49 protein-coding genes (1 of these 49 running past the window's edge) are annotated in these 57671 nt (G+C 70.3%); 36 read left to right on the top strand and 13 right to left on the bottom strand.

What is annotated here, in order from left to right:
• The 5 genes from ACFYRX_RS38425 to gatB all read left to right on the top strand — a co-directional run.
• On the top strand, positions 1–984 hold the 3' end of the coding sequence (locus ACFYRX_RS38425) for a putative bifunctional diguanylate cyclase/phosphodiesterase (RefSeq protein ID WP_389110506.1). Its footprint begins 1251 nt before the window's first position; the window shows 984 of its 2235 coding nt (coding positions 1252–2235); its start codon lies off the left edge, out of view; the stop codon is at positions 982–984.
• 204 nt (positions 985–1188) lie between these two features.
• On the top strand, positions 1189–1485 hold the full coding sequence (gene gatC / locus ACFYRX_RS38420) for an Asp-tRNA(Asn)/Glu-tRNA(Gln) amidotransferase subunit GatC (RefSeq protein WP_007384860.1): 297 nt from the start codon (positions 1189–1191) through the stop codon (positions 1483–1485).
• Positions 1486–1490: 5 nt separating this feature from the next.
• Positions 1491–2993, top strand: coding sequence for an Asp-tRNA(Asn)/Glu-tRNA(Gln) amidotransferase subunit GatA (gene gatA / locus ACFYRX_RS38415; protein WP_389110503.1), 1503 nt, complete (start codon positions 1491–1493; stop codon positions 2991–2993).
• On the top strand, positions 2990–3229 hold the full coding sequence (locus ACFYRX_RS38410; protein WP_031051298.1) for a hypothetical protein: 240 nt from the start codon (positions 2990–2992) through the stop codon (positions 3227–3229). The genes gatA and ACFYRX_RS38410 overlap by 4 nt, the downstream gene beginning before the upstream one ends.
• Before the next feature lie 15 nt (positions 3230–3244).
• Positions 3245–4759 carry an Asp-tRNA(Asn)/Glu-tRNA(Gln) amidotransferase subunit GatB gene (gatB, locus tag ACFYRX_RS38405; protein ID WP_389110499.1) on the top strand — a complete coding sequence of 505 codons (1515 nt, stop codon included), beginning with the start codon at positions 3245–3247 and terminating at the stop codon, positions 4757–4759.
• A gap of 58 nt (positions 4760–4817) precedes the next feature.
• On the opposite strand, the gene ACFYRX_RS38400 is transcribed toward gatB, so the two are convergent.
• A complete protein-coding gene (locus ACFYRX_RS38400; protein ID WP_389110496.1) occupies positions 4818–5624 on the bottom strand; it encodes an SAM-dependent methyltransferase in 807 nt (268 codons plus the stop codon).
• A gap of 139 nt (positions 5625–5763) precedes the next feature.
• Between ACFYRX_RS38400 and ACFYRX_RS38395 the strand changes: the two genes are divergently transcribed.
• The 7 genes from ACFYRX_RS38395 to ACFYRX_RS38365 all read left to right on the top strand — a co-directional run bounded on the left by ACFYRX_RS38395 (position 5764) and on the right by ACFYRX_RS38365 (position 13451).
• The gene (locus ACFYRX_RS38395; protein WP_389110493.1) at positions 5764–6069 is read left to right on the top strand and encodes a hypothetical protein; all 306 of its coding nucleotides are present in this window, start codon (positions 5764–5766) and stop codon (positions 6067–6069) included.
• A gap of 171 nt (positions 6070–6240) precedes the next feature.
• Positions 6241–8484, top strand: coding sequence for an MMPL family transporter (locus ACFYRX_RS38390; protein WP_389110490.1), 2244 nt, complete (start codon positions 6241–6243; stop codon positions 8482–8484).
• Entirely contained in the window at positions 8462–9034 is a 573-nt protein-coding gene (locus tag ACFYRX_RS38385; protein ID WP_389110487.1) for a GNAT family N-acetyltransferase, read from the top strand. Before ACFYRX_RS38390 ends, ACFYRX_RS38385 begins: the two co-directional genes overlap by 23 nt.
• Positions 9035–9069: 35 nt before the next feature.
• The gene (locus ACFYRX_RS38380; RefSeq protein WP_389110485.1) at positions 9070–9660 is read left to right on the top strand and encodes a hypothetical protein; all 591 of its coding nucleotides are present in this window, start codon (positions 9070–9072) and stop codon (positions 9658–9660) included.
• Between the two features lie 196 nt (positions 9661–9856).
• Positions 9857–10045 carry a hypothetical protein gene (locus ACFYRX_RS38375; RefSeq protein ID WP_389110482.1) on the top strand — a complete coding sequence of 63 codons (189 nt, stop codon included), beginning with the start codon at positions 9857–9859 and terminating at the stop codon, positions 10043–10045.
• 128 nt (positions 10046–10173) lie between these two features.
• Positions 10174–13233 (top strand): AAA family ATPase, encoded by a 3060-nt coding sequence (locus ACFYRX_RS38370; protein WP_389110480.1) that lies wholly within the window; start codon positions 10174–10176, stop codon positions 13231–13233.
• A 35-nt stretch (positions 13234–13268) separates the two neighbouring features.
• Positions 13269–13451, top strand: coding sequence for a DUF6191 domain-containing protein (locus tag ACFYRX_RS38365; protein ID WP_389110477.1), 183 nt, complete (start codon positions 13269–13271; stop codon positions 13449–13451).
• A 10-nt stretch (positions 13452–13461) separates the two neighbouring features.
• Here the strand turns inward: ACFYRX_RS38365 and ACFYRX_RS38360 are convergent, their stop codons facing one another.
• Together ACFYRX_RS38360 and ACFYRX_RS38355 are read right to left on the bottom strand one after the other, a co-directional pair.
• Positions 13462–14667, bottom strand: coding sequence for a PQQ-dependent sugar dehydrogenase (locus ACFYRX_RS38360; RefSeq protein WP_389110474.1), 1206 nt, complete (start codon positions 14665–14667; stop codon positions 13462–13464).
• 77 nt (positions 14668–14744) lie between these two features.
• Positions 14745–15743 (bottom strand): aldo/keto reductase, encoded by a 999-nt coding sequence (locus tag ACFYRX_RS38355; protein WP_389110472.1) that lies wholly within the window; start codon positions 15741–15743, stop codon positions 14745–14747.
• A 76-nt stretch (positions 15744–15819) separates the two neighbouring features.
• On the opposite strand from ACFYRX_RS38355, the gene ACFYRX_RS38350 reads away from it, so the two are divergent.
• The 6 genes from ACFYRX_RS38350 to serA all read left to right on the top strand — a co-directional run bounded on the left by ACFYRX_RS38350 (position 15820) and on the right by serA (position 25785).
• Entirely contained in the window at positions 15820–16782 is a 963-nt protein-coding gene (locus ACFYRX_RS38350; RefSeq protein WP_389110469.1) for a 2-hydroxyacid dehydrogenase, read from the top strand.
• 391 nt (positions 16783–17173) lie between these two features.
• A complete protein-coding gene (locus tag ACFYRX_RS38345) occupies positions 17174–20173 on the top strand; it encodes a putative bifunctional diguanylate cyclase/phosphodiesterase (protein WP_389110466.1) in 3000 nt (999 codons plus the stop codon).
• Between the two features lie 243 nt (positions 20174–20416).
• Complete coding sequence (locus ACFYRX_RS38340; protein WP_389110463.1) at positions 20417–22261, top strand: acetolactate synthase large subunit; 1845 nt, start codon at positions 20417–20419, stop codon at positions 22259–22261.
• Between the two features lie 21 nt (positions 22262–22282).
• The gene (gene ilvN / locus ACFYRX_RS38335; RefSeq protein WP_389110460.1) at positions 22283–22810 is read left to right on the top strand and encodes an acetolactate synthase small subunit; all 528 of its coding nucleotides are present in this window, start codon (positions 22283–22285) and stop codon (positions 22808–22810) included.
• A gap of 110 nt (positions 22811–22920) precedes the next feature.
• The gene (ilvC, locus tag ACFYRX_RS38330; protein WP_389110458.1) at positions 22921–23919 is read left to right on the top strand and encodes a ketol-acid reductoisomerase; all 999 of its coding nucleotides are present in this window, start codon (positions 22921–22923) and stop codon (positions 23917–23919) included.
• Positions 23920–24195: 276 nt separating this feature from the next.
• Positions 24196–25785 (top strand): phosphoglycerate dehydrogenase, encoded by a 1590-nt coding sequence (gene serA, locus ACFYRX_RS38325; RefSeq protein WP_389110455.1) that lies wholly within the window; start codon positions 24196–24198, stop codon positions 25783–25785.
• A gap of 119 nt (positions 25786–25904) precedes the next feature.
• Here serA and ACFYRX_RS38320 read toward each other — a convergent pair whose 3' ends face one another.
• Positions 25905–27425: an MFS transporter gene (locus ACFYRX_RS38320; RefSeq protein WP_389110452.1), complete on the bottom strand. Its 1521-nt coding sequence runs from the start codon at positions 27423–27425 to the stop codon at positions 25905–25907.
• Between the two features lie 149 nt (positions 27426–27574).
• On the opposite strand from ACFYRX_RS38320, the gene ACFYRX_RS38315 reads away from it, so the two are divergent.
• Entirely contained in the window at positions 27575–28147 is a 573-nt protein-coding gene (locus tag ACFYRX_RS38315) for a TetR/AcrR family transcriptional regulator (RefSeq protein WP_389110449.1), read from the top strand.
• Positions 28148–28158: 11 nt separating this feature from the next.
• On the opposite strand, the gene ACFYRX_RS38310 is transcribed toward ACFYRX_RS38315, so the two are convergent.
• Positions 28159–29448: a PucR family transcriptional regulator gene (locus ACFYRX_RS38310; RefSeq protein WP_389110446.1), complete on the bottom strand. Its 1290-nt coding sequence runs from the start codon at positions 29446–29448 to the stop codon at positions 28159–28161.
• A gap of 127 nt (positions 29449–29575) precedes the next feature.
• Here ACFYRX_RS38310 and ACFYRX_RS38305 point away from each other — a divergent pair, with 127 nt between their 5' ends.
• From ACFYRX_RS38305 to ACFYRX_RS38295, 3 genes are all read left to right on the top strand, one after another.
• A complete protein-coding gene (locus ACFYRX_RS38305; RefSeq protein ID WP_389110444.1) occupies positions 29576–30502 on the top strand; it encodes a proline dehydrogenase family protein in 927 nt (308 codons plus the stop codon).
• Between the two features lie 39 nt (positions 30503–30541).
• Positions 30542–32173 carry an L-glutamate gamma-semialdehyde dehydrogenase gene (gene pruA / locus ACFYRX_RS38300; RefSeq protein WP_389110441.1) on the top strand — a complete coding sequence of 544 codons (1632 nt, stop codon included), beginning with the start codon at positions 30542–30544 and terminating at the stop codon, positions 32171–32173.
• A 68-nt stretch (positions 32174–32241) separates the two neighbouring features.
• Positions 32242–33042 (top strand): alpha/beta fold hydrolase, encoded by an 801-nt coding sequence (locus ACFYRX_RS38295; protein ID WP_389110438.1) that lies wholly within the window; start codon positions 32242–32244, stop codon positions 33040–33042.
• On the opposite strand, the gene ACFYRX_RS38290 is transcribed toward ACFYRX_RS38295, so the two are convergent.
• Positions 33039–34031 (bottom strand): NADP-dependent oxidoreductase, encoded by a 993-nt coding sequence (locus tag ACFYRX_RS38290; RefSeq protein ID WP_389110846.1) that lies wholly within the window; start codon positions 34029–34031, stop codon positions 33039–33041. The genes ACFYRX_RS38295 and ACFYRX_RS38290 overlap by 4 nt on opposite strands.
• 92 nt (positions 34032–34123) lie before the next feature.
• On the opposite strand from ACFYRX_RS38290, the gene ACFYRX_RS38285 reads away from it, so the two are divergent.
• Both ACFYRX_RS38285 and ACFYRX_RS38280 read left to right on the top strand, forming a co-directional pair.
• On the top strand, positions 34124–35023 hold the full coding sequence (locus ACFYRX_RS38285; protein WP_389110435.1) for a LysR family transcriptional regulator: 900 nt from the start codon (positions 34124–34126) through the stop codon (positions 35021–35023).
• Positions 35024–35237: 214 nt separating this feature from the next.
• Entirely contained in the window at positions 35238–35369 is a 132-nt protein-coding gene (locus ACFYRX_RS38280; protein WP_107056436.1) for a hypothetical protein, read from the top strand.
• A gap of 20 nt (positions 35370–35389) precedes the next feature.
• Here ACFYRX_RS38280 and ACFYRX_RS38275 read toward each other — a convergent pair whose 3' ends face one another.
• Positions 35390–36949 (bottom strand): purple acid phosphatase family protein, encoded by a 1560-nt coding sequence (locus tag ACFYRX_RS38275; protein WP_389110433.1) that lies wholly within the window; start codon positions 36947–36949, stop codon positions 35390–35392.
• Positions 36950–37104: 155 nt separating this feature from the next.
• Here ACFYRX_RS38275 and ACFYRX_RS38270 point away from each other — a divergent pair, with 155 nt between their 5' ends.
• The 8 genes from ACFYRX_RS38270 to cimA all read left to right on the top strand — a co-directional run bounded on the left by ACFYRX_RS38270 (position 37105) and on the right by cimA (position 47732).
• Positions 37105–38148, top strand: coding sequence for a 3-isopropylmalate dehydrogenase (locus ACFYRX_RS38270; RefSeq protein WP_389110430.1), 1044 nt, complete (start codon positions 37105–37107; stop codon positions 38146–38148).
• Between the two features lie 255 nt (positions 38149–38403).
• Positions 38404–39492 (top strand): branched-chain amino acid aminotransferase, encoded by a 1089-nt coding sequence (locus ACFYRX_RS38265; protein WP_389110427.1) that lies wholly within the window; start codon positions 38404–38406, stop codon positions 39490–39492.
• A 176-nt stretch (positions 39493–39668) separates the two neighbouring features.
• Positions 39669–40739 carry a DUF5919 domain-containing protein gene (locus ACFYRX_RS38260; protein ID WP_389110424.1) on the top strand — a complete coding sequence of 357 codons (1071 nt, stop codon included), beginning with the start codon at positions 39669–39671 and terminating at the stop codon, positions 40737–40739.
• A gap of 14 nt (positions 40740–40753) precedes the next feature.
• A complete protein-coding gene (locus ACFYRX_RS38255) occupies positions 40754–42076 on the top strand; it encodes a KamA family radical SAM protein (RefSeq protein ID WP_389110421.1) in 1323 nt (440 codons plus the stop codon).
• Between the two features lie 195 nt (positions 42077–42271).
• The gene (locus tag ACFYRX_RS38250; protein WP_389110419.1) at positions 42272–42439 is read left to right on the top strand and encodes a hypothetical protein; all 168 of its coding nucleotides are present in this window, start codon (positions 42272–42274) and stop codon (positions 42437–42439) included.
• Positions 42439–44490, top strand: coding sequence for a TolB family protein (locus ACFYRX_RS38245; protein ID WP_389110416.1), 2052 nt, complete (start codon positions 42439–42441; stop codon positions 44488–44490). Before ACFYRX_RS38250 ends, ACFYRX_RS38245 begins: the two co-directional genes overlap by 1 nt.
• Positions 44491–44519: 29 nt before the next feature.
• Entirely contained in the window at positions 44520–45809 is a 1290-nt protein-coding gene (locus ACFYRX_RS38240) for a TolB family protein (protein ID WP_389110413.1), read from the top strand.
• A 318-nt stretch (positions 45810–46127) separates the two neighbouring features.
• Positions 46128–47732, top strand: coding sequence for a citramalate synthase (gene cimA / locus ACFYRX_RS38235; protein ID WP_389110410.1), 1605 nt, complete (start codon positions 46128–46130; stop codon positions 47730–47732).
• Between the two features lie 9 nt (positions 47733–47741).
• Here the strand turns inward: cimA and ACFYRX_RS38230 are convergent, their stop codons facing one another.
• The 3 genes from ACFYRX_RS38230 to ACFYRX_RS38220 form a co-directional block, all read right to left on the bottom strand.
• Positions 47742–48230 (bottom strand): hypothetical protein, encoded by a 489-nt coding sequence (locus tag ACFYRX_RS38230; protein ID WP_389110408.1) that lies wholly within the window; start codon positions 48228–48230, stop codon positions 47742–47744.
• A 76-nt stretch (positions 48231–48306) separates the two neighbouring features.
• On the bottom strand, positions 48307–48510 hold the full coding sequence (locus ACFYRX_RS38225) for a DUF397 domain-containing protein (RefSeq protein WP_389110405.1): 204 nt from the start codon (positions 48508–48510) through the stop codon (positions 48307–48309).
• The gene (locus ACFYRX_RS38220) at positions 48507–49313 is read right to left on the bottom strand and encodes a helix-turn-helix domain-containing protein (RefSeq protein WP_389110403.1); all 807 of its coding nucleotides are present in this window, start codon (positions 49311–49313) and stop codon (positions 48507–48509) included. Before ACFYRX_RS38220 ends, ACFYRX_RS38225 begins: the two co-directional genes overlap by 4 nt.
• A 112-nt stretch (positions 49314–49425) precedes the next feature.
• Between ACFYRX_RS38220 and ACFYRX_RS38215 the strand changes: the two genes are divergently transcribed.
• The 3 genes from ACFYRX_RS38215 (at position 49426) to ACFYRX_RS38205 (ending at position 54348) form a co-directional block, all read left to right on the top strand.
• A complete protein-coding gene (locus tag ACFYRX_RS38215) occupies positions 49426–49839 on the top strand; it encodes an ATP-binding protein (protein ID WP_389110400.1) in 414 nt (137 codons plus the stop codon).
• Positions 49840–49916: 77 nt separating this feature from the next.
• Positions 49917–52949 carry a glycoside hydrolase family 3 N-terminal domain-containing protein gene (locus ACFYRX_RS38210; RefSeq protein WP_389110398.1) on the top strand — a complete coding sequence of 1011 codons (3033 nt, stop codon included), beginning with the start codon at positions 49917–49919 and terminating at the stop codon, positions 52947–52949.
• A 37-nt stretch (positions 52950–52986) separates the two neighbouring features.
• Entirely contained in the window at positions 52987–54348 is a 1362-nt protein-coding gene (locus tag ACFYRX_RS38205) for a hypothetical protein (RefSeq protein ID WP_389110395.1), read from the top strand.
• A 181-nt stretch (positions 54349–54529) separates the two neighbouring features.
• On the opposite strand, the gene ACFYRX_RS38200 is transcribed toward ACFYRX_RS38205, so the two are convergent.
• Positions 54530–55312, bottom strand: a complete 783-nt coding sequence (locus tag ACFYRX_RS38200; RefSeq protein WP_389110392.1) for a serine protease — start codon at positions 55310–55312, stop codon at positions 54530–54532.
• Between the two features lie 145 nt (positions 55313–55457).
• A complete protein-coding gene (locus ACFYRX_RS38195; RefSeq protein WP_389110391.1) occupies positions 55458–55916 on the bottom strand; it encodes a MarR family winged helix-turn-helix transcriptional regulator in 459 nt (152 codons plus the stop codon).
• Here ACFYRX_RS38195 and ACFYRX_RS38190 point away from each other — a divergent pair.
• Positions 55915–57114: an FUSC family protein gene (locus tag ACFYRX_RS38190; RefSeq protein WP_389110388.1), complete on the top strand. Its 1200-nt coding sequence runs from the start codon at positions 55915–55917 to the stop codon at positions 57112–57114. The genes ACFYRX_RS38195 and ACFYRX_RS38190 overlap by 2 nt on opposite strands.
• Here the strand turns inward: ACFYRX_RS38190 and ACFYRX_RS38185 are convergent.
• Positions 57102–57323 (bottom strand): hypothetical protein, encoded by a 222-nt coding sequence (locus tag ACFYRX_RS38185; protein ID WP_389110385.1) that lies wholly within the window; start codon positions 57321–57323, stop codon positions 57102–57104. The genes ACFYRX_RS38190 and ACFYRX_RS38185 overlap by 13 nt on opposite strands.
• Positions 57324–57671: the final 348 nt, after the last annotated feature.

Here is a 57671-nt window from a genome sequence, read left to right as displayed (position 1 = left end):
GACCTCGACGGGCTCACCCTCGTCCTGGAGGCCAGTGCCGGGGTCGCCGTCTTCCCCGACCACGCGGTCGACGCCGAGGGACTGCTGCGGCGGGCGGACGTGGCGATGTACCAGGCCAAGCGGGACCGTACGGGCGTAGAGGTGTACGAGTCCAAGCGGGACTCCAACACCCCGGACCGGCTCGGGCTGCTCGGCGATCTGCGCCGGGCCCTGGACGCGCACGACGTGCAGCTGCACTACCAGCCCAAGGTCCGCTTCGACGGGCAGGTGGCCGGTCTTGAGGCCCTGGTGCGCTGGGTGCACCCGGAGCGCGGGAAGGTTCCGCCGGACGAGTTCATCGCGATCGCCGAGTCCTCGGGGCTGATGCCGTACCTCACCGAGTACGTCCTGGACACGGCGCTCGCGCAGGTCGCCGAGTGGCGGGCGCAGGGCCTGTTCGTCCCGGTCGCCGTCAACGTCTCCCCGCGTGACGTCCACACCCCCGGATTCGCCGGTTCGGTCGCCGCCCGGCTGGCCCGGCACGGAGTCCCGGCGGGATCGCTCCAGCTCGAGATCACCGAACACGTCCTGCTGGAGGACCCCTCGCGGGCGGCGGACACCCTCGCCGCACTGACCGCGCACGGCGTGAAGATGTCCCTGGACGACTTCGGCACCGGCTACTCCTCCCTGGTCCACCTGCGCCGCCTCCCCGTCAGCGAACTGAAGATCGACCGCTCCTTCGTGGCCAAGCTGGCCGTGGACACCGAGGACGCGGAGATCGTCCGCTGCACGGTCGACCTCGCCCATTCCCTGGGTCTCCTCGTCGTGGCGGAGGGTGTCGAGGACGACGAGACATGGGAGCGCCTGCGCGACATGGGCTGCGACGCCGTACAGGGCTGGCTGGTGGCGGCGGCGATGCCGCCCGAGGAGACAACGGCATGGCTGCTGGCGCGGGGGTCGCGGGGCTGGCAGCGGCCAAGGGCAGCGTTGCCGGCAGCGGAGTAGGCATTCCAGCCCACGTGTGGTGTTCAGGGGCGCGGGGCTGTATCGATGTGCGGCTCCGCCGCGGGGCGCGACAAGCCACGACGGACCCGCAGCCCGCCCAACGACCTGTCCAGGCACCCTCTCCGGAATCCGTTTAACAGCCAGAGGCAACCGCGCCATAGGATTGGCTCCACACCACACGCACTCACCCCAGAGGATCGCTGCATGCCTGGCATCACGCGCGAGGAGGTCGCCCACCTCGCACGGCTGGCGCGTCTGGAGCTGAAGCCCGAAGAGCTCGAGCACTTCGCGGGACAGCTGGACGACATCATCGGCGCGGTCGCACGCGTCAGTGAGGTCGCCGACCAAGACGTACCGCCGACCTCGCACCCGCTTCCGCTGACGAACGTCATGCGGGCGGACGAGGTCCGTCCGTCGCTCACCCCCGAGCAGGCGCTCTCCGGCGCCCCGGCCCAGGAGCAGCAGCGTTTCAAGGTGCCGCAGATCCTGGGGGAGGACTAACCGCCATGACGGACAACGTCACCATCATCAGGCTGACCGCCGCCGAGACCGCCGCGAAGATCGCTTCCGGTGAGCTCACGGCCGTGCAGGTCACCGAGGCCCACCTGGCCCGTATCGAGGCCGTCGACGAGAAGGTGCACGCCTTCCTGCACGTCGACCGCGAGGGCGCGCTCGCGCAGGCCCGCGCCGTCGACGAGAAGCGGGCCAGGGGCGAGAAGCTCGGCCCCCTCGCCGGTGTCCCGCTCGCGCTGAAGGACATCTTCACCACCGAGGGCATCCCGACGACCGTCGGCTCGAAGATCCTTGAGGGCTGGATTCCGCCGTACGACGCGACCGTCACCAAGCGGCTGAAGGCCGCCGACGTCGTCATCCTCGGCAAGACCAACATGGACGAGTTCGCCATGGGGTCCTCCACCGAGAACAGCGCCTACGGCCCGACCGGCAACCCCTGGGACCTCACCAGGATCCCCGGCGGCTCCGGCGGCGGCTCCTCCGCGGCGCTGGCCGCGCACATGGCGCCCCTCGCCATCGGCACCGACACCGGCGGTTCCATCCGCCAGCCGGCCGCCGTCACCGGCACGGTGGGCGTCAAGCCGACGTACGGGGCGGTGTCCCGGTTCGGCATGGTCGCCTTCTCGTCCTCCCTCGACCAGGGCGGCCCCTGCGCCCGTACGGTCCTGGACGCGGCCCTCCTCCACGAGGCCATCGCCGGACACGACCCGCTCGACTCCACGTCCATCGTCGCCCCGGTCCCGCCGGTCGTCGAGGCCGCCCGCAACGGCAGCGTCGCGGGCATGCGCGTCGGCGTGGTCAAGCAGTTCCGCGGCGAGGGCTACCAGGCCGGTGTCATCCAGCGCTTCGACGAGTCCGTCGCCCTCCTCAAGGAGCTGGGCGCCGAGATCGTCGAGCTGGACTGCCCGTCCTTCGACCTGGCCCTCTCGGCGTACTACCTGATCGCGCCCTCCGAGTGCTCCTCCAACCTCGCCCGCTTCGACGGCCTGCGCTACGGCCGGCGGACCGGCGACGACGGCACGCACTCCGCCGAGGAGGTCACGTCGATCACCCGCGCGGCCGGCTTCGGCCCCGAGGTCAAGCGCCGCATCATGCTCGGCACGTACGCCCTGTCGAGCGGCTACTACGACGCGTACTACGGCAGCGCGCAGAAGGTCCGCACGCTCATCACCCGGGATTTCGAGAAGGCGTTCGAGCAGGTCGACGTGATCGTCTCCCCGACGACCCCGACCACCGCCTTCCCGATCGGCGAGCGCGCCGACGACCCGATGGCGATGTACCTCGCGGACCTGTGCACCATCCCGACCAACCTCGCGGGCAACTCCGCCATGTCCCTGCCGTGCGGTCTGGCCCCGGAGGACAACCTCCCCGTCGGCCTCCAGATCATCGCCCCGGCACTGAAGGACGACCGTCTCTACAAGGTCGGCGCCGCTGTCGAGGCCGCCTTCGTGGAAAAGTGGGGGCACCCGCTCCTCGAGGAGGCACCGTCGCTGTGAGCAAGCTGACCAAGGCGAAGGACTTCAAGAAGTCCAAGTCCGGCACGTACCTGTCCATCGCCACCACGGCGTTCGGCGCCATCGGTGTCGCCAAGCGGCTCAAGAAGGCGCGCGCCGAGAGCGACACGTTGGTCCTGATCGACGCGACCGTGGCCGCCGTCGCCGTCGTCACCGGCCTCGCCGTCCTGTACCGCGAGCTGAAGCGGCTGGGCGACGACGACGTCCTGCTGGGCTGAGAGGGAACTTCCACCGTGACCACCACGACCGACCTGGAGTCGTACGAGGACGCTCTCGCGTCGTACGACCCTGTCATGGGCCTTGAGGTCCATGTCGAACTCGGCACCAAGACCAAGATGTTCTGCGGCTGTTCGACCGAGCTCGGTCAGGACGCCAACACGCAGACCTGTCCCACCTGCCTCGGCCTGCCCGGCGCGCTCCCGGTCGTCAACGCGATCGGCATCGAGTCGGCCGTCAAGATCGGTCTCGCGCTGAACTGCGAGATCGCCGAGTGGTGCCGCTTCGCCCGGAAGAACTACTTCTATCCGGACATGCCGAAGAACTTCCAGACCTCCCAGTACGACGAGCCGATCGCCTTCAACGGCTACCTCGACGTCCAGCTGGAGGACGGCGAGACCTTCCGTGTGGAGATCGAGCGCGCCCACATGGAGGAGGACACCGGCAAGTCGACCCACGTGGGCGGCGCGACGGGCCGTATCCACGGCGCCTCGCACTCGCTGCTCGACTACAACCGGGCCGGCATCCCGCTCATCGAGATCGTCACCAAGCCGATCGAGGGTGCGGGCGAGCGCGCTCCCGAGGTCGCGAAGGCGTACGTCGCCGAGCTGCGCGAGCTCATCAAGGCGCTCGGCGTCTCGGAAGCGCGCATGGAGATGGGGCAGATGCGCTGCGACGTGAACCTGTCGCTGCGCCCGCACGGCCGCGAGAAGTTCGGCACGCGTTCCGAGACGAAGAACGTCAACTCGCTGCGGTCCGTGGAGCGCGCGGCCCGTTTCGAGATCCAGCGGCACGCGGCCGTACTGAACTCCGGCGGCACGATCATCCAGGAGACCCGGCACTTCCACGAGGACACCGGGTCGACGACCTCGGGCCGCGTGAAGGAGGAGGCCGAGGACTACCGGTACTTCCCCGAGCCGGACCTGGTGCCGGTGGCCCCCTCCCGCGAGTGGGTCGAGGAGATCCGTGCCGGGCTGCCGGAGCTGCCGCTGGTCCGCCGCAACCGCCTTGTCGCGGAGTGGGGCATCACGGCCCTCGACATGCAGGCGATCCTGAACGCCGGTGCGCTGGACCTGATCGTCGCCACGATCGACGCCGGTGCCGACGCGGCCTCCGCCCGCAAGTGGTGGATGGGTGAACTCGCCCGCAGCGCCAACGAGTCCGGCAAGGCGCTGGACGAGCTGGCCATCACGCCGGAGCAGGTCGCCCGGGTCACCGAGCTGGTCTCCAAGGGTGACCTGAACGACAAGCTGGCCCGCCAGGTCATCGAAGGCGTCCTCGCGGGCGAAGGCACCCCGGACGAGGTCGTCGACAAGCGCGGTCTGAAGGTCGTGTCCGACGAGGGCGCCCTGGGCACCGCCGTCGACGAGGCCATCGCCGGCAACCCGGGCATCGCCGACAAGATCCGCTCCGGGAAGGTGGCCGCGGCCGGCGCCCTGGTCGGCGCGGTCATGAAGGCGACCCGTGGTCAGGCCGACGCCGCCCGCGTCAAGGAACTGATCCTGGAGAAGCTGGGCGTCAGCGAAGGCTGAGCACTGGACCGAGGGGGCCTCGTCGTCGTACCGATGAGGCCCCCTCGGTCATGTCAGTTCACGGACGGCGTCCTACGAGCCGTACGAAACCCAGTGCCCGCCCCTCGTCTGCGCGGACCATCTCGCCGACGTCCCGGGCCATGGTGCGGTGGAACTCCTCCGGGCTCTCCTCGGCGACCACATCGCACCACAGCAGCCAGTCCCGCCAGCCGTCCGGCTGCCAGTCGGCCGCCTCGACCTCGACGGCCCCGCCGCGGGTCCAGTGCCGCCGCCACCAGTCGGCGCAGTGGAAGCACCAGAAGTCGGGCTGCCACCACTGCCGGAGATGCTCGGGCGGTTCCTCGCCCTCCGGCTCCTCCCGCAGCGCGGGCACGACGATCCCGATCCGCCCGCCCGGCTTCAACAGCCGGGTCAGCGTGGGCAGATAGAGGTCGTTCGTACCGAAGTACTGGTACGCGTCGATGCTCACGATCGCGTCGAAACTGCCCTCAGCGAACGGCAGGTCATGTGCCTCGGCGTGCACGGGCAGCACCCGGTCGGCGAAACCGGCCTCGGCGATGCGCCGCGCGTTCTCGTCGGGTTTGACCCACAGGTCGGCCGCGGTGACCTGGACGTCGTACTCCCTGGCCAGGAAGACCGAGGTCATCGCCCGGCCGCAGCCCAGGTCGAGCACGCGGGCGCCGGGGCGCAGGGTGTCCAGGCCCAGGGCGGGCGCGAGCCACTCCAGCAGCCACAGCGCGTTCGGGCCCATCTGGTTCTCGATGACCCAGCGGGCGTCGTAGCTGTTGCTGCGCGGGTACTCGGCACGGGTCAGCCGCCGGGTGAGGTCCTCATTCGAGATCCTCGAGGTGATGTCGTCTGGCATCGGTGAACGGGCTCCTTGAGTCCTGAGAAACGGAAAGGGATACGGAGGAGCTCGGTCGGACGCTCAAACAACGCACCTGCTTCAGCCGGGGGCGGACGGGCCCGTGGATTCTCAGCTGGACACGCTACGCTCGCCCGCCATGAACGGTCCTGGGAATTCCGATACCTCCGGCATACAGGAGGAGTACGACGACCAGGTGCTGGATGCCCGGCGGGCCCGCTGGACGGCGTCCGGCACCGGCGCCCTGCTGGCCCTCGCGGGCCTTGCCGCGTCGGCGCTCCGGCTGAGCGGTTCCGCCCCCGCCCTGGTCCCGGCCGCCTACGGCTTCGGCGCCGCCGTGTGCGCGCTCGCGGCGGTCCTGGGCTCCCGCGGGCGTACCCGCAGAGCTCTGTGGCTGCTGATCGCGGGCGTGATGGTGATGGCGCTGGGCGACCAGTTCGACTGACATGACAGAGTGACCGTTACTGTCCTGTGATCTGGCTCCCACTCTTGTGAATAAGCGCACGAACGACATCAACGATCATTTCCGCCTGCAAGAGTGGTTCACGCATTGCTCATACGTTCTTTGCGGGCTGTTCCCGGTCAAAGATCCACAATTCTCCCTGGGAGCAGCTTCGTGGCAGCCCTCGCGCGCTGGTGTGTCCGACGACGGCTCGTCGTCGTTCTCCTGTGGCTCCTCGCCCTCGGCACAGTGAGCACCGCCGCCGCGCTCACCGGCTCCGCGTACTCCAACGACTACGAGGTCCCGGGCACCGAGTCCGGCAGCGCGACCGAACTGCTCCAGCAGGGCTTCCCGGACCTCGGCGGGGACACCGACACCGTCGTGTGGCACGTGACCTCGGGCTCGGTCCGGGACGCCGACGTCGAGCAGACGATGACCGCGACCCTGGACCGGATCACGGACCTGCCCGGAGTGGCCGCCGTGGTCAGCCCGTACGACTCCGCCGGGGCGGGCCGGATCAGCGGCGACGGGCACACCGCGTACGCCACCGTCACCTTCGCCCACTCCGCCGAGGACGTCGACGCCTCCGAGGCGCGGGCCCTGGTGGACACCGCCAAGGACGCCGAGGCCGACGGGCTCCAGGTGGAGCTCGGCGGCAGCGCAGTCGCCCTCACCGAGTCCTCTGGCGGACACCTCGCCGAGGTCGTCGGAGTGCTCGTCGCCGCCCTTGTGCTGTTCCTCGCCTTCGGCTCGCTCGCCGCCTCCCTGCTGCCCATCGCCACCGCCCTGGTCGGTGTGGGCACCGCGTACGCCGGGATCGCGCTCCTCGGGCACGCCATGACCGTCGCCGACTTCGCGCCGATGCTCGGCATGCTGATCGGGCTCGGCGTCGGCATCGACTACGCGCTCTTCATCGTCACCCGCCACCGACGCGGCCTGAAACGCGGTCTGAGCGTCGCCGAGTCCATCGAGAACGCCGTCACCACCACCGGGCGCGCGGTCGTCTTCGCTGGCGCCACCGTGTGCATCGCGCTGCTCGGGATGCTGATCCTCCGGCTCGGCTTCCTCAACGGCGTCGCGATCGCCGCCTCCCTCACGGTCGTCCTCACGGTCGCGGCCTCCGTGACCCTGCTGCCTGCCCTGCTCTCCCTCATCGGGATGCGCGCCCTGAGCCGCCGGGAACGGCGCCGCCTCACCGAGCACGGACCCGAGCCCGAACTGCCCACCGGGTTCGCCCACCGCTGGTCGGCCTTCGTCGAACGGCACCCCAAACTGCTCGGCGGGATCGCCCTGGTGGTCATCGCCGTCCTGGCGCTGCCCACCCTGGGCCTGCGCCTCGGCACCTCCGACCAGGGCAACGACCCGAGCTCCTCGACCACCCGGCAGGCCTACGACCTCCTCGCGGAGGGCTTCGGACCCGGCGTCAACGGGCCGCTCACGCTGGTGACTCGTGTCGACGGCGCCGAGGACAAGCTCCTCCTCGACAACCTCGACGCCACCATCCGCACCACCGAGGGCATCGCCTCCACCACCCCGGTCACCTACGACACCGGCGGCGACATCGCGTACTTCACGATCGTCCCCGAGTCGGCACCGCAGTCCCGGCAGACCAGCGACCTCGTCGACCGGCTGCGCACCGAGGTCCTGCCACGCGCCGAGACCGGCACCACCCTCGACATCCACGTCGGCGGGATGACGGCGTCCTACGACGACTTCGCGGACGTCATCGTCGGCAAACTGCCCCTGTTCGTGGGCGTCGTCATCAGCCTCGGCTGTCTGCTGCTCCTGCTCGCCTTCCGCTCCGTCGGCATCCCGCTGAAGGCCGCGGTCATGAACGTCGCCGCCGTCGCCGCCGCCTTCGGAGTCGTCGTGGCGATCTTCCAGTGGGGCTGGGGCAGTGAACTGCTGGGGCTGGGCCGGGCCGGGCCCATCGAACCCTTCCTGCCCGTGATCATGGTCTCGGTCCTCTTCGGGCTCTCCATGGACTACCAGGTCTTCCTGGTCAGCCGGATGTACGAGGAGTGGCTCGAGACCGGCGACAACCGGCGGGCCGTCCGCGTCGGCCTCGCCGAGACCAGCCGGGTGATCAACTCCGCCGCCGTCATCATGATCTCCGTCTTCCTCGCCTTCGTCCTCAGCGGCGACCGCGTGATCGCCATGTTCGGCATCGCGCTCGCCGCCGCCGTCGCCCTCGACGCCTTCGTCCTGCGCACCTTGCTGGTCCCCGCCCTCATGCACCTCCTCGGCGGCGCCAACTGGTGGCTGCCGGGCTGGCTGGAGAGCCGGATGCCCCGCATCAGCATCGAACCTCCCGAGTGCCGCGCAGCGCATGAGAGGCTCACTGGCGTCGTGGAGCAGGACGTCATGGAGCAGATGGAGAGGGAGCGGGACGAGGATGTACGCGATATCCCTGGGTGACGACGCCGAACTGCGTCCGCTGGAGCCGTGGCACGCGGAGGAGTTCTTCGCGCATCTGGAGCGGGGCAGGGAGTTCATCGGGCGGTTCATCAGCTTCGGCTCCCACGAGACGGACGTCGACTCCGCCCGCGCCATGCTCCAGCGCTACGCCGACCTGCGCGCCGCCGACACCGCCTCCCTGCACGGGCTGTGGCTGGAGGGCAAGCTCGTGGGCGGCGTGCTGTTCCTGAACTTCAGCGCCGAGAAGGGCAACTGCGAGGTCGGCTGCTGGCTGGAGCCCGCCGGCACCGGGCGCGGCCTGGTCACCCGCGCGATGCGGGTCCTCCTCGACCACGCCGTCGAGCAGCGCGGTATGCACCGTATCGAGTGGGTCGCCGCCGCCGGGAACGAGGCCAGCCTGAACGTCGCCCGGCGCCTGGGAATGACCCGCGACGGGGTCCACCGGGAGGCGCACCCCTATCGTGGCGTACGGCACGACCTCGAGGTGTGGTCGATTCTCGCCCCCGAGTGGCGTGAAGCACGCACGCGTGCCGTCCAGAACGATCATTAAGAACCCTCTCAGACAGGATCCGTACGGTGCCCGACATGGGAACGAAGACAGCTGACGAGACCGGCGCCGAGACGGGCGCCGAGGCCACGACCGACGAGGAGAAGGTGAGCGTCACCAAGGCCGACGAGGTGACGGAGGCCGAGGACACCTCGGCCGACGACACCGCCGCCGACGAGATCGACGACGAGAACGAGGCAGAGCTGTTCGAGGCCGCCCAGGAGGAGAGCCCCGCCGGCGTCGGCCAGGGCGCGGGTGCCGTCGTCTCCGCCGCGCTCGGTCTCGTCTCGCTCAGCGGCAGCTGGGTGGGCACCGTGGCCTCCGCGCGGCAGTCGCTCATCGGCCAGCTGCACGCGCAGACCGCGACGTCCTCCGACGTCTCCAAGCTCCTCGACGAGGGCTACGGCGACGCCTGGAAGGCCACCGCGCTGTGGGCCGGTGTCTTCGCGCTGATCGCGCTGATCGTGGGTGTCGCGGTCCTGGTCCGGCCGGCCTTCGGCGCCCCCGGCAAACCGCAGGCCGTCTGGATCAAGTCCGTCGCCTGGGGCGGTGTCGCACTCGGTGTCATCGGACTGCTCCTGGCCGTCCTCAAGTACACCGGCTTCCTGCTGGATCTGCCTTCCGTGTGAATCGTCGCAGGTCCCGAGGGGCCTCAGGAACTTCGTAGGTACCTTACGGAGCTCCTGAGGCCCCTCCCTCGCGTCTAAGGCCCCTCCGGCCCCCGAAGATGCGGAACTCTCCCGATGTGGCGGACCCCCCTCGGAGACGAAGGTAGAGGCATCGCAGAAAGCGAAGCCAGAAACCGACTCCGACAAGGACGACGCCATGTATCCCGCATACGAGATCTCCCAGTACCGATCCGCCGAACTCATCCGCCGGGCCGAGCACGAGCGGCTCGTCCGCGAGACCCTGCGCGGCCGTCGCGCCGCTCGCCGCGAAGCCGCGGAACGCACCGCGGAGACCGATTCACATACCGGCGGCCCCCGACGGCACCGGTTCCTCCGCACGGCGTGAGCAGCGGGGGGAGGGAGGACGGCCGTACGGCTCTGCCCGTCCCCGCGGCCGTCCTCCCGGCAACCGGGGCCTCCCGGGAAACCGGACCCACGCCGAAAACGAGTGCCGCACTGTCCAACCCGCGTGCCATGCTCGGCCCTGTGGAGACCAGGTCCGTCAGTCCCGTGTTCGTCGGCCGCACCGAAGAACTGAACAGCCTGAACGAAGCGCTCGCCCGTGCCGCCGCGGGCGAGCCGCAGGCGTTGCTGCTCGGCGGTGAGGCCGGTGTCGGCAAGACCCGGCTCGTCGAGGAGTTCGCCACCGCCGCCTGCCTGCAGGGCGCGGTCGTCGCCCTCGGCGGCTGCGTCGAGATCGGCGCCGACGGACTGCCTTTCGCCCCCTTCTCCACCGCCCTGCGCGCCCTGCGCCGCGCCCTGCCCGCCGAACTGGCCGACGCCGCCGCGGGCCAGGAGGAGGAACTGGCCCGGCTGCTGCCCGAGGTCGGTGAGGCGCTCTCCGTCCGCGGCACCGGCCGGCACGACGAGGAGAGCCTGGCCCGCCTCTTCGAACTCACCGCACGCCTCCTGGAGCGCGTCTCCGCCGAGCGGACCGTCGTCGTCGCCCTGGAGGACCTCCACTGGGCCGACGCCTCCACCCGCCACCTCCTCGCCTACCTCTTCCGCACCCTGCGCACCGGCCGCCTGGTCGTCCTCGCCACCTACCGCGCCGACGACATACACCGCCGCCACCCGCTGCGCCCCCTGCTCGCCGAACTCGACCGGCTGCGCACGGTCCGCCGGATCGAACTCGGCCGCTTCAACCGGGACGAGGTGAGCCGTCAGATAGCCGGGATCCTCGCCACCGAACCGAACCCCGCCCAGGTCGACGACATCTTCGAACGCTCCGACGGCAACGCCTTCTTCGTCGAGGAACTCGCCGTCTGCGCCACCGAGGGCTGCGGCACCGGCCTCACCGACTCCCTGCGCGATCTGCTCCTGGTCCGCGTCGAGGGCCTGCCCGAACGCACCCAGCGGGTCGCCCGGATCGTCGCCGAGGGCGGCTCCACCGTGGAGTACCGGCTGCTCGCCGCGGTCACCGGGCTCGCCGAGGACGATCTCATCGAGGCGCTGCGGGCCGCCGTGAACGCCAACATCCTCCTCCCGGCACCCGAAGGCGACGGCTACCGCTTCCGGCACTCCCTGGTCCGCGAGGCCGTCGCCGACGACCTGCTGCCCGGCGAACGCTCCCGCCTCAACCGCCGCTACGCCGAGGCCCTGGAGGCCGACCCCACCCTCGTCCCCGCCGACGAACGGGTCACCCGACTGGCCAGCTACTGGTACCACGCCCACGACCCTGCCAAGGCCCTCCCCGCCGTCCTGGACGCCTCCGTCACCGCCCGCCGCCGGCACGCCTACGCCGAACAACTGCGGCTCCTGGAACGCGCGATGGAGCTCTGGGACACCACCCCCGAGGACGACCGCGCCGCCCTGCGCCCCGTCGACTACACCGAGGTCTACCCTCCCTGCGGCTGCGACCCGGCCACCACCCCGCTGCGCTACCTCGACCTGATGGCCGAGGCCGCCGTCGCCGGGCGACTGGGAGGCGAACGCGAACGCGCCCTGATGATCACCAAGCGGGCGCTGCATCACCTGGAGGACGACGGTGACCCCTTGCGCGCCGCCTGGTTCTGGGTTCAGCGCTCCCATCTCGTCCAGGCCCTGACCCGCGGCGACGGCTGGGCCGAACTGGCCACCGCCGAGGACCTCGTCCGCGGCCTGCCGCCCTCCGTGGTGCACGCCGATGTCCTGGCGAACGTCGCCCACTGGTCCATGGTTCACGTCCCCGGCCCCGAGGCCATCACGGCCGCCGAAAGCGCCGTGGAGTACGCGCGCATGGTCGGCGCGCGCGAGATCGAGATGAACGCCCGGCTCACCCACGCGAGCCTCATCGTCGAGTCCGGTGGCGTCGAGACCGGGCTCGCCGAGATGTTCGAGATCCTGCGGCAGACAGTCGAGGACGACATCTCCGCCGTCGCCAGCCGTGTCTACGTGAATCTGCCGAACGCCCTCGAAGCCATCGGGCGCTCCCGGGAAGCCGTGCCGATTCTGGAGGAAGGACTCGACTACGCCCGGAAGTTCGGCCTGTCCGACAAGGAGGCCTGGATCTGGGGCAACCTCGCCGAGTCCCTCTACTCCCTGGGCCGCTGGGACCGGGCCGCCGAATCCGCCACCAGGGCCGAACTCGTCGGCCGCAGCGCCCAGCCCCGCGGCTTCCACGCCGGCAACCGCGCCGCACTCGCCCTTGCACGCGGCGACCTCACCGAGGCGGCACGCCAACTCGCCGCGGCACGCGGCTACTTCGGTACCCATGACAGAACCCCCCAGCATGAACTCCCCCTGACCGAACTGGCCATCGGCATCGCCGCCGGCGAGGGCCGCCTCCTTGACGCCCGCGCCGAACTCGAACGCGTCCTGGACTCCGGCTTTCCACCCGGCACCCAGCGCTACGCCTGGCCCCTGCTGCTCACCGCCGCCACCATGGAGGCCGACGCCGTCGGCCTGTCCGTCGCCGAACAGGGCCGCGCGAAGATCCTCGACCGCATCCGGGAGGCCGCCAGGCCCCTCACCACCAACGCGCCCGTCTGGCTGGCCCACGAGCGCTGGGTCCGCGCCGAACTGCTGCGCGCCGAGAACGCCGACACCCCGGACCACTGGTACGAGGTCGTCACCGCCTTCGAGCTCGTGGAACGCCCCTACGACCTCGCCCGTGTCCGCCATCGGCTCGCCCAGGCGCTGCTGTCGGCGCCCGGCGGTGCCGAGCAGTGCGACCGCGACCGGGCCACCGAACTCCTGCGCCTCGCCCACGCCGTCGCCGACCACCTCGGCGCCCGGCCCCTGGCCGACGCCGTCACGCTCCTCGCCCAGCGCGCCCGCCTCGCCCTGACCGCGACCCCGGCACCTGACCTGAACGACCCGGTCCGCTCGCTCGGCCTCACCGGCCGCGAACGCGACGTACTGCGCCTGGTCGCCCTCGGCCGTACCAACCGTCAGATCGCCGAGGAACTGTTCATCTCCCCGAAGACGGCCAGCGTCCATGTCTCGAACATCCTCGCCAAGCTCGGTGTCTCCGGCAGAGGAGAGGCCGCGGCGGTGGCACACCGGCTGGGTATGTTCCCGGCGGAGGCTCTCCACGTGCCGATCAGGGACTGAGGCGTACGGTGTAGGAGACCGGCAGGGGAGGCTGCATGTTCAACATGTTCGAGGAACTGTTCGCACCCGGCCGCAAGCACACCCACGACGAGCAGAAGCGGCTGGAGCTGACCCGGGAGGACGTCGGTGACGGTGACCCCGGACGCGGACCGATAGATCTCACGTCCGGGAAGGTCGTCGTCCGCCGGCCCGCGCCGGAGCAGGCCGAGTCGGAGTAGACGGCTCCGACTAGCTGACCTGTATCTCCAGAATCCTGTCGTCCCCCTCCTTGGGGCTGCCGCGGCCGTCGGTGTTGCTGGTGACGAGCCACAGCTTGTCGCCGCCCGCGGAGACCACCGTGCGCAGCCGGCCGTACTCGCGCTTCAGGAAGGCCTGCGGATCGGCTGAAGCCGCTGTGCCCTTCAGCGGGATGCGCCACAGTCGCTGACCCTTGAGCCCGGCCATCCAGATGGATCCCTCGGCGTAGGCGATCCCGCTGGGGGAGGCGTCGTCGGTGTGCCACTGGGCTATCGGGTTGTGGAACTTCTTGTCGTCGGACCTGCCCTCGGCGTCCGGCCAGCCGTAGTCGTCGCCCGGCTTGATCGTGTTCAGTTCGTCCCAGGTGTCCTGTCCGAACTCCGAGGCGAACATGCGCTGCTTGGAGTCCCAGGCGAGACCCTGCACATTGCGGTGGCCGTAGGTGTACACGGGGGAGTCCGGGAACGGGTTGCCCAGGGCCGGGTCGCCCTCCGGGGTCAGGCGCAGGATCTTGCCGCCCAGGGACTTGGTGTCCTGGGACAGACCGGTGTTGCCGCTCTCACCGGTGCCCGCGTAGAGCATGCCGTCCGGGCCGAACGCGATCCGGCCGCCGTTGTGGATGTACCCCTTGGGGATGCCCTTGAAGACGGTGTCGGGGGCGCCCAACTGCTCGCCGGAGTCCTTCTGTTCGTCGTAGACCATCCTGACGATGCGGTTGTCCGAGGCCGAGGTGAAGTAGGCGTACACCATGTGGTCGGAGGCGTAGTCCGGGGACAGGGCGATGCCCAGGAGGCCGCCCTCGCCGGCCGCGGAGACCCCGGACACCTGACCCAGCTCCGTCTTCTTGCCCGACTGCCCGTCGACCCGGACGATCGTGCCCTCGTCGCGCGAGGAGACGAGCAGGTCGCCGTCGGGGAGCGGGGCGAGGCCCCACGGGGTCTTGAGGTTCCCGGTGACCGTGCGCAGCACCTTCACCGAGCCCGTCGCGGGCGGGGTCGCCTCGGCGGCCTGCTGGGTGGGTGAGGACCCCGAGGCGGTACCGCTCGAAGAGGCGCTGTCACCGCCGCCCGGTGAACCGCCTCCTCCGCCGTCGGAGCATCCGGCCGTCAGCAGGAGCGTGGTCGCGGCCAGCACGGCCGTCACAGATCGACGATGCACGATCATGGTCCCTTCGAAGCGGCGGGTTCTACCTGTCATACACCGCTCGTGCCTCACAGGTTCCCGATCTCCCGCACCCGATCCGCGCAGGAGTGGTCGGGGTGCGGAGGCCCCTGTCAGTCCCACGAGCCCTGCGCGGGCGGCAGTTCCGCGAGTTCCTCGAGGTCCCGTCCGGTCAGCCGCAACCCGGTCGCCGCCGCGTTCTCCGTCACCCACCGTTCCTGCTTGGTGCCCGGCACCGCGATCACGTGACCGCTCTGCGCCAGCACCCACGCCAGCGCCACCTGCGCCGGTGTGGTCCCCTCCCCGTGCCGGGCCGCGACGCGGCGCAGGCCGACGACGATCGGCTGGTTCGCGGCCGTCATCTCGGCGGTGAAGCGGGGGTGGCGGGCGCGGACGTCGTCCGGTTCGAAGCCCTCGCCCGGAGTGAGGGTGCCGGTCAGGAAGCCGTTGCCGAGAGGCATCGCCGCCAGGAAGCCGATGCCTCGTGCCGAGCACCAGGGCAGCAGCGTCTCCAGCGCCTCCGGCGACCACACCGACAGCTCGGCCTGCACCGCGCTCACCGGGAAGACCTGCTGGACCCGCTGGAGTTGCCGGATCGTCGCGTCGTACAGCCGGCCCCCGGAGCGGCGGCCACCCCGCGCTCCCATCGCGCACAGCCCCAACGACCGTACCTTTCCCGCCTGTACGAGCTCCGCCATCGCGCCCCAGGTCTCCTCGACCGGGACCTCGGGGTCCTCGCGGTGCAACTGGTAGAGGTCGATCACATCCGTCTGCAGCCGCCGCAAGGACGCGTCACAGGCCCGCTTCACATAGCCGGGGCGGCCGTTGGCCACGATGTGCTGCTCGCCCACCAGCAGGCCGACCTTGGTGGACACGAACGCGTCCGCGCGCCGCTCCTTCAACACCCGCCCCAGCAACAGCTCGTTGGTGAACGGGCCGTACATGTCGGCCGTGTCCAGCAGCGTCGAGCCCAGGTCGAGCGCCCGGTGCACGGCCCTGAGCGACTCGTCGCCCCGTTGCCTCGAACCGTTGTAGGCCCAGCTCATCGGCATGCACCCGAGTCCGACGGCTCCCACCGCGAGCGCCGCCGCGCCGATCGTCCTGCGCTCCACCTGCTCGTGACCCTCCCTCTCCTGGCCCCCCAACCTAACCTCTGCGGTCCCAGGCGCCTGACATAGCCTCCGGAGCATGACTGCTGACGTGTGGCTCCCCATCCCGCCCGACGACATCGAGGGGCTTCCCGAAGGGCCCCACTACCTCTTCTGGGACGGGGGTGACGACGGTGACCAGGAGTTCCCCGGCGATCCGGCGCACTGCGCCGTCTACGTCGTGCCCTACATGAAGCGGCAACCGGTCAAGGTCCGGCCGTTGCCGCACATGAGCAACCTCAGGCTCGTCCAGACGCTCACGGCCGGCGTCGACGACGTCCTGGCCCGGCTGGGGGACCTCGTACCCGGGGTGGCGCTGTGCAACGCGCGCGGTGTGCACGAGGCGAGCACCGCCGAACTCGCCCTGACCCTGACCCTCGCCTCGCTGCGCGGCATCCCCCAGTTCGTCCGCGCCCAGCAGCAGGAGTCCTGGCAGAGCGCGTTCCACCCCGCGCTCGCCGACAAGAACGTACTCATCGTCGGCTACGGCTCCATCGGTTCCGCCATCGAGGACCGGCTCGTTCCGTTCGAGGTCGCGCGGGTGGCGCGCGTCGCACGCTCCGCGCGCGTCACGGAGCGCGGCCCGGTGCACCCGCTCACCGAACTGCCCGCCCTGCTCCCGGCGGCGGACGTCGTCATCCTGTCCACACCCCTCACCGAGACCACCCGCCACCTGGCCGACGCCGACTTCCTGGCCCGCATGAAGGACGGCGCGCTCCTCGTGAACGTGGCCCGCGGCCCCGTCGTCGACACCAAGGCGCTGCTCGCCGAGCTGGAGACGGGCCGTATCACCGCGGCCCTCGACGTCACCGATCCCGAACCGCTGCCCCAGGGGCACCCGTTGTGGCAGGCGCCCGGGGTGCTCATCAGCCCGCATGTCGGCGGACCCACCTCCGCGTTCCTGCCGCGCGCCAAACGCCTGTTGGCGGATCAGTTGAATCGTTTCGTGAACCAGGAGCCCTTGCGCAACGTGATCCTCACGACGGGCGCGGACGACGCCTGATCCGTTTCCGGCACCCTCCGCAGTCCTCCGGACGCGGTCCGTGCCCACAAGTCTGCTGATCGTCACGGAGCGTAGAGGAACTATGTCCCTGAGTGACGAGACTGGTGTATCGTCCCGACAGGGGCTGCGCCGCGCACTTCGGCGCCGGGGATGGACATTGCAGACTGTGAGGGGGGCGACGGGCGATGCACGGCCTATGGACGAACGATCCGACGCGGCGGGGCCGCCGACGGCGACCCTGGCACACGGCCGCGCGCGGACGCGATCACCACGCCGGTCACGGCGGCCACCACAGTTCCCACCACCGCAGGCACAGCAGCCGCAGGAGGCATGCGCACCCGGCGCACCCGGACCCCCGGGACCCCGGAGCGGCGCGGACCAGGAGGGCCCGGTGAGCTCGCCCCCGTCTCCTACGACCACCCTCGACGGAGCGCTGCGGGCCCAGCCCGCGCGGGGGGCGCTGCCTTCCCGGCCGCCGGCCTTCCGCGGTGGGACGAACCTGGTCCACCAACTCCTGATCGCCCTGGTCTGCGCGGGATACGCCGTCGGTTCCGCACTCGGCTGGGGTTCGCGCGAAGCCGCCCTGATCATGGGGGACTTCGGACTGAGCGCCGCGGCGGGCACCGCCGCCGTCTCCTGCTTCCGCTACGCCCGCAGCCGCCGGATCCGCTTTCGACCCGCCTGGCTGCTCTTCTCGCTCTCCTCGGCGATGGCGTCCCTCGGCAACCTCGTCTGGGGGTGGTACGAGGTCGTCCTGGGGCGGCCCGTGCCCAGCCCCAGCTATGCCGACGGGTTCTTCCTCTGCTTCGCGCCACCGGCCATCGTGGGACTGCTGGTCCTCGCCAAGCGCCCGGTGACGAAGGCGGGTTGGGTCTGTCTCGGGCTGGACGCCTGGCTGATCGGGGGCTCGCTGCTCACGCTGTCGTGGAGCCTGGCCCTCGCCCAGGCGGCGAAGTCCGAGGGGCCGAGCGTCGCGCACACCGCGCTGTCCCTGGCGTATCCGCTGCTGGACATCGCACTCGTCAGCATGGTCCTCGCGCTGCACTTCAGGCGCTCGGCGGTGAACCGCACCGCGGTGAACACCGCGATCGGCGCGCTCGCCCTGACCGTGATGTGCGACGCCCTGTTCACCTCGCCGCTGCTCCACAACAACTACCACTCCGGCCAGTTGCTGGACGCGGGCTGGTTCGCCGGCTCCGTGCTCCTCGCCTACGCGCCCTGGGCCGCACCCCGGCCCCCGGACGGCGACCGGCAGTCCTCGGTCGGGCACACGCGCGTGGTGCGCGAACACCTGCCCAAAATGCGTCCCGGAACCCCTCACCAACCGCCCGCGCAGGGCGGTGACCAGGGCCGGTACCCGGCCACCCGGCCCATCACCGGATCGCTGGCCGCCCTCACGCCCTACATGGCGGCCGCCGTCTGCACACTGGGGATCCTCTACAACGTCCTCAACGGCCGCAGCGTGGACCGTGTGGTGCTCCTGACCGGCGGCACCGTCGTGCTCGCCCTCGTGATGCGCCAGGGCATCATGCTGCTCGACAACATCACCCTCACCCAGGAACTGGCGCAGAAGGAGAACCACTTCCGCTCCCTGGTGCAGGGGTCCAGCGACGTCATCATGATCGCCGCGCCCAACGGCATCCTCCGGTACGTCTCCCCGGCCGCCGCCGGGGTCTACGGCCGCTCCGCCGAGGAACTGGTGGGCACGGAACTGGCCGGTCTCATCCACCCGGAGGATCTGGGCTGCGTGGTGCACGAGGTGCGCCGTTTCCTCGCCGCCAGCCCTCCCGAGGAGCCCACCACCCGCATCGAGTGCCGCTTCCGCTCCGGCGACGGCGGCTGGCTCAACGTCGAGTCCACCGTCAACCGCCACCACGGCGGCCTCATCTTCAACAGCCGGGACGTGACCGAAAGAGTGCGCCTGCAGGCGCAGCTCCAGCACAACGCCGAGCACGACCCGCTCACCGACCTGCCCAACCGCGCCCTGTTCACCCGGCGCGTCCAGCAGGCCCTGTCCGGCCGCCGCTCCTCCGACCGCGGCACCGCGGTCCTCTTCATCGACCTGGACGGCTTCAAGGCCGTCAACGACACGATCGGGCACCAGGCCGGGGACGAGCTGCTCGTCCAGGCCGCCCGCAGACTCCAGGACGCGGTCAGGTACGGGGACACCGCCTCCCGGCTCGGCGGGGACGAGTTCGCCGCCCTGATCGTCGGGGACGGCACCCGCGACCGAACCGCCCGCGAGGGCCACATCCTGGAGCTCGCCGACCGCCTCAGGATCACGCTCTCGCAGCCGTACCGCATCGACGGCAACGATGTCCGGGTCGCCGCCTCCATCGGCGTCGCCTTCGCCGAACCCGGCCTCGGAGCGGGCGAGATCCTGCGCAACGCGGACCTCGCGATGTACCGCGCCAAGGCGGGCGGCAAGGGCCGCGTCGAGCTGTACGCACCCCAGATGCAACAGGACGTCGTACGGAAGGTGGAGCTGGCCACGCGCCTGCGTGCCGCGCTGCACGACGGCGAGTTCGCCCTGCTGCACCAGCCCGTCGTCGGTCTGGAGGACGGCCGGATCACCTCGGTCACCGCCCAGGCACGCTGGCGCTCCTCACAGGGAGTGCTCTTCACTCCCGCCGAGTTCCTGCGGGTGGCCGAGGACAGCGACCGGACGCAGGAACTGGGCCGCTGGATCCTGGAGGAGGCCGTCGAACAGGCCGCCGACCGGGCCGCGACCGGGCTCGCCGTGCCCGTGGCGGTCCGGATGAGCGCCCAGCGGCTGCTGGACCGCTCGCTGCCCCTGGGCTCCGTGGAAGCACTGCTGACCCGGCACGGGCTGCCGTCGGGCTCGCTGCTGATCGAGCTCTCCGACACCGACCCCCGGGTCTCCCTGGACGAGCTGGAACGCCGGCTGACCGCGATCCGGCGCGTCGGCGTCCGTATCGCCCTGGACGGGTTCGGCAGCGGTTACGCGGCGATCACCGCGCTGCGCAGGCTCCCCGTCGACGTGCTGAAGCTCGACCGCAGCCTGGTCGAGGGCGTCGTGGAGTCCGCCAGACTGCACAAGATCACCAGCGGGCTGCTCAGAATCGCCGGAGATCTCGGGCTCCAGTCGGTGGCCGACGGCGTGGACCTTCCGGAGCAGGTCGTCGCCCTGCGCGCGATGGGCTGCACCCACGGACAGGGCATGGCGTTCTCGGGCCCGCTCGACGAGTACCGGCTGCGCCGGGCCCTGGCCGCGGGCCACTATCCGGTGCCGCACGGACCGGCCGAGCCCGCGTTCGCGGGCGGCGGCGCGGGGGTGTACACCAGTGGTGTGCAGACGGTGTTCGGAGGTGCGACGGCGGGTGCGACGGCCCTGCGCTCACATAATGAGACTCCCGTCCCACCCACTTGACAGTGGGTGCGTGCCAGGGAGAGGGTCATTGCCATGCGCACCCGAATTCTCGTACTTGGAAAGCGCGTCGGCTGACGCTGAGCCCTCGATCGCTCAGCGACCCCACCCGGCGCGCTCCCCTCGCTTGCCTTATGGCACGAGGGGTTTTTTGTTGCACAGGAACCTGTCGTACCGCAGCCGTACACCGCACGAACTTCGCGAAAACCCCAGCACAAAACCCTCAGCATCGAGAAGAGAATGACGATGACCGAGCAGGCCACCGGGGCCCATCCGCAGCCGCGGCCCCGATCCGGAGGACCGCAGTCCGCCCCCGAGCACGTCACGGGCGCGCAGTCCCTCATCCGCTCTCTCGAGGAGGTCGGCGCCGAGACGGTATTCGGTATTCCCGGTGGTGCCATCCTTCCGGCGTACGACCCGCTGATGGACTCAACCCGGGTGCGGCACGTCCTGGTCCGGCACGAGCAGGGAGCGGGGCACGCGGCCACCGGTTACGCGCAGGCCACCGGCAAGGTCGGGGTCTGCATGGCGACCTCAGGCCCGGGCGCGACCAACCTGGTCACGCCGATCGCGGACGCCCACATGGACTCGGTGCCGCTCGTGGCGATCACCGGTCAGGTGGCCTCCAAGGCGATCGGTACGGACGCCTTCCAGGAGGCGGACATCGTCGGCATCACGATGCCGATCACCAAGCACAACTTCCTCGTCACCAAGGCCGAGGACATCCCGCGGGTCATCGCGCAGGCCTTCCACATCGCCTCCACCGGCCGTCCCGGCCCGGTGCTGGTCGACATCGCCAAGGACGCCCTGCAGGCGAAGACGACGTTCTCCTGGCCGCCGGTCATGGACCTGCCCGGCTACCGCCCGGTGACCAAGCCGCACGCCAAGCAGATCCGCGAGGGCGCCAAGCTGATCACCCAGGCCAAGCGGCCCGTCCTGTATGTCGGCGGCGGTGTCATCAAGGCCGGGGCGACCGCCGAGCTGAAGGTCCTCGCCGAACTCACCGGAGCACCCGTCACCACCACCCTGATGGGGCTCGGCGCATTCCCCGACAGCCACCCGCTGCACGTGGGAATGCCGGGCATGCACGGTGCGGTCACCGCCGTCACCGCGCTGCAGAAGGCCGACCTGATCGTCGCCCTCGGTACCCGCTTCGACGACCGCGTCACCGGCAAGCTGGACAGCTTCGCCCCGCACGCCAAGATCGTCCACGCCGACATCGACCCGGCGGAGATCGGCAAGAACCGCGCCGCCGACGTGCCGATCGTCGGTGACGCCCGCGAGGTCATCGCGGACCTGGTCCAGGCCGTCCAGAAGGAGTACAGCGAGGGTCACCGGGGCGACTACACCGCCTGGTGGAAGGACCTGTCGCGCTGGCGCGAGACCTACCCGCTGGGCTACGACCAGCCGGCTGACGGCTCGCTCGCTCCGCAGCAGGTCATCGAGCGGATCGGACAGCTCGCACCTGAGGGCACGATCTTCGCGGCGGGCGTCGGCCAGCACCAGATGTGGTCGGCGCACTTCATCCAGTACGAGAAGCCCGCGACCTGGCTGAACTCCGGCGGTGCCGGAACCATGGGCTACGCGGTCCCGGCCGCCATGGGTGCCAAGGCCGGCATGCCGGGCAACACGGTCTGGGCGATCGACGGCGACGGCTGCTTCCAGATGACCAACCAGGAACTCACCACCTGCGCCCTGAACAACATCCCGATCAAGGTCGCCATCATCAACAACGGCGCCCTCGGGATGGTCCGCCAGTGGCAGACCCTCTTCTATAACCAGCGCTACTCCAACACGGTGCTGCACTCCGGTCCGCAGGACGTCAACCCGGACGCGAAGGGCACGCGCGTGCCGGACTTCGTGAAGCTGTCCGAGGCGATGGGCTGCGTGGGGCTGCGCTGCGAGCGTCCGGAGGACCTGGACAAGGTCATCGCGGAGGCGAACTCCATCAACGACCGCCCCGTCGTCGTGGACTTCATCGTCCACGAGGACGCGATGGTGTGGCCGATGGTCGCCGCCGGCACCTCCAACGACGAGATCATGGCCGCCCGGGACGTCCGCCCCGACTTCGGCGACAACGAAGACGACTGAGCGAGAGAGACGTAAAAGATCATGTCCAAGCACACGCTCTCCGTCCTGGTGGAGAACACCCCGGGCATCCTGGCCCGGATCGCCGCCCTGTTCTCGCGCCGCGGCTTCAACATCGACTCGCTCGCGGTCGGTGTCACCGAGCACCCCGAGATCTCCCGGATCACCATCGTGGTGACCGTGGTCGACGAACTGCCGCTGGAGCAGGTGACCAAGCAGCTCAACAAGCTCGTCAACGTGCTCAAGATCGTCGAGCTGGAAGCCGGCTCGGCCGTTCAGCGCGAACTCGTTCTGGTGAAGGTGCGCGCCGACAACGAGACGCGCTCCCAGATCGTCGAGATCGTCCAGCTGTTCCGCGCCAAGACCGTCGACGTCTCCCCGGAGGCCGTCACGATCGAGGCCACCGGCAGCAGCGACAAGCTGTCCGCGATGCTGAAGATGCTGGAGCCCTTCGGCATCAAGGAACTCGTCCAGTCCGGCACGATCGCGATCGGCCGTGGTTCCCGTTCGATCACGGACCGCTCACTGCGCGCGCTCGACCGCAGCGCCTAAGGCGGGGTACGGGCGGCTCCGGCCGCCCGTATACCGAGACCCCGAAACTTCATCTCAGCCCGCCGTCATACGGTGGGACGCAACACCTGCACACAAGGAGAGAACCCAAAGTGGCCGAGCTGTTCTACGACGCCGACGCCGACCTGTCCATCATCCAGGGCCGCAAGGTCGCGGTCATCGGCTACGGCAGCCAGGGCCACGCCCACGCGCTGTCGCTGCGTGACTCGGGTGTCGACGTGCGGGTCGGTCTGCACGAGGGCTCCAAGTCCAAGGCGAAGGCCGAGGAGCAGGGCCTGCGCGTGGTCACGCCCGCCGAGGCCGCCGCCGAGGCCGACGTCATCATGATCCTGGTGCCGGACCCGCTGCAGGCCCAGGTCTACGAGGAGTCCATCAAGGACAACCTCAACGACGGTGACGCGCTGTTCTTCGGCCACGGCCTGAACATCCGCTTCGACTTCATCAAGCCGCCGGCCGGCGTCGACGTCTGCATGGTCGCCCCCAAGGGCCCCGGTCACCTGGTGCGCCGCCAGTACGAGGAGGGCCGCGGCGTTCCGTGTATCGCGGCCGTCGAGCAGGACGCCACCGGCAACGCCTTCGCGCTCGCCCTGTCGTACGCCAAGGGCATCGGCGGCACCCGCGCCGGCGTCATCAAGACGACCTTCACCGAGGAGACCGAGACCGACCTGTTCGGTGAGCAGGCCGTTCTCTGCGGTGGTACGGCCGCGCTGGTCAAGGCCGGTTTCGAGACGCTGACCGAGGCCGGCTACCAGCCGGAGATCGCGTACTTCGAGTGCCTGCACGAGCTGAAGCTCATCGTCGACCTCATGTACGAGGGCGGCCTGGAGAAGATGCGCTGGTCGATCTCCGAGACCGCCGAGTGGGGCGACTACGTCACCGGCCCGCGGATCATCACGGACGCCACCAAGGCCGAGATGAAGAAGGTCCTCGCCGAGATCCAGGACGGCACCTTCGCCCGTGAGTGGATGGCCGAGTACCACGGCGGCCTGAAGAAGTACAACGAGTACAAGACGGCCGACTCCGAGCACCTGCTGGAGACCACCGGCAAGCAGCTCCGCAAGCTGATGAGCTGGGTCGACGAGGAGGCGTAAGCGGAATGCTCCGCGACGGTGCCGCCGGCTCGGGGCGCCGTCGCGGGGCTCTGCCCCGGACCCCGTTCCTCGAACGCCGGAGGGGCCGGATTCTGTCGATCGGCACGTCCGGGTGATCCTTCCACAGCGGCGCGGGATGTCCCTCTCCGCGCCACTACACTGCCGTACTACATACGCGTCAGGCCCACAACGTCGTGCGTCTTCCACGCGGCAAGCATCCCTCCACCGCCTGCGGCCGTCGGGACGGCCGTCCGCAATGGACTTGTGAGGACTCACGTGAGCTCGAAACCTGTCGTACTCATCGCTGAAGAGCTGTCGCCCGCGACCGTGGACGCGCTTGGCCCGGACTTCGAGATCCGGCACTGCAACGGAGCGGACCGAGCCGAACTGCTCCCGGCCATCGCCGATGTCGACGCGATCCTGATCCGCTCCGCCACCAAGGTGGACGCCGAGGCGATCGCCGCCGCGAAGAAGCTGAAGGTCGTCGCACGAGCCGGCGTCGGCCTGGACAACGTCGACGTCTCCGCCTCCACCAAGGCCGGCGTGATGGTCGTCAACGCCCCCACCTCGAACATCGTGACCGCGGCCGAGCTCGCCTGCGGTCTCCTCGTCGCCACCGCCCGCCACATTCCGCAGGCCAACGCCGCGCTGAAGAACGGCGAGTGGAAGCGCAGCAAGTACACCGGTGTGGAGCTGGCCGAGAAGACCCTCGGTGTCGTGGGCCTGGGCCGGATCGGTGCGCTGGTCGCTCAGCGCATGTCCGGCTTCGGGATGAAGGTCGTCGCCTACGACCCCTACATCCAGCCCGCCCGCGCCGCCCAGATGGGTGTCAAGGTGCTGTCCCTGGACGAGCTGCTCGAGGTCTCCGACTTCATCACCGTCCACCTGCCGAAGACCCCCGAGACCGTCGGCCTCATCGGCGACGAGGCGCTGCGCAAGGTCAAGCCGAGCGTGCGCATCGTCAACGCCGCGCGCGGTGGGATCGTCGACGAGGAGGCGCTGTACTCCGCCCTCAAGGAGGGCCGGGTCGCCGGTGCCGGTCTCGACGTGTACGCGAAGGAGCCCTGCACGGACTCCCCGCTCTTCGAGTTCGACCAGGTCGTCGCCACCCCGCACCTCGGTGCCTCCACCGACGAGGCGCAGGAGAAGGCTGGTATCGCCGTCGCCCGCTCGGTGCGCCTCGCCCTCGCCGGTGAGCTCGTCCCCGACGCGGTGAACGTCCAGGGCGGTGTCATCGCCGAGGACGTCAAGCCGGGCCTGCCGCTCGCCGAGCGCCTCGGCCGGATCTTCACCGCGCTCGCCGGTGAGGTCGCGGTCCGCCTCGACGTCGAGGTGTACGGCGAGATCACCCAGCACGACGTGAAGGTGCTGGAGCTCAGCGCCCTCAAGGGTGTCTTCGAGGACGTCGTCGACGAGACCGTGTCGTACGTCAACGCCCCGCTGTTCGCGCAGGAGCGCGGCGTCGAGGTGCGGCTGACGACCAGCTCGGAGTCGGCCGACCACCGCAACGTCGTCACCGTGCGCGGCACGCTCGGCAGCGGCGAGGAGGTGTCGGTCTCCGGCACGCTCGCCGGTCCCAAGCACCTCCAGAAGATCGTCGCGGTCGGCGAGTACGACGTCGACCTCGCGCTCGCCGACCACATGGTCGTCCTCAACTACGAGGACCGTCCCGGTGTCGTCGGCACGGTCGGCCGGATCTTCGGCGAGTCCGGGATCAACATCGCCGGTATGCAGGTCTCGCGGGCTGCCGCGGGTGGCGAGGCGCTCGCGGTTCTGACGGTGGACGACGCGGTTCCCGCCGGCGTGCTGGCCGAGGTGGCCGAGGAGATCGGCGCGACGGCCGCGCGTGCGGTGAACCTGGTCTGAGGTTGCGGCAGGTTCTGGGGGCTGCCGCCCCCAGGCCCCCGCTTCGGCCCCGAAGGGGCCTCGTCCTCAAACGCCGGACGGGCTGAGTTGGTCAGCCCGTCCGGCGTTTTGTGTGCGCTCTAGCAGGGGACTTTCTCCCGCGCCGGCGCTTCCTCGCGCACCGCGACTCCTCGCAGTGTCGCCGCCAGTACCGCGGCCCCCGCGAGCAGTACCGCCCCCGCGATCGCCGCCCCCTGCATCCCGTGGGTGAACGCCTCCCGGGCCGTCGTCGCCAGGCCCGGGAACCGGTCGGCGGCCGCCAGTGCCCCGCCCAGCGTCTCGCGGGCCGCGTCCGGCGCCGAACCCGGCATGTCGTGGCGGTAGACCGCCGTACCGATGGAGCCGAGTACCGCCATGCCGAGGGCGCCGCCGAACTCGGTGCCGGTCTCCAGCAGTGAGGACGCCGAGCCGGCGCGTTCGGCCGGGGCCGCGCCCAGGGCCAGGTCCGTCATCTGCGAGATGACCATGACGATCCCGGAGGCGAGGACACCGCAGGCGGTCAGGACCAGCCACATCGAGTCGGTACCGGCGAGGGCGAGGAGGCCGTAGCCGCAGGCGGCGATGACGAAGCCGGCGGTCACGACGTAGGCGCGGTTCGTGCCCCTCTGGACCAGCGAGGTCGTCACCGGGGCCACCATGCCGATCGGCACCGAGGGGAGCAGCGCCCACAGGGCCGCCTCCAGGGCGCTCTTGCCGAGCACCGACTGGAGGTACTGCGTGGTGAAGACCGCGGAGCCCATCATCCCGAACGCGGAGATCAGGTTGAGGACGACCGCGGGGGCGAAGCCGTGGCCGCGGAACAGGGCCGGGGAGATCATCGGGGAGGCCGTGGTGCGCTGGCGGTGCACGAAGAGGGCCGCGAAGAGCAGGCCGACGCTGATCGAGGCGACGTAACGGATGTTCCAGCCCTCGGACGGGATCTCCTTCAGGCCGTAGACGACGGGCAGTACGGCGGCCATCGACAGCGGGACGCTCGGCCAGTCGAAGCGGCCGGGAACAGGGTCCTTCGACTCGGGCAGCAGGACCGGGGCGAGGACCAGCAGCAGCACCATCGCGGGCAGGTTGACCAGGAAGACCGAGCCCCACCAGAAGTACTCGACCAGGACGCCGCTCATCACCGAGCCGAGCGCGATGCCGGCCGTCATCATGCCGGACCAGATGCCGATCGCCTTCGCGCGCTGGCCGGGGTCGGTGAACATCGTGCGGATCAGCGCCATCGTCGACGGCATCAGGGTCGCACCGCCGATGCCGAGGACCGCGCGGGCGGCGATGAGCATCTCGGCGCTGTGCGCGTACGCCGCCATCAGCGATGCCGCGCTGAAGGCGACCGCGCCGATCATCAGCAGCCTGCGGCGGCCGATGCGGTCGCCCAGCGAACCCATGGTCATCAGCAGGCCGGCCAGGACGAAGGCGTAGATGTCGAAGATCCACAGCTGCTGGGTGCCGCTCGGCTCCAGGTCCGCGCTGATCGCCGGGATCGCGAAGTAGAGGACGGAGACGTCCATCGAGACCAGCAGCAGCGGAAGCATCAGGACGCCGAGGGCGGTCCACTCACGGCGTCCGGCCCGGGCGCCGGCGGAAGTGCTCGTCGAGTTCGTCATGGCAGCGACCGTACAGGCGTCTTACACGCTTGTCTAGAACGCTTGTATAGTACGGCTGTGTAGAACGGTTGTGTAGAACAGTTGTATGGGACTCTCGTTTAAGTCGCTCGTCTAGGACGGTTGTATGGATCCTTCGGTAGGCTGGGCGCATGGGACATCGCGAGGATCTGCTCGAGGGCGCCAAGCGCTGCCTGCTGGAGAAGGGGTTCCTGCGCACGACCGCGCGGGACATCGTCAAGGAGTCGGGGACGAATCTCGCTTCGATCGGCTATCACTACGGGTCGAAGGACGCACTGCTGGGGCAGGCGTACATCGCACTGGTGGAGGCCATGTCCTTCGAGGCGGGCGACGGGTTCACCGGTGCGCCCGGCTCGCTGGAGCGCTTCCGGGAGGTGTGGGCCAACATCGTCGACACCATGCGCGGGCCCGGCTCGATGTGGCGGCTCAGCCTGGAGATCATGGGCATGGGTGACCAACTGCCCGAGGTGCGCGACCAGTTGGCCCGCGCCCAGCGTGAGGGCGGGCGTGGCCTGGTCTCCATGCTGATGGGCGTGCCGGAGGAGGAGGTGACGGACGAGAGCGCCGACACCGTCGGCCGGTTCTATCTGACACTGATGACCGGGCTCATCGGCCAGTGGGCCTTCGATCCGAAGAGCGCGCCCGATGCGGACACCCTCACCGAGGGTCTGCGACAGGTCATCGAGGCCGCCGCACGCACGTGACCCGCACGTCGTTACAGCCGCGCCCCCTTGAGCGCCATGTGCAGCAACAGCCGGTCCTCGCCGTCGTCCAGGTCCAGGCCGGTGAGCTGTTCGACGCGGGAGAGGCGGTAGTAGAGGGTCTGGCGGTGGATGCCCAGTGCGGCGGCGGTGCGGCCGGCCTGGCCCGCGCAGTCGAGGTAGACCTCGGCGGTGCGGGCGAGGTCGCGGTGGGCGGGGGCCAGGAGGAGGCGTACGGCGGGGTCGCGGGCCGTCTGCGGGGGCAGCGCGGTCAGGAGGCGGTAGGGGCCGATGCGCGACCACTCCGCGACCGGCCCGAACCCGGGTTCCGCGAGCGCTGCCCGAGCCGACGCCGACGCCTCCTGCCAGGCGGGCGCCAGTTCGGCGAGCCCCGTGCGCGCGGCGGCGACCCCGGCGATCACGGCGCCTGAGACCGCCGCGCCGGGAGCCCCACCCGAAGTGCCGTGCCCTGTCGTCCCGGTGTCACCCCCGCTGCCCGCCCCGCCCTCCACGCCCCGCGCCCGCTCCAGCAACCGGGTCGCCGCCGAGGTCGCCGGGGTCAGCGTGTCCGTGGCCCGCAGTCGTACCAGCACCGCCAGTGACCGGGCCGCGGTGCCCCAGGGCAGCGTGCACAGCGCCGTCGCGTGCGGCACCGTACGGGCCGACGGGGCGTCGTCCGGCTCGGCCGAGGGCCACGGGGCGACGCACACCACGGAGTACGGGCCGTCGCCGCGGGAGCCCAGTGCCGTGCGCAGGGCCGCCACCGCCATGTCGCCCTGCCAGCCCGGCTCGGCGGTCAGCACGGCCCGCAGCTCCCTGCTGAGGTCGGCCCCGTGCTGCGCCTCGTCCGCGAGCAGTGCGCCGATACGGGTCGTCACCCGCATCGCCGACTCCAGCTGCCGTTCGGTCGGGCCGGGGTCGGACTCCAGGAGCCAGACGTAGCCGAGGACCACTCCCCGGTGGCGTACGGGCAGACAGATCCGTCCGCGGTACACCCCCGCCTCCGGAGTCGGCGGAATCCGCACCGGACCGCTCGCCCGGGTGATGCCGAAGCCCTCGAACCAGGTGCGGACCGCGGCCGTGGAACGCCGGGTCAGGATCGAGCGGGTGCGGACGGGGTCCAGCGCCGACGGATCGAGGTCGCCCTCACTGTCGTACACGCCGAAGGCGATCAGCTCGAAGTCGCGGTTCTCGAGGGTCGCCGGTACGCCGAGGAGTTCGGAGATCTCGTCGACCAGCTCCTGGTAGTCGCCCGCGTGGTGGGAGGATGCAGCATCGGCCGTCACCCGGGCATTCTCTCCCATAATCCCTCCCCTTCATACATCTGTCTGAGATCTGCGGCACGGATGCGTGACAGCTGTCGATGGCCGACGATCAGAGGGATCCCTAGGTTTCACGGTGGTTCTGTCTGCTGGTCTGTGGAGGTGCCCCGTGCTGGGTCCCGTGATTCTTGCCGCGTCGCGCAGCGACCGGATCCGACGCCTGATCTCGGCGGCCCCGGTGACCAAGCAGGTCGTGGACCGCTTCATCCCGGGCGAGACGGTCGACGACATCGTGCCGATCGTCCAGGAGCTCACCTCCAGGGGCCTGGAGCTGACCATGGACGTGGTCGGCGAGGACATCACCACGCCCCGGCAGGCGGAAGCCGCGCGGGACGCCTACCTCGCGCTCGTCGACCGGCTCGAAACCCTTGAGCTGGGTACCAGGGCCGAGATGTCGGTGAAGCTGTCGATGTTCGGCCAGGCACTTCCCGGTGGCCACGAGCTGGCCCTCGCCAATGTCCGGCCCGTCGTCGAGGCCGCCGCCGCCATCGGTACGACCGTCACGCTCGACGCCGAGGACCACACCACCCTCGACTCGATGTTCGCCGTCCACGAGGAGTTGCGGAAGGACTTCCCGGGGACCGGCTGCGTCATCCAGGCGTACCTCTTCCGGACGGAGGACGACGCGCGTCGGCTCGCCGCGGCGGGCAGCCGGGTGCGGCTCGTGAAGGGCGCCTACAACGAGCCCGCCGAGGTCGCCCACCAGCAGAAACACGAGATCGACAAGGCGTACGTCCGGATCCTGCGCATCCTCATGGAGGGCGCGGGGTACCCGATGGTCGGCTCCCACGACCCGCGCCTCGTCTCCATCGCCCAGGAACTCGCCCGCAAGGCCGGCCGCAAGCCCGACGAGTACGAGTTCCAGATGCTCTACGGCATCCGCGCCGACGAACACCTGCGCCTGGCCGCCGAGGGCCACCGCATGCGCGTCTACACGGCCTACGGCACCGACTGGTACGGCTACTTCATGCGCCGACTCGCGGAGAAGCCGGCAAACCTGCGCTTCTTCGCCCGCAGCTTGGTCAGCAAGGGCTGATCCCGAACACCCGCTCAAGTTCAAGGAGTTACGGAACTTATGGACGCTGTGACCCAGGTCCCCACCCCCGTCAACGAGCCGGTGCACGGCTACGCCCCGGGTTCGCCCGAGCGGGCCCGGCTGGAGGCGAAGCTGAAGGAGCTGGCCGAGAACCCGGTCGACCTGCCGATGACCATCGGCGGCGAGAAGCGGCTCGGCGGCGGCGAGGCCTTCCAGGTCGTGCAGCCGCACAACCACAAGGCTGTCCTCGGCACCTACCGCAACGCCACCCAGCAGGACGCCCAGGACGCCATCGACGCCGCCCTCGCCGCCGCCCCCGCCTGGCGCGCGATGGCCTTCGACGACCGTGCCGCGATCATCCTGCGCGCCGCCGAACTGCTCGCCGGCCCCTGGCGCGAGACCCTGGCCGCCTCCACCATGCTCGGCCAGTCCAAGACCGCCCAGCAGGCCGAGATCGACACGCCCTGCGAGCTGGTCGACTTCTGGCGCTTCAACGTCAAGTACGCCCGCGACCTGCTCGCCGAACAGCCCCCGGCCAACGCCCCCGGCGTCTGGAACCGTCTCGACCACCGCCCGCTCGAGGGTTTCGTCTACGCGATCACGCCGTTCAACTTCACGGCCATCGCGGGCAACCTGCCGACCGCACCCGCGCTCATGGGCAACGTGGTGGTCTGGAAGCCTTCCCCGACCCAGACCCACGCCGCGGTCCTCCTCATGCGGCTGCTGGAGGAGGCGGGCCTGCCCAAGGGCGTCATCAACCTCGTCACCGGCGACGGCATCGAGGTCTCCAAGGTCGCCCTGGAGCACCGGGACCTCGCGGGCATCCACTTCACCGGCTCGACGAAGACCTTCCAGCACCTGTGGAAGACGGTCGGCGCCAACATCGAGAAGTACCGCACCTACCCGCGCCTGGTCGGCGAGACCGGCGGCAAGGACTTCGTCGTCGCCCACCCGAGCGCGGACCGCGCGATCCTCAAGACGGCCCTCACCCGCGGCTCCTTCGAGTACCAGGGCCAGAAGTGCAGCGCCACCTCCCGGGCGTACGTCCCGGCGTCGATCTGGAACAGCGGTTTCCGCGAGGAGTTCGCGGCCGAGGTCGACGGCATCGCCATGGGTGACGTCACCGACTTCTCCCACTTCATCGGCGCGGTCATCGACGAGCGCGCCTTCGCCAAGAACAAGGCCGCCATCGACCGCGCCCAGGCGGACCCCACCTGCACGATCGTCGCGGGCGGCTCCTACGACGACTCGGTCGGCTGGTTCGTCCGCCCGACCGTCGTCGAGTGCACGGACCCGGAGAACGAGGTCTTCACCACGGAGTACTTCGGTCCCTTCCTGGCCGTGTACGTCTACGAGGACGAGCGGTACGACGAGATGCTGACCCAGATGGAGTCGGCGTCCGACTACGCGCTGACGGGCTCGGTGATCTCCGCCGACCGTGCGGCGGCGGCGTACACGATGGACAAGCTCCGCTACGCGGCCGGAAACTTCTACATCAACGACAAGTCCACCGGCGCCGTCGTCGGCCAGCAGCCCTTCGGCGGCGGCCGCGCCTCCGGCACCAACGACAAGGCCGGCGCCCCCCAGAACCTCCAGCGCTGGACCCTGACCCGCGCCATCAAGGAGACCCTGGTCCCGCCGACCGACTATCCGTACCCGCACATGGGCTGACGATTCGTCAGTCACCGCGAGGGGCCGGGCTGTTGTCCGGCCCCTCTCCGCGTGCGCACAATGCGGGCATGACGGTGATCACCGAGGACGGCGTACGGCTGTGGGCTTCGCGATCCGGAGAGGGCGAGCCGTTGGTCCTGTGCCACGGCGGTCCGGGGCTGTGGGACATGTTCCAGGACGTGGCCGCGATGCTGGAGGAACGGGCCACGGTGATCCGCTGGGACCAGCGTGGCGGCGGGCGTTCGCAGCGGTGCGCCGGACCGTGGACGACCGAGCGTTTCGTGGCCGATCTGGACGCCGTACGACGCCACTTCCGCCTCGACCGGATCGCCCTCCTCGGCCACTCCTGGGGCGCGCAACTGGCGTTGAGCTACACCCTCACCCACCCGGAGCGGGTGAGCACGCTGGTCTACGTCAGCGGCACGGGCATCGGGCCGGTGTCCGACTGGCACGCCTCGTACAAGGAGAACCTCGCCGTACGGCTCGGCGCGGAACGGGAGTTGCCGGACGGGGATCCGCAGCGGGCCGTTCACCAGTGGTCGGCCGAGTTCGTGGACCGCGAGGGCGCCCTGGAGCACGCCCGGCGGATGGCCGACCCCTGGTTCGACATCAACCGCGAGTGCAACAAGGCCCTGAACGCCGAGACCAGGAGCACCTGGGGTACTCCCGAACTGCATGCCGCCTGCCGGTCCCTGGACGTACCCGTCACGATCATCGACGGTGCCGAGGACATCCGCCCCCGTTCGGCGGTGGACTCGCTGGAGCAGGCACTGCCGCGGGTACGACGGACCGTGCTGCCGCGGGCCGGCCACCTGCCCTGGGTGGAGTCCCCGCAGGCCTTCAGGAACGCGGTCGTCGACGCCCTCTAGGCCGCCCGCACCAGGATCTTCCCCGTGTTCCCGCCTCGCAGCATCAGCAGGAACGCCTCCACGATCCGGTCGAACCCCTCCACCACCGTCTCGTCGAGGGCGAGCGCCCCGCTCTGCAGGTGCGGTACGGCGAAGTCGTACAACTCCTGCTGGACGTCCACGTAGTCGCGTACCAGGAAGCCCTCGATGCGCAGGCTCTTCTCCACCACGTCCGCGTGGTTGAAGACCACCGGTGGCGCGGCCGGGGTGTTGTACTGGCCGACCGTGCCGATACGGACCACCCGCCCGCGTTGCCGCAACGCCCCGATCGCCGCGCCCAGTTGCTCCCCGCCGACGTTGTCCACGAACACGTCGAAGCCGTCGGGGGCGGCCTTCGCGAGGAGGTCCGCGACGGGTCCCTCGTGGTAGTCGAAGGCCGTGTCGTAGCCGACCTTTGCGGTCAGATACCGCACCTTCTCCGGTGAGCCCGCGCTGCCGATCAGCCTTCCCGCGCCCAGCAGCCGTGCGAAACGGCCCGTCGCCGTGCCGACCCCGCCGGCCGCCGCGGACACGAACAGGTCCTCGCCCTCGCGGAGTCGGGCGATCCGGGTGAGACCGACGTACGCCGTCAGCCCGGTGCCGCCGAGCACGCTCAAGTACGCGGAGAGCGGTACGCCTTCGTATGACGGCAGGCGTCTCACCTCGGCCGGGGCCACCACCGAGTGCGTCCGCCAGCCCTTGCGGTGGAACACCAACTCGCCCTCAGGCAGGGTTGGTTCGCGGGAGGTGACGATCCTGCCGAGGGCGCGGCCCTCCAGCGGGGCGTTCAACTCGAAGTCGCCGTCCATCATTTCGCGGTGGTAGGGGTCGACCGACCAGTAGAGGTTCTCGACGAGTGCCGTCCCGGGGGCGGGGGACGGGACGGGGGACTCCACGAAGCGGAAGTGTCCCGGGGTCGGGAAGCCGGTCGGTCGGGCGGTCTGGTGCACGGTGAGCGCGGTCATGACCAGGACGGTAGGAGGAATGCGCAGGAGGGGGCAGAGGGTTCGGTTCATGGAACGGGCGGATCCATGAGCTGCCCTCATAGAAGCAGGTGGGGGACATGGTGAGCACGGTCGTCGATCTTGCGCCGCAGGAGCTGCGAATCCTGGTGGCGGTCGCCGAGCAGGGCGGTTTCTCGGCGGCGGCGCCCGGGCTCGGCATGACCCAGTCGGCCGTCTCGCACGCTGTGCGCGGCATCGAGGGCAAGCTGGGGGTCGTGCTGTTCGAGCGGGGACGGTACGGAGCCCGGCCCACCCCTGCCGGGGCACGCGCGGTGGCCCATGCCCGCCGGGTCCTGCGGATGCTGGAGGCGTTGGTGAGGGAGACCCGGGACACTCCCAGGGCCGAGATCACCGGTCCCCTCCGGGTCGCCGCCTTCCGCAGTGCCGCCCTGTACCTGCTGCCGCCGGTCCTGGCGCGGCTGTCCGCACGTCACCCCGGCATCGAGGCGACCGTCACCGTCGTACGGGAGATCGGTCCCGGAACGGCCGGAGAGGTGGCCGAGGGGCGGGCCGACCTCGGGATCGCCACGCTCGGCACCGGTGCGCCGGTCCCGCAGGAACTCGTCGGGGACGAGCTCCTGGAGGAGCCGTACTCCCTCGTGCACCCGGCCGGGCACCCCGATCCGCGGTCGCTGCCGCTGGTCGACTGGAGGGAGAACTGCTCCTCCCACACCCGGCGTTGGTGGGCCGCGCAGGACTGGATCCCCGCCGCGACCGTCCGCGCCGAGGACGACGGGGCCGTGCTGTCGATGGTGGGCAGCGGGCTCGGCATGGCGATCATGCCCGCGCTCTCGCTCACCGCGGTCCCGGTCGGTACGGAGATCACCGATCTCGGACCCGAGCGCCCCACCCGCCGGGTCGGGTACGTCACCACACCCGAGCTCGCCGCCACCGCGACCGTTCGCGCGCTGGTCCGGGAACTCAGAGCTTCGGTGAAACCGCAGGTCAGGGCGGTGTGATCCACTACGCCGTCTCAGATAGTAGGAAGTCCGAGTAATTGTGCAGACAGACCGACGGTCCTCCCTTAGCTTTGTAGAAGCCGAACGTCTCGCTCGATCAAGCGAATGGCGGTCGTGAGCCGGGCCCGTGCAGGCAACCCCTGCGGCCCATCGCTCCCCGCCCCTCCGGCGTCTCGTAATCACCTTCCCTGGTATTCGAAGGAGTCGATTTCTCATGGCCGAGACGACCGCCCGCCGTCGAGTCCGTCACATCTCCCGTACGAGCGAGTCCGACCGCAAGAACGCCGCCGCTGCCCTGCAGCGCGCCCTCGACCGCCGTGACAACGGCGGCTCGACCGGGCACTGACGCAGCCCCCGCACAGCCTGTCAGGCCCCGCGCCGCACCTCGAAACGGTCGACGCGCTTCCCGTCCTGCGCGAGCGCCGACACCGTCAGTCGCGGCCGGGGCCCGCTCTCCACCTCCACGGAGAGCAGTGAGAACCCGCGGTAGCGCACCCGCGACCACTCCACCGTCTCCTTCCGGGGCTGCTTCGACTTCGCCCACTGGAAGGTCTCGACCGACTCGTGGTCGTGCACACGCCCCTCGTAGCTCTCCTTCACCCCCGCGGGGAAGCCGTACAGATCACGGCCGCCCCCGCCGGCCGTGACGTACACGATCCCGTCCCGGGTGGGATCCGTCGCGCCGCCGACCGGCACCGCCCGGCCGACCTCGCCGCCGCGGATCGCGTCCGTCCGCTCATACACGTGGTTGTGCCCGTTGATCACCAGATCGACCTGGTGCTTCTCGAACAGCGGCAGCCACTCGGCGCGCACCCCGCCGTCGGAGGCGTGCGCGGACGTCGAGTACGCGCAGTGGTGGAAGTAGACGACGACGAAGTCGATCCCCTTGGCCGTCCGCAGCTCGCCCAGCTTCCGCTCCAGCCACTTCGTCTGCTTTCCGCCCGTGTAGCCGAAGTTGGCCTGGATCTCGTACGACACGTCGTTCGCGTCCAGTGCCACGACGCCGACGTTGCCGTACGTGAAGGAGTACACGCCCGGCGCCGAGCGCGGATCGAAGCCGCTCTCGGGGAGGGACCAGCGGGCGAGCTGGCCGCCGTAGCCGTCGGGGGAGTACCAGGCCTCCATGTCGTGGTTGCCGGTCGTCACCATCCACGGCACGCTTCGCGCGACCTCCTCGTTCTGCTTGAGGAACAGGTCCCAGAAGCCCGGGTCGTAGCCGTCGGACTTCAGCCCCTGGCCGTTGCCGTCGGCGTAGCAGATGTCGCCGGCGTGGAGGTGGAAGGCGGGCTTCTGGCGCAGCAGCAGGTTGTCGTTGGCCGCCGCGGCGGTGCCGACGCCCTGGTCGCCGAAGGCGGTGAACACGAACTTCTCCGGGCTCGCCGGGGCCGTACGGAAACTGGTGATGGTCGAGCGGTGGCTCGGGTCCGCCGGGTCGAAGCCGTCGTGGCCGACGCCGTAGTAGTACGTCGTGCCGGGGCGCAGTCCGTCCAGGGCCGCGTGCAGGTAGTACTGGTCGAGCGCGAGGCGCACCCCGGTCTGGCCGGGGGTGTGCAGGTCGCGGAGTTCGGCCTCGATCTTCCGGCTCAGGTCGTCGGGGGCCGGGCCGACGCGGACGTACGGCTTCCTCACCGCGAGCGGGACCTGCCAGGAGATCCGCATCTGCGTCTTCGGGTCGGCGCCGAAGGCGAGGTGGCGGCCGAAGGGGGAGACGGCGGAACCGTGCACCGTGGCCGTGGCCGTGCGGGAGGAGGCGGCCGGATTCGAAGGACGGTTGCCCGCGCAGCCGGTCAGCAGGCCGCCGGCCACCGCGCCCGCGGTCACCAGCGTGCGGCGCCGGGACAGCTTCGTCCGCAGGTACTCGTGCTGCTCGGCCATGCTCATCCGGCGCGCGAGCTGGGGCGGAATACCGAAGTCGGGGAGGTCCATGCTGGTGAACTTCCCAGCGGATCCCAACGTCCGCCACACCTACGGGTGAACGACAGGAGAAGGGCTGACGCCCGACCCCGCCCGGCCGTGCTCACCCCGTGTCCGTATCGCGGACAGGCTGTGTCATCCCATGGGACGAGGAGTAGGGTTCCCGCATGTCTCGCAGCATCAATCTCGCAGTGATTCCCGGTGACGGCATCGGCCAGGAGGTCGTGGCCGAAGGCCTGAAGGTGCTCTCCGCCGTCCTTCCGCAGGATGTGAAGCTGGAGACCAAGGACTACGACTTCGGGGCCCAGCGCTACCACGCCACCGGTGAGACCCTCACCGAAGCGGACCTCGACGCGCTGAAGCAGCACGACGCGATCCTGCTCGGCGCCATCGGCGACCCGTCGGTCCCGTCCGGTGTCCTGGAGCGCGGCTTCCTGCTCAAGCTCCGGTTCGCCTTCGACCACCACGTCAACCTGCGTCCGTCGAAGCTCCTCCCCGGTGTCGAGACGCCCCTCAAGGGCGAGCCGGCCATCGACTTCGTGGTCGTCCGCGAGGGCACCGAGGGCCCGTACACCGGCAACGGCGGCACCATCCGCAAGGGCACCGAGCACGAGGTCGCCACCGAGGTCTCCGTGAACACGGCCTTCGGTGTCGAGCGCGTGGTCCGCGACGCCTTCGCCCGTGCCCAGGCCCGTCCGCGCAAGAAGCTCACGCTGGTCCACAAGAACAACGTGCTGACCTTCGCCGGACACCTGTGGACGAACACCTTCAACAAGGTGGCCGCGGACTTCCCCGAGGTCACCACCGACTACATCCACGTGGACGCGGCGACCATCTACCTGGTCACCGACCCGGCCCGCTTCGACGTGATCGTCACCGACAACCTCTTCGGCGACATCATCACCGACCTCGCCGCGGCCGTCTCCGGCGGCATCGGTGTCGCCGCGAGCGGCAACATCAACCCCGCCGGCGAGTTCCCGTCCATGTTCGAGCCCGTCCACGGCTCGGCCCCGGACATCGCCGGCCAGGGCAAGGCCGACCCCACCGCCACGGTGCTGTCCGTCGCCCTGCTCCTGCGCCACCTCGGCTACGACGCCGAGGCCGCCCGCATCGACGAGGCGGTCTCCGTCGACCTCGCCGAGCGCACCGGCAAGCCCGCCCGCAGCACGTCGGAGATCGGCGACGCGCTGGCCGTACGAGTAGCCGGCTGACCGGGCAGGCCATTCGAAAAGCATTCGAAGCCGCCGGGTCACTCGCACCCGGCGGCTTTCGCATGTCCCCCGCCGGGTGTCACCATCATCCCCTGGGTCGCATTTCACGCCGTTTTCTTCCTCGGCCCCCGCTTGCGATAATCGAACGCGGAGCCGCGGAATGAGGGAATGCTCGGACGTCCTAACACTGGTCACTGACAGTAAAAGGGCGTGAGCGCGGCCCGTCACTACACAACCGGTGAAGGACAACCACTCATGACGACGCCCACGATCGAGCTCAAGCCCTCGGCCTCGCCACTTTCCGACGCGGAACGCGAGGCGATCCTGGCCAACCCCGGGTTCGGCCGCCACTTCACCGACCACATGGTGGTCATCAAGTGGACCGAGGGCCGCGGCTGGCACGACGGCCAGCTCGTCCCGTACGCGCCGATCTCCCTCGACCCCGCCACCATGGTCCTGCACTACGCGCAGGAGATCTTCGAGGGCCTCAAGGCGTACCGCCAGCCCGACGGCACCGTCGCCACCTTCCGGCCCGAGAAGAACGCCGAGCGCTTCCAGCGGTCCGCGCACCGGCTCGGCATGCCCGAGCTGCCCGTCGAGACGTTCATCGAGGCCTGCGACGTCCTGGTGCAGCAGGACCAGGACTGGGTCCCGGCGCACGGTGGCGAGGAGTCCCTGTACCTGCGCCCCTTCATGATCGCCACCGAGGTCGGCCTCGGCGTCAAGCCGGCCAACGAGTACCTCTTCATGGTCATCGCCTCCCCGGCCGGCGCCTACTTCCCCGGGGGCGTCAAGCCGGTCTCCATCTGGCTCTCCGAGGACCGCGTCCGCGCCGTCCCCGGCGGCATGGGCGACGCGAAGACCGGCGGCAACTACGCCGCGTCCCTCCTCGCCCAGGCCGAGGCCGCCGCCAAGGGCTGCGACCAGGTCTGCTACCTCGACGCGGTCGAGCACACCTGGGTCGAGGAACTCGGCGGCATGAACCTGTACTTCGTGTACGGCGACCGGATCGTCACGCCCACCCTCACCGGCTCGATCCTGGAGGGCGTCACCCGCGACTCCCTGCTCGCCGTCGCCCGCGACCTCGGTTACGGGTCCGAGGAGAGCCGTGTCTCCGTCGAGCAGTGGCAGCGCGACTCCGAGAACGGCACCCTCACCGAGGTCTTCGCCTGCGGTACGGCGGCCGTGATCACCCCGGTCGGCACGGTCAAGCGCGCGGGCGCCGAGTGGCGGCAGTCCGGGGGTGAGCCCGGCGAGGTCACGCTGAAGCTCCGTCAGGCCCTCCTGGACATCCAGCGCGGCACCGCCGAGGACAAGCACGGCTGGATGCACAAGCTGGGCTGAACCGGCTGCTGTCCGGCCGACGCTTTCCGGCCGCCGGCTGCCCCCTCGCCCGCACGTCGCACGTCGTACCTCGCACCGACCGTCCGTTCGACGCGTATCGCCTCCCCCGCGCGGGTATCCACTGATTCCGCGGGGGAGCGTGCGTTCCCCGCGCACACACATCAGGGGGAACAGGGGTGAACGGACGCTCGCCGATACCCCGGCTGCGCTGGCTGGCCCGCACGTTACGCACCCCGCGCCGACCGCAGAGCCTCACCGTCCTGGTGCTGCTGGCGGCCTGCGCGGGCCTGCTGCTGTGGTTCGCCTCGCGCATGGACAACTACGGCGAGAACCTCACCCTCAACCTGGGCACCGACATCGTCGGCGTCGTCATCACCGTGTTCGTGATCGGCCCGCTGATCTCGCGCGCCCAGGAGGGCCGGGTCCGCGAGCACACCCGGCTGGACTACGAGTGGTTCAGCGCCCAGGTCTACGGCGCCACCTCCAACGTCAAGGTCCTCGACACCTTCTCCAACCTCTTCGGCCCGCAGTTCTCCGAGCGCCTCTTCCGCGGGATCAAGGCGGCCACCGGTCACGGGGCCCGGGTGCAGATCCTGCTCCTCGACCCGGACTCCCTCGCCGTGATGCTGCGCGGCCGGGAGCTCGGCGAGCACAGTGCCGACATCCGCCGGGACATCCTGCGCAACCTGCGCACCCTCCACCGGTTCGCCCAGCGTCTCGACGACAGCTCCCGCCAGTTCCTCGAAGTACGGCTGTGCTCCACCACGCCCGGGGTGACGCTCTACCGCTGGGACGAGCGGTGCCTGGTCTCCTTCCTCACCGTGGGCCGGCTGTCCGGGGAGGGCGTCCAGCTGGAGGTCGCGGTGCGCTCGCCGCTCGGCACCTTCGTCGAGCAGCGGTTCGACGAACTGTGGCAGCAGAGCAGACCGATGGAACGGTTCACCCATCTGCCGGTCACCCTCGTCGACTCGGCCGCCGCGCGGCGGCAGTTCACCTGCCGGTTCGTCTCGCTCGACGACTGTCTGTACGTCTCCGCCCCCGACCTCGTCACCTACCTGGCCCGCCACCGCCTCGACGAACTCTCCGCGTACAGCGAGGCCCTGACGATCACCCAGGGGCACCAGGTGTTCGTCGTCGACGACGAGAGCGAGCTGCACACGCGGCTCATCCAGCACTTCGCGGAGAAGTACGATGCGTCGGCGACCGCCTTCGTCGAGTTGCGGCCGCCGGTCCTGATCACGGAATAGAGGGCCCTGGCTCCATGAGTTCAACGCACCATCTCGCTCCCTCTCCGGAGAGCCCCCGCTTCCGCGCCTTCACACCCCGTGACCTGGACGGACTGCTCCAGCGAGTCTCCCTGACAGCCGATCAACGGCTCGCCCTGCGTGCGGTGTCGGCGGTCCTGCCGTTCCGTACGAACACCTATGTGCTCGACGAGCTCATCGACTGGACGGCGGCACCCGACGACCCGATCTTCCGGCTGACCTTCCCCCAGAAGGGGATGCTGCCCGCCCCCGAACTGCGCCGCATGAAGGACCTGCTGGCCGGGGAGGCACCCAGGTCCGAGGTACTCCGCGCGGCCCACGAGATCCGGATGAAGCTCAACCCGCACCCCTCGGGCCAGCTCGACGCGAACGTCCCCGTGCACGAGGGGGAGCGGCTGACCGGGCTCCAGCACAAGTACCCCGAGACGGTGCTGGTCTTCCCGCGTCAGGGCCAGACCTGCCACGCCTACTGCACGTACTGCTTCCGCTGGCCCCAGTTCGTCGGTGAGGCCGAACTGCGCATCGCCACCGACGACATCGGGACCACGTCGTCGTATCTGCGCGCCCATCCCGAGGTCGCCAGCGCCCTCATCACCGGCGGCGACCCGCTGGTGATGAGCACCGAGGTGCTGCGCCGGTACGTCGAGCCGCTGCTGGAGATCGACACGGTCCGCTCGATCCGGATCGGCACCAAGTCCCTCGCGTTCTGGCCGTACCGCTTCACCCGCGACCGCGACGCCGACGACCTCCTGCGGCTCTTCGAGAAGGTCGTGGCGAGCGGCCGTCATCTCGCCCTGATGGCCCACTTCACGCATCCGCGGGAACTGCGCCCCGCCGTCGTACGGCAGGCCATGCGCCGGGTCCGCGACACCGGTGCCGTGATCCGCTGCCAGGGGCCGCTGGTGGCCGGTATCAACGACAGCGCCGAGGCCTGGGCCGAGCTGTGGGAGGAGACGACCACGCTGGGGGCGGTGCCGTACTACCAGTTCGTCGAGCGGGACACCGGCCCCCAGGGCTACTTCGGCGTCCCGCTGGCCCGCGGCCACGAGATCTTCCGCGACGCCTACTCCCGCGTCTCCGGCCTCGCCCGCACGGTCCGCGGTCCGGTCATGTCGGCGATGCCGGGCAAGGTGTGCGTGGACGGCGTCGCCGAGATCGCCGGCGAGAAGGTCTTCGTCCTGCACCTGATCCAGGCCCGCGACCCGTCCCTGGTCGACCGCCCGTTCTTCGCGGCCTACGACGAGGGCGCGACCTGGTTCACCGACCTGAAACCGGCGTTCGGCGCCAGCGAGTTCCTGCCGGGGCTGGAGCCGGGGTGACGTGTGCGCGGGGGGATGATTCTCGGCCACGTAAGGGAGTTGCCGACCGGGTGTCTCCTCGCGGACGCGTGATCTGTCGCCCGGGTTGTACGCAATAGGACCGATTGACCCTGTGGTCGGTGGTGCGTTTGCCTCGTTGGGAGCCCTCGGCGCGGGGCCGGGGGCAGTGCGTCAACGGGGACCACAGGGGGGAACATGTCCAGAGCCGCAGCATGTCTGTCAGGCAGAGTCCTGCTCGTAGCGTTCACCGGAACCAGTGCAACGGCCGCACCACTCGTCCACGCCCACCGCGTCAGCGCCACCGCCGACGGCGGCTCCGGCGGGGCCGTGGCGAACGACGTCTTCCAGCGGAGGTCCCGCTGATGTCCCGCGTCTCAAGGGCCCTGCTGGGAACGGCAGTTGTCCTCGCCCTGGCCGGTACCACCGCTCAGGCGCAGGCCGCCGGACCCAAGGAGTCCCGCACCCAGCGCGTGAGCACCGCCGCCGACGGCAGCCAGGCCGACGGTGCGTCGGACTACGCGGGCATCAGCGCCGACGGCCGCCACGTCGCGTTCGTGTCCACCGCGCCGAGCTTCGGCTGCGAGCACTACACGCCGTGTCTGCTGGTGAAGGACGTGGCCGACGGCGGGGTCACCAGGATCGACCTCGGCGGCGGCTACCTGTACAGCTCGCCGACGCCGAGCGCCGACGGCAGCCGTATCGCCGTCTCCGCGGGCAGCCGGTTCATGGCCCCCTACCTGTACGACCGTGCCACCGGCCGTGCGGAGAAGCTGTGGCCGCAGGACCCGCCCGGCTTCAACGAGTTGGGCCACACCGAGTCGATGAGCCCGGACGGCACACATGTCGCGTACACCATCGGCAACCGCAACGCACCGCAGAACACCCGGCTGCTGTACGTCCGGGACACGGCCACCGGAACCGACGAACTGGTCTCACCGGCCGAGGAGGGCCAGAAGGCAGGCGCCTCGGTGAGCGGCGACGGGAAACGGGTCGCCTACGGCATCCGCAGTGACAGCGAGGTCGATCCCCTCGACGTCTACGTCAAGGACCGGACCACGGGCAGGCGGACCCAGGTCGACGCGGACCTCGGTGTCGCCAGCCTGATCCGCATCACCGCGGACGGCCGCCGCGTCCTCCTCAACGCCGACAGCGGGGTGTACGTCCACGACCTGCGCACGGGCACATCGCGGCGCGTGGCCGACGGAACCGCCTCCGCCGCCACGGCGGACGGCCGGTACGCCGTCGTCTCGGGCGAGGACGGCCAACGGGTGCGCGATCTGCGGACCGGGCTGCGAGGCGCCGCCCTTCCGTGGTCCGCCACGGTGATGGACGCCGGCCTGGCCGACAAGGGGCGCACGGTGGCCTTCGGCGCGCGCGAGTCCCACCTGGTGCCGGGCGACACCAACGCGGAGACGGACGTGTTCGTCTTCTCCGGGGAACTGCGCAGGAACCCGGCCCCGATGCCGTCCGTCACCGAGCGGATCAGCGTGACGCGGGACGGGCAGCAGCGGTCCGCGGCGTCGTACGACCCGGTGATGGGGCAGGACAAGGTCGTCTCCTTCACCTCGGACGGTGACGTGTTCGTCAACGCGTCGGGCGGCATCTCCGAGGTCAACGACAGTACGCAGAAGCCGTCGTCCGAGGGATCGCCCTGCTACAGCGGACGCATGGTCGGCTACGCGGCCCCACTCGCATCCGACGGCGGCCCGGGCATCCACGTCCGCAACCGCTCGGTCGGCAAGCTCACCAGTCTCGGCTCCTACCAGGGCGTCCGCTTCACCCGCATGGGACAGCCCGTGGTGGACCCCACCTGCCAGTGGCTCACCTACGTGGCGACCCTGCCCGCCACCGCCGCCGACCCGGATCCGCAACCCCAGATCTATCGCTTCAGGTTCAACGGCGGCGGCACCGACCTGGTCAGTGCTCCCACGGGCGGGGCGGCGGGCAACCCGTCGGTCAACTACGACGCCCGGTACATCGCCTTCGAGCAGGGCGGCGACGTCTACGTCCGCGACCTGGACACCGGAGCCCTGGAGAAGGTCGGCGAGCACGCGAAGGCGCCCTCACTCAGCGCGGACGGCCGCAAGGTCGCCTACCAGCAGGGGAGTTACGCCGTGGTCCGCGACCTCGACACCGGCGCCACGCACCGGGTCAGGGGCACCCAGCCCTCGCTCGCCGGAACCGGCACGGCTCTCGCCTACACCTCGGGCCGTTCCGTGTATCTGCTCGAACTCGCCACCGGGAAAAGCCAGTTGGTCAGCGTGGACCGCCGGGGTGGCCGAAACGACCTCCCGGCCGGGCACCCTTCCGTCAACGCCGACGGCACGGTCGTCTCGTTCGAGTCGGCGTCACCCGATCTGGTGGAGGGGGACACCAACGGGGTGGCGGACGTGTTCCTGCGGACAGTGCAATGACAAGCAGTACCTACCACGGGGGAACGACCATGCACAGGAACAAGCGGGCCTTCGCGCTCGCCCTGGCCCTCACCACGGGCCTGATCACCCTGTCCGCCAACGCCAACGCCAACGCCAACGCCAACGCCAACGCCAACGCCGCGCCGCCGCCCGCGACCGAGCGGATCACTCTGTCGTCGACCGGGGCGCAGCTCCAGCGGGGGACCAGCATCTCGGGGCTCAGCGCCGACGGACGTTACGCGGTCTTCGTCTCGGACGACTCCGGGGTGGTCCCCGATGACACCAACGGGCAGTCGGACGTGTTCGTCCGGGACCTGAGGAAGGGCACCGTCGAGCGGATCAACGTGGCCGCGGACGGAACGCAGGCCGACGGCTCCAGCTCCTACGCGGAGATCAGCGCCGACGGCCGGTACGTCGCCTTCACCTCCTCGGCCACCAACCTCGTCGACTGGGCCGAGCCGCCCGCGCATCCCCGCGACGTGTACGTGTACGACCGCCACACCGGGAGTACGGAACGGGTCAGCGTCGGCGCGGACGGCGGCACCGCCGGGGTGTTCGACAACCTCGACATGTCCGCCGACGGCCGGTACATCGCCTTCGACGGCTCCTCGCAGCGCATGGAGGGGGACGCGAAGAACCAGAACCTCGCGTACGTCCTGGACCGGCGCACCGGCACGGCCAAGAGGATCAGCGACCACATCCCGGCGGACTGGTATGTCTCCGGCCTCGAACTGAGCGCCGACGGCAGCCGTCTCGCGTATGTCCAGCGTCATCCGCGAGGCGGGCGCCACGAGCTGTGGCTCGCCGATCTGCGCACCGGCGAGCAGCAACTGGTGAACGCCGCGTCCGACGGCACACCCACCAACGGCTCCCCGGGCGGCGCGTCCCTCTCCGCCGACGGCCGCTTCGTGTCGTACTCCTCCTTCGACGAGTCCGTGGTCCCCGGGCCGCCGCAGTACACCTGGGAGCTGTACCTGTACGACAGCCGCACGGGGAAGACCCGGTGGGTCACCCACGAGGGCGAGGGCGGACTGGGCGCCGGTGTCCTCAGCCCCGACGGCCGTCGGCTGGCCTACCAGACCGAGACCGTGAAGGAGGACGAGACGACGTACGACAACGTGTGGGTGCGCGATCTCAGGACCGGCCGGAACCAGCTCGTCACCCGCACCCTCGGAGGTGAACCGCTGACCGAGGGGTATTCGGCACCCGGCGCGTTCGCCCGCGACGGACGTCTGCTGTCCTTCTTCTCGACCTCGCCCGACCTCGTCCCCGGCGACACCAACGGCATCGGCGACGGCTTCCTGCACCGACTGCGGTGACTGCGATGACCAGCACAGTGCTCGCATCCTGAGACGGAGGGTGAGCACGGGGGCGGTCTGTGCCAGACTTCCCCCGTGCTCTCGTTCGCCACGATTATTGGCAGCAGGCGCGCCGGTCCGCAGTGACCGCCACGTACGACCAGGTACGGGCGGACACCGTCGTCTTCGACCCGCGCGCAGACCTCTCGCACCCGCGAGGGGTTTTTCGCTTTTCTGGCCCACCCACAGCCAGAAGCGAGAGCGCGAGGGAGTATGTGGAGGCGGTGGAGCCGGTCATTCCGGTACGACCGAGATCCAATACCCAGGAGCCTTGAGACCATGACCGCACCCAGCGAGCTCGACGATCAGTTCCACGTCTTCGACACCACCCTGCGCGACGGCGCTCAGCGTGAGGGCATCAACCTCACCGTCGCGGACAAGCTGGCCATCGCACGGCACCTGGACGACTTCGGCGTGGGCTTCATCGAGGGCGGCTGGCCCGGCGCCAACCCGCGGGACACCGAGTTCTTCGCCCGCGCCCGCCAGGAGATCGACTTCAAGCACGCCCAGCTCGTGGCCTTCGGCGCGACCCGTCGCGCGGGCGGCAAGGCGTCCGAGGACCCGCAGGTCAAGGCCCTCCTGGACTCGGGCGCCGAGGTGATCACCCTGGTCGCCAAGTCGCACGACCGCCATGTGGAGCTGGCGCTCAGGACGACCCTGGACGAGAACCTGGAGATGGTCCGCGACTCGGTGTCCTTCCTGGCCTCGCAGGGCCGCCGCGTCTTCGTCGACTGCGAGCACTTCTTCGACGGCTACCGCGCCAACCCCGAGTACGCGAAGGCCGTCGTACGGACCGCGTCCGAGGCCGGCGCCTCCGTCGTCATCCTCTGCGACACCAACGGCGGCATGCTCCCGGCGCAGATCCAGGCCGTGGTCTCCACCGTCCTCGCCGACACCGGCGCCCGGCTCGGCATCCACACCCAGGACGACACGGGCTGCGCGGTCGCCAACACCCTGGCCGCCGTCGACGCGGGCGCGACCCACGTGCAGTGCACGGCGAACGGCTACGGCGAGCGGGTCGGCAACGCCAACCTCTTCCCGGTGGTCGCCGCCCTGGAACTCAAGTACGGCAAGAAGGTCCTCCCCGACGGCAAGCTGCGCGAGATGACCCGCATCTCCCACGCCATCGCCGAGGTCGTCAACCTCACCCCCTCCACCCACCAGCCCTACGTCGGCGTCTCCGCCTTCGCCCACAAGGCGGGCCTGCACGCCTCCGCGATCAAGGTCGACCCGGACCTCTACCAGCACATCGACCCCGAGCAGGTCGGCAACACCATGCGGATGCTGGTCTCCGACATGGCGGGCCGCGCGTCGATCGAGCTCAAGGGCAAGGAACTCGGCATCGACCTGGGCGGCGACCGCGAGTTGGTCGGCCGGGTCGTGGAGCGCGTGAAGGAACGCGAGCTCCGGGGGTACACCTACGAGGCCGCGGACGCCTCGTTCGAACTGCTGCTGCGGGGCGAGGTCGAGGGCAGGCCCCTCACGTACTTCTCGGTCGAGTCCTGGCGCGCGATCGTCGAGGACCGACCCGACGGCACCCACGCCAACGAGGCCACGGTCAAGCTCTTCGCCAAGGGCGAGCGCATCGTCGCCACGGCGGAGGGCAACGGCCCGGTCAACGCCCTGGACCGGACCCTGCGCGTGGCCCTCGAGAAGATCTACCCCCAGCTCGCCAAGCTCGACCTCGTCGACTACAAGGTCCGCATCCTGGAAGGCGTGCACGGCACGCAGTCCACGACCCGCGTCCTGATCTCCACATCGGACGGCACAGGGGAGTGGTCGACGGTGGGCGTCGCGGAGAACGTCATCGCCGCGTCCTGGCAGGCCCTGGAGGACGCGTACACCTACGGCCTCCTGCGCGCCGGCGTCGAGCCCGCCGAGTAACTCCCCGGCTCAGCACGAGTCCTCGGCGAGCTCCTCGAACTCGCCGAGGCTCATCGCGCGGTCGTCGGCCCAGACCTGCCCGGGTTTCAGCTTGGCCAGGTCGGCCGCACGGAATGTCAGGGTGACGCTGTACTCGTAGTTGTACTCGCCCTTCATGAAGCCGAGTTGGTACGTGTAGTCGGCCACGGGCGTCCGGGTCCCGGCCGGACGCGCGTGCCAGCCAGCCAGGGGTGAGAAGAGCGGGAAGTCCGCGTCGCCGGGTTGCACCGTGTCGGGCACCCGCCAGCCGGAGAGGTTCGGCCCCGAACCGTCCTTGGCCTTGGTGCCCGTGAGCGACAGCCCCTGCACGCGGTCGTCCCCGCAGGGCCGGATCAACGCGTACGGCGCCCCGTCCGCCCTCATCTGCACGGCGGCCAGCGGCGCATCGATCGCCTCACAGCCACTCAACAGCCCTGTCCCGACGGCCACTCCGACCATCGCGATGACACACCGTCTCATCGCCGTCCCCCTCACCCCGGTGCACCGAGCACACCATCGGTCCGGGGCGCGTGGCGACCACCGTTGTGCACCGGTCCTATTGCGGTCCTACAACTGCGTCGGGCGGACTTGTCGCGAACCCCAGGAACGCGGCCCAAGTGCCCGGCGTCACGGTGAAGTTGGGCCCGGTGTTCTTGGAGTCGCGGACGTGGACGGCGGACGGCTCGGTGGCGAGCTCGATGCAGTCGCCGCCCTGGCTGCCGCTGTAGCTGGACTTGAACCACTGGCGTGTGGTGCTCATCGGTCTCCTAGCAATCCGTGCAGGAAGCGCACGCTCTCGTCCGGTGAGAGGGCCTGTGACCGCAGCATTCCATACTGGAGGTGATAGTCGCTGACCTCGTCTGGATCATCGACGAGAAAGCTGGCGCGCTGGACTTCCAGGTAGATCAGGCGCTCGTGTTCGGGAGTTTCGAGCAGCACCATGGGACCGTCGAGACAGGCGTGCGGCGCCCGATCCATCGGCATGATCTGGAAGCTCATGTGGACCGGCTCGGTGTACTCCAAAATCTGGCGGAACTGCTCTCGCATCACCTCGGAACCGCCGACCTCCCGCCGCAGGACGCTCTCCTCGATGACGAAGTGGCACACGGGAGGCCGCTCCCGCTCGAAGACCAACTGCCGTTCCATGCGGGCGTTCACCCACTGCTCGGAAGTCTCCGTGCCGATGGCCGGGTACCGGAAGCCGAAGACGGCCCGGCAGTAGTCGCGGGTTTGGAGGAGCCCGGGCACCGCCAGACTCTGGTACGACAGGATCCCGACGGCCTCCTGCTCATGATCCACCAACGACTGCGCGAACTGCACCACCTTCTCCCGCACCGGCATCCGCTCCACGAGCAACGCCAACGCGCCCTTCGTGCAGAGCAGTTCGTCGAACTGTTCCGCCCGGTCCGGCTGGAGGGCCAGTCGCCCCTGCTCGATCGACCCCACCGTGTCGACGTGAACGCTCGCCGCCTCGGCGAACTGTTCCTGTGTCAGACGGGCGTGCTTCCGATAGTGCGCCACGAGCGCGCCGACCACCTGCCAGGAACCGACCTTCTTCGACATGGCCAACCTCTTCCCCCGTCCGCGCCCCGACCCCTCGTAGTGGGCTCGTAGTAATCAGAACTACGACCTCACTCACTGCCCCACCATAGTCACCGCCTGTGACAGTCACCCCGTGAACAGCCAACCCCAACTCCTCCACGCCCGCACCGCCCTGTATCCCCGCGACCGCAGGTCAGTAGCCGTGGCCAGAGATCTCACCCGCATCACCCTCGCCGATTGGGGGCTCACTCAGCGGAGCGACGACGTGCTGCTCTGCGTGAGCGAACTCGCCACCAACGCCCTCCTGCACGGCGTCCCGCCGAGCCGCTGCTTTCAGCTCGCCCTGACCCTCGCCACCGACGGAGTCCTCCGCGTCGAGGTCCACGACAGCGGCCCCGGCGAGATCCACCCCGCGCACCCGTCCGTGGGTGCTGAACGAGGTCGCGGCCTCCTCCTCGTCGCCGCGCTGGCCGACGACTGGGGCGTCCGTGAACGGGATCCGGGCAAAGTCGTCTGGTGTGAGTTCCGGGGCGGCGGGCCGTCTTGACGGTCCTGTGGGCCGCCAGTTAACTCACGGCGTGAGGTAAGTCACGAGTGGATTACGAGAGCCAAGGGGGAAGCTCCATGCGTTCCGTACGAAGAACCGCCCTGCTCGCCTCGGCCACACTCCTGGCGGCACTGCTGCCGCTGGTGTCCGCCCAGGCGCAGGCTGCCGACGATGCGCCGCCGGTCCCCGTCCCCGTCGACCGCTTCGAGGGCGAGGTCCCCTTCGCCTCCCAGCCCGCCGAGGGCATCTTCACCTGGGGCAGCGACAACGACGACCCGCCAACTCTCGCACTCGCCACGAGAGATGACGCCCCCGAGGGCGCGAAGGTCCTCGCCGGCACCTACGACATCAGCGGCTACGGCGGCTTCACCCACGACTACGCCGCCGCCGGGCCCGCCCACGACTGGTCCGCCCACAAGGGCATCCGCTTCTGGTGGGAAGGCCAGAACAACGGCAAGAAGGTCGCCTTCGAACTCAAGGACGGCGGCGCCAACGGCGAGGCCTCCGAGCTGTGGACGACCTCCTTCACCGACGATTGGACGGGCTGGAAACAGGTCGAGATCCCCTTCACCGACTTCGCGTACCGCACCGACTACCAGCCCGTCGGCGGCATCGACCACGTCCTGGGACTGACGGAGATGTGGGGGTACGCCGTCACCCTCCCCGTCGGCGCTCCCGGTCAATTCGCCATGGACGGCGTCGAGTTGTACGGCAGGGCCGACCAGTCGCTGCGTGCGAACGTCACCACCGACGCCGCCGTCTACCCGGTCGCGCAGGGCAGGACCGCCACCGTCGAGGTCACCGTCGCCACCACCGGCTCCGCCCCGCTCGACGAGCCCGTGACCGTCGCCTACGAGACGTCGGCCACCGGTACCGCCGACCCTGGCAAGGACTACACCCCGGTCTCCGGCACCCTCACCTTCCCCGCGGGCACGGCCTCCGGCACCACACAGGCGGTCCGGATCCGCACCCTCGACGGCAAGGCGGCGGAGAACGCCGAGACCGTCCCCCTCAAGCTCACCGTCACCGGCGCCAAGGCCCCGGCCGAGACCCCGCAGGTCGTCATCGACGCGCACGGGCTGCCGTATCTGAACAGCAAGCTTCCCGTGAAGCGGCGCGTCGCCGACCTCCTCTCCCGGATGAGCCTCGCGGAGAAGGCCGGCCAGATGACCCAGGCCGAACGCGGAGCCGTCGGCACCGGAGGCGACATCGCCGCCTACGACCTCGGTTCGCTGCTCTCCGGCGGCGGTTCCACTCCCACGCCCAACACCGCCGAGGCCTGGGCGAAGATGATCGACTCCTTCCAACTCCGGGCGCAGGCAACCCGGTTCCAGATCCCCCTCATCTACGGAGTCGACGCCGTCCACGGCCACAACAACCTGGTCGGCGCCACCGTGATGCCGCACAACATCGGCATCGGCGCCACCCGGGACCCCCAACTCGCCGAGCGGACAGGCGCGGTGACCGCCGCCGAGGTCCGTGCCACCGGCGTCCCCTGGGACTTCGCGCCCTGCCTCTGCGTCACCCGTGACGAACGCTGGGGACGTTCCTACGAGTCCTTCGGCGAGGACCCGGCCCTCGTCGAGTCCATGGAGACCGTCATCCAGGGTCTCCAAGGCGCCCGCGACGGACGGGACTTGAAGGACGACGACAAGGTCCTCGCCACCGCCAAGCACTTCGTCGGCGACGGCGGCACCGCGTACGGCTCCTCCACCACCGGCACCTACACGATCGACCAGGGCGTCACCACCGTCACCCGGCAGCAGCTCGACGCCGTCCACCTGGCGCCGTACAAGAGCGCGGTCGACCGTGGCGTCGGCACGGTCATGCCGTCGTACTCCTCGCTCGACATCGTCGGCGACGGCCTCGGCCCGGTGAAGATGCACGCCCGCGGCGACATGATCAACGGGGTCCTCAAGAAGAAGCTCGGCTTCGACGGGTTCGTCATCAGCGACTGGGACGGCATCGACCAGATCCCCGGCGACTACGCGAGCGACGTCCGGACCTCCGTCAACGCCGGGGTCGACATGGTCATGGCCCCGTACGCCTACAAGGACTTCCACACCGCGCTGGTGGCGGAGGTGCGGGCCGGGCGCGTCAGCGAGAAGCGGGTCGACGACGCCGTATCCCGCATCCTCGCGCAGAAGTTCAGGCTCGGGCTCTTCGAGAAGCCGTACGCCGACACGAGCGGCGCCCCGGCCATCGGTTCCGCCAGGCACCGGGCCGTGGCCCGCGAGGCGGCCGCCGAGTCGCAGGTCCTGCTGAAGAACAGTGCCGGGCTGCTGCCGCTGAAGAAGTCGCAGAAGGTGTACGTCGCCGGGTCCAACGCCGACGACATCGGCAACCAGAGCGGCGGCTGGACCGTCACCTGGCAGGGCTCGTCCGGCGCCATCACCCCGGGTACGACGATCCTGGAGGCGATGCGCAAGAACTCCCCGGCGCTGACGTACTCCAAGGACGCCTCCGCCCCGACCACCGGCTACGACGTCGGCGTGGTCGTCGTCGGCGAGACACCGTACGCCGAGGGCGTCGGAGACGTCGGCAACGGCAACGACCTGGCGCTGTCCGCCGCCGACCAGGCCGCCGTCGACAAGGTGTGCGCGGCCATGAAGTGCGCGGTGCTGATCGTCTCCGGGCGACCGCAGCTCATCGGCGACCGGCTCGGCGGGATCGACGCCCTGGTCGCGTCCTGGCTGCCGGGTACCGAGGGCGACGGGGTCGCGGACGTCCTGTACGGCAGGCGCGCCTTCACCGGCCAACTGCCCGTCACCTGGCCGAAGTCGGAGGCCCAGCTGCCGATCAACGTCGGCGACCCGGCGTACGACCCGCAGTTCCCGTACGGCTGGGGCCTGACCACACTCACCAAGGTCCCCGACGGCGGGGCGAAGACACTGCAGGCGCTCGGCCTCGCCGCGAAGGCGGCCGAGCGGGCGGGGGCCGACGGGACGGGTCGCGCGCTCGTCGAGAAGGCCCGGCTGATCGTCCAGGAGAAGACCCTGAACATGACGGCCGCCGTCGCCGCGCCCTTCGCCGACGCCGATCACCTCCTGCTGACCGGCCACTACGCAGAGGCGGTGGCGAAGCTGACGGTGGCCTACCGGGCCGCCTGAGGGGCCGGTTCCGGGAGGCTTCGGGTAGCGTCGAAGTATGAAGGCCAGCGTGCAGGCCGTAGTACCGACCCGAAGCCTCCCGGGGCTGCTTCTGGCCCTGGTGGTCGCGGCCCTGGCCGTCCTGTCGACGGGCGCCTGGCCCGCCTCGGCGACGACGAGCGTCTCGGCGATCGGCGAGGCGCTCCGCAAGAACCCCGTCTACATCGACCCGGCCGCGTCGGACCAGCTGTCCTCCGCGGACGCAGACGTCCTCGCGCAACAGATCGAGAACGCCGACAGGCCGCTCTTCCTCGTCGTGCTGCCCGCCTCCTACCCGCGAGCGGACCTCTTCACGAAGCTGCGCACCGCCACCGGCATCACCGGCCTGTACGCGATCCGTCTCGGTGACTCCTTCGACGCCCGGGCCGACTCCTCGGTCCTGCCGCGCTCGGCCGTGCGGAACCTCGTCACCACCTACCGGGGCGAGGACACCAGGGCCCAGCTGAGCGACGTCACCGTCAGCGCCCTGACCAACATGGGCGGCTCGGCCCCCTCCACCTGGAGCTCCGGCGACGACGACAACGGAGTGCCGACCGCCGCACTGATCACCGTTGGTGCCGTGCTGGTGGCGGGCGGCGCGGGGGCGTACACGCTCGTGCGGCGCAGCCGGCGTCGGCACGCGGAGGAGCAGCGGGCCGCGCTGGAGAAGCTGCGGGTGGTGGTGGACGAGGACATCACGGCGTTCGGCGAGGAACTGGACCGCCTGGACTTCCACCCGGCCGAGGCGGGGGCCGACGACGCGATGCGCGCGGACTACGAGCGGGCGCTCGACGCCTACGAGCAGGCGAAGTCGTTCATGGCGGCCGCGACGAAGCCCGAGGACGTGCGGGCGGTCTCCCAGTCCCTGGAGGACGGCCGCTTCTCCCTCGCCCAGCTCGCCGCCCGCCGCGAGCACCGGCCGCTGCCCGAACGCCGGGTGCCCTGCTTCTTCGACCCCCGCCACGGTCCCTCCGTCACCGACGCCGCCTGGACGCCGCCGGGCGGTGCCCCGCGCGAGGTGCCGGTCTGCGCGGCCGACGCGACCCGTCTGGCCGACGGCCGGGACCCGGTGATGCGCGAGGTCGACACGGCCGATGGCCGCCGCCCGTACTGGGACGCCGGCCCGGCCTACGGTCCCTGGGCGGGCGGCTACTTCGGCGGCGGCATCCTGCCCGGGCTGCTGGTCGGCACGATGCTCGGCAGCATGATGGCCGGGCCCGCTTACGCGGCCGACTACGGCTCCGGATACGGCGACTTCGGCGGCGGCTACGAGGGCGGCGACCTGTCCGGCGCGGACTTCGACTCCGGGGATTTCGGTGACTTCGGGGGTGGGGGCGACTTTGGGGGTGGCGGAGGGGACTTCGGTGGTGGGGGGTTCTGAGGATCTTCTTTCGCCCCCGCCGCCCCTACCCGTCCCGTCCTTCGGGGGCTCCGCCCCCGTGCCCCCGCTCCTCAAACGCCGGAGGGGCTATTTGTAGCCCGTCCGGCGTTTGAGGACGAGGCCCTTCGGGCCGATGGGGGTCTGGGGGCGCAGCCCCCAGGGACGGGACGGGCCCCTCACCTCACAGCGACGCGGCCGCCGAAGCGATCGCCGACGCGAACGTGGAGACCTCGCTGTAGACCCCGGGCGCGTTCGGCTGCGCGCACCCTATGCCCCAGCTCACGATGCCGACCTGGATCCACGCGTTCGCCGAGTCCCGGCGGAACATCGGTCCGCCCGAGTCCCCCTGGCAGGTGTCGACCCCGCCCGACGCGTACCCGGCACAGATCTCGTCGCTGGCGACCAGCCCGCTGTACCCGCTGTACGTACGGCAGGTCGCGTCGCTCACGAACGGCACGGTCGCCTTGAGCAGATAGCGCTGCTGAGCGCCGCCCTCGACGGCCGCGCCCCAGCCCGCGACGGTGAAGGTACCGGTGTTGTACTGAGTCGTCGTGGCGATCTTCAGCGTGGGCAGGTTGATGGGCGCGGCGAGCTTGATGAGCGCCCAGTCCTTGCCGTTGCCGTTGTAGCCGGGCGCCCGGTAGACGTACGTCGACTTGACCTGCACCCGCCCGGTGGTGGACTGGAGGTCGACGACCCCCGCGGTGGCGGTGATGCCGGTGTTCGCGCCTGTGCCGTTCACGCAGTGCGCGGCGGTGAGCACGATCTGCTGGGTGTACAGCGCCCCGCCGCAGCCCATCGAGAGCCGCACCATGAACGGGAACTCGCCCTGCGCGGCACGGCTGCCGCCGATGACGGGCGAGGGCGCGGCCTGAGCGGCCGAGAGGGGCTGGAGGCTGGCGATCGCGAGTGCGGCGGCTCCGACCGCCAGACATCTCTTGAGGGTCGTGAGGAGTTTCGTCAAGGTGATGCCTTCCAGAGTGGGGGGTGGCTCTGACGAGTTCATGCCAAGCATGGGCATCAAAGAAAAGCCCAAGTTCTGACATGGGCTGGTCAAATCTGTTGAAGGATTATGGGAACCCTGTGAACTCCCGCACAAGGGGCGCGATTCAGCCAGCCGTCTCCGCGTCGGCGAGCCGTTCCATCACCTCCGCGGCGAGCTCCAGCACCCCGCGCTCCGTCGCGCTCAAGGACGCCAACGCCCCCGCCAGCCAGGCGTCCCGCTCGGCCATGTCCCGCTCCAGCGCCAGCCGCCCCGAGGCCGTGAGTGACAGCACCGACTGCCGCCGGTCCACGCTCCCGGCCTCGCGCCCCACCAGCCCCTCCGCCTCCAGTTCGGCGAAGACCCGGGTCAGCGACTGCGGCCGCTGCCGCAGCGCCGCCGCGACCTCGCCAGGGGTGGCGGACCCGTGCCGGTGCAGATGCCCGAGTACCTCCAACTGGTTCGCGGAGAGACAGCCGTCACCGCGCTCCTGCCGAAGCCGCCGGTTCAGCCGCATGATGCCGCGACGGATGCGGGCGGCGGAGGGGAGGCGATCCTCGGGGTCCGCTGCGCTCATCGATTCCATGACGAAGATCGTACGCGAACTCTTACTACCGCAACTCCAACTCCCCCCGTACTCTCAGATGGTGGCCGCCAAACTGATACGCAATGCGTACGAAGCTGCCCTCACGATGGCCGCCGTACTGCTCTGCTGGACCCTCGCCCTCCGGCTGGAGTCGGCCGCCGGGCTGCACGCCGACGTCCTCGTCCTCGCGGTCGCTCTGACCCTCACCCTGGCCGGAACCCAGCGCACCGCGGACACCCGCCGCCGTCTCACCGCCCTCGCCCTGCTGCCCGCGACGGCGGCCGTCTCGATCCTCGTGGGCCGACTCATCGGCGCGCACTACGCCGTCGGTGCGGCGGTCTTCACGGCCGGGATGTCGGTGCCGATCTGGATCCGCCGCTACGGCCGTGCCGCCACGAAGGCGGGCACCCTGATGACCCTGCCGTTCGTCGCCCTCCTGGTCGTCCCGGGCCCGGCGCTGCCGCCCAAGGCGCAGAGCGGACTGGTGAGTTGGGGATGGGCGGCACTGACCGGGGTGGCGGCGGTGTGCTGTGTGTGGCTGGTGCAGGGACTGGGCGACCGGTACGGCCCCTGGCGCCCGGATCCCGAGCCGCCGCCCCGTCGCCCGTCCCGCCTCCGCCCTCGCCCGAGTACCCGTATGGCCCTGCAGATGGCCGCCTCGATCGCGGTCGCCTTCGTTGTCGGCCGGCTCCTCTTCGACGACCACTGGCCGTGGGCGGTCCTGACGGCGTACGTCGCCGCGAGCGGCAACCGCGGCCGAACAGACGTCGTACGCAAGGGGATCGAGCGCCTCGCGGGAGCCTGCGCGGGCACCCTGCTGGCGGCCGGGGTCACCCAGGCCGGGGTCACCGGCCGCACCTCGATCGCCCTGATGTTCACGGTCCTGGCGATCGCCCTGTGGCTGCGCCCCCTCAACTACGCCTACTGGGCGGCCGGAATGACCACCGCCTTCTCCCTCCTCCTCGGCTGGTTCGGCCAGGACGCGACAGCCCTCCTGCCCACCCGGCTCGCGGCGATCGCGGTCGGCGCGGTACTCGCCGTGGCGTCGGCGTGGTGGTTGCTGCCGGTACCGGGCCGCCGTACGGCAGGGAGAGGCGGTGTCCGGCGACGCGTGGTCACCGTCTCCTCGCCGACGCCGGGCGTCGGTCCACGGGAAGGGCCCGCCGACGAGGAGTCCGGCCCCCGTCAGTCCGCGTGAGGCGCGAGGGCGTACCGCTCGCCGGCGGCGTGCCACCACCCGGGCGGCGAGGATCCGTGGACGACGGCCGACGGCTGACTCGGATGCAACCCGAGCCGCCACAACGCCTCCGCGGCCACCTCGACCCGGAACCACCCCCGCCACCGGCCGTCTTCCCCAGGCCCGCACGCGAGAGCGAACCGCACCTCGTGCTCCACGGAGAACGGCATCCAGTCGATCCCACGATCCCGCAGTCAAGCCCGAACGGCGGCCAGGGGGGTCGGGCGGCCGTCGACGTTCTCGTACGACACGACGGTGATCCAAACGGCAGCGGTCCTCATACGGCCCATGGTGCGCGAGTACGCCCCTGGCGCGCCAGGGCCTGTCCGGCGGATCAGGCCGGCTCCAAGGAACGCCGCCTTGTCAGCGCAGGTGAGCGGGGCCATGGGGGTCCCCCCGCGCGAGCGAAGCCGAGCGTGGGGAGCGTGCAGCTGCAAGGCGGAGGAGGGAGTCGACGCGGAGCGATGGGGGCCCCTCCCGCTCGAGCGAAGTCGAGAGTGGGGGAGAGTGACGACAAC

The sequence above is a fragment of the Streptomyces sp. NPDC005374 genome (assembly GCF_042872225.1).
Lineage (GTDB): Bacteria > Actinomycetota > Actinomycetes > Streptomycetales > Streptomycetaceae > Streptomyces.
The sequence above is the reverse complement of the archived record's forward strand: the minus strand, read 5'-3'. Positions and strand labels throughout refer to the sequence as shown.

Excerpts from the sequence above, each read along its gene's own strand:
- gatC (WP_007384860.1), top strand. The coding sequence starts at position 1,189 with ATGCCTGGCATCACGCGCGAGGAGGTCGCCCACCTCGCACGGCTGGCG.
- gatA (WP_389110503.1), top strand. The coding sequence starts at position 1,491 with ATGACGGACAACGTCACCATCATCAGGCTGACCGCCGCCGAGACCGCC.
- ACFYRX_RS38400 (WP_389110496.1), bottom strand. The coding sequence starts at position 5,624 with ATGCCAGACGACATCACCTCGAGGATCTCGAATGAGGACCTCACCCGG.
- ACFYRX_RS38395 (WP_389110493.1), top strand. The coding sequence starts at position 5,764 with ATGAACGGTCCTGGGAATTCCGATACCTCCGGCATACAGGAGGAGTAC.
- ACFYRX_RS38385 (WP_389110487.1), top strand. The coding sequence starts at position 8,462 with ATGTACGCGATATCCCTGGGTGACGACGCCGAACTGCGTCCGCTGGAG.
- ACFYRX_RS38380 (WP_389110485.1), top strand. The coding sequence starts at position 9,070 with ATGGGAACGAAGACAGCTGACGAGACCGGCGCCGAGACGGGCGCCGAG.
- ACFYRX_RS38375 (WP_389110482.1), top strand. The coding sequence starts at position 9,857 with ATGTATCCCGCATACGAGATCTCCCAGTACCGATCCGCCGAACTCATC.
- ACFYRX_RS38370 (WP_389110480.1), top strand. The coding sequence starts at position 10,174 with ATGCTCGGCCCTGTGGAGACCAGGTCCGTCAGTCCCGTGTTCGTCGGC.
- ACFYRX_RS38365 (WP_389110477.1), top strand. The coding sequence starts at position 13,269 with ATGTTCAACATGTTCGAGGAACTGTTCGCACCCGGCCGCAAGCACACC.
- ACFYRX_RS38360 (WP_389110474.1), bottom strand. The coding sequence starts at position 14,667 with ATGACAGGTAGAACCCGCCGCTTCGAAGGGACCATGATCGTGCATCGT.
- ACFYRX_RS38350 (WP_389110469.1), top strand. The coding sequence starts at position 15,820 with ATGACTGCTGACGTGTGGCTCCCCATCCCGCCCGACGACATCGAGGGG.
- ACFYRX_RS38340 (WP_389110463.1), top strand. The coding sequence starts at position 20,417 with ATGACCGAGCAGGCCACCGGGGCCCATCCGCAGCCGCGGCCCCGATCC.
- ilvN (WP_389110460.1), top strand. The coding sequence starts at position 22,283 with ATGTCCAAGCACACGCTCTCCGTCCTGGTGGAGAACACCCCGGGCATC.
- ACFYRX_RS38320 (WP_389110452.1), bottom strand. The coding sequence starts at position 27,425 with ATGACGAACTCGACGAGCACTTCCGCCGGCGCCCGGGCCGGACGCCGT.
- ACFYRX_RS38315 (WP_389110449.1), top strand. The coding sequence starts at position 27,575 with ATGGGACATCGCGAGGATCTGCTCGAGGGCGCCAAGCGCTGCCTGCTG.
- ACFYRX_RS38310 (WP_389110446.1), bottom strand. The coding sequence starts at position 29,448 with ATGGGAGAGAATGCCCGGGTGACGGCCGATGCTGCATCCTCCCACCAC.
- pruA (WP_389110441.1), top strand. The coding sequence starts at position 30,542 with ATGGACGCTGTGACCCAGGTCCCCACCCCCGTCAACGAGCCGGTGCAC.
- ACFYRX_RS38295 (WP_389110438.1), top strand. The coding sequence starts at position 32,242 with ATGACGGTGATCACCGAGGACGGCGTACGGCTGTGGGCTTCGCGATCC.
- ACFYRX_RS38285 (WP_389110435.1), top strand. The coding sequence starts at position 34,124 with ATGGTGAGCACGGTCGTCGATCTTGCGCCGCAGGAGCTGCGAATCCTG.
- ACFYRX_RS38280 (WP_107056436.1), top strand. The coding sequence starts at position 35,238 with ATGGCCGAGACGACCGCCCGCCGTCGAGTCCGTCACATCTCCCGTACG.
- ACFYRX_RS38275 (WP_389110433.1), bottom strand. The coding sequence starts at position 36,949 with ATGGACCTCCCCGACTTCGGTATTCCGCCCCAGCTCGCGCGCCGGATG.
- ACFYRX_RS38270 (WP_389110430.1), top strand. The coding sequence starts at position 37,105 with ATGTCTCGCAGCATCAATCTCGCAGTGATTCCCGGTGACGGCATCGGC.
- ACFYRX_RS38265 (WP_389110427.1), top strand. The coding sequence starts at position 38,404 with ATGACGACGCCCACGATCGAGCTCAAGCCCTCGGCCTCGCCACTTTCC.
- ACFYRX_RS38255 (WP_389110421.1), top strand. The coding sequence starts at position 40,754 with ATGAGTTCAACGCACCATCTCGCTCCCTCTCCGGAGAGCCCCCGCTTC.
- ACFYRX_RS38250 (WP_389110419.1), top strand. The coding sequence starts at position 42,272 with ATGTCCAGAGCCGCAGCATGTCTGTCAGGCAGAGTCCTGCTCGTAGCG.
- ACFYRX_RS38245 (WP_389110416.1), top strand. The coding sequence starts at position 42,439 with ATGTCCCGCGTCTCAAGGGCCCTGCTGGGAACGGCAGTTGTCCTCGCC.
- ACFYRX_RS38240 (WP_389110413.1), top strand. The coding sequence starts at position 44,520 with ATGCACAGGAACAAGCGGGCCTTCGCGCTCGCCCTGGCCCTCACCACG.
- cimA (WP_389110410.1), top strand. The coding sequence starts at position 46,128 with ATGACCGCACCCAGCGAGCTCGACGATCAGTTCCACGTCTTCGACACC.
- ACFYRX_RS38230 (WP_389110408.1), bottom strand. The coding sequence starts at position 48,230 with ATGAGACGGTGTGTCATCGCGATGGTCGGAGTGGCCGTCGGGACAGGG.
- ACFYRX_RS38225 (WP_389110405.1), bottom strand. The coding sequence starts at position 48,510 with ATGAGCACCACACGCCAGTGGTTCAAGTCCAGCTACAGCGGCAGCCAG.
- ACFYRX_RS38220 (WP_389110403.1), bottom strand. The coding sequence starts at position 49,313 with ATGTCGAAGAAGGTCGGTTCCTGGCAGGTGGTCGGCGCGCTCGTGGCG.
- ACFYRX_RS38210 (WP_389110398.1), top strand. The coding sequence starts at position 49,917 with ATGCGTTCCGTACGAAGAACCGCCCTGCTCGCCTCGGCCACACTCCTG.
- ACFYRX_RS38205 (WP_389110395.1), top strand. The coding sequence starts at position 52,987 with ATGAAGGCCAGCGTGCAGGCCGTAGTACCGACCCGAAGCCTCCCGGGG.
- ACFYRX_RS38190 (WP_389110388.1), top strand. The coding sequence starts at position 55,915 with ATGACGAAGATCGTACGCGAACTCTTACTACCGCAACTCCAACTCCCC.
- ACFYRX_RS38195 (WP_389110391.1), bottom strand. The coding sequence starts at position 55,916 with ATGGAATCGATGAGCGCAGCGGACCCCGAGGATCGCCTCCCCTCCGCC.
- ACFYRX_RS38185 (WP_389110385.1), bottom strand. The coding sequence starts at position 57,323 with ATGCCGTTCTCCGTGGAGCACGAGGTGCGGTTCGCTCTCGCGTGCGGG.